Annotated in this window: 68 protein-coding genes (1 of these 68 cut by a window edge); 16 read left to right on the top strand and 52 right to left on the bottom strand. The window is 43.8% G+C overall.

The features are described from left to right. On the top strand, positions 1-487 hold the 3' portion of the coding sequence (gene bcrC, locus NST16_RS20210; protein WP_229149818.1) for an undecaprenyl-diphosphate phosphatase BcrC. The gene continues 95 nt to the left of window position 1, outside the view; 487 of the gene's 582 nt are visible here — the last part of the coding sequence; the start codon falls outside the window, past its left edge; the stop codon is at positions 485-487. A gap of 35 nt (positions 488-522) precedes the next feature. On the opposite strand, the gene NST16_RS20215 is transcribed toward bcrC, so the two are convergent. Next, on the bottom strand, positions 523-945 hold the full coding sequence (locus NST16_RS20215) for a VanZ family protein (protein WP_010332191.1): 423 nt from the start codon (positions 943-945) through the stop codon (positions 523-525). 111 nt (positions 946-1,056) lie between these two features. Continuing rightward, a complete protein-coding gene (gene spoIIQ / locus NST16_RS20220) occupies positions 1,057-1,929 on the bottom strand; it encodes a stage II sporulation protein spoIIQ (protein WP_010332192.1) in 873 nt (290 codons plus the stop codon). Positions 1,930-2,063: 134 nt separating this feature from the next. On the opposite strand from spoIIQ, the gene NST16_RS20225 reads away from it, so the two are divergent. The 9 genes from NST16_RS20225 (at position 2,064) to pseI (ending at position 10,314) form a co-directional block, all read left to right on the top strand. After that, the gene (locus NST16_RS20225) at positions 2,064-2,561 is read left to right on the top strand and encodes a GNAT family N-acetyltransferase (protein WP_227598587.1); all 498 of its coding nucleotides are present in this window, start codon (positions 2,064-2,066) and stop codon (positions 2,559-2,561) included. After that, positions 2,558-3,076 carry a DUF5362 family protein gene (locus NST16_RS20230; protein ID WP_268446912.1) on the top strand — a complete coding sequence of 173 codons (519 nt, stop codon included), beginning with the start codon at positions 2,558-2,560 and terminating at the stop codon, positions 3,074-3,076. The genes NST16_RS20225 and NST16_RS20230 overlap by 4 nt, the downstream gene beginning before the upstream one ends. A 450-nt stretch (positions 3,077-3,526) precedes the next feature. Beyond that, on the top strand, positions 3,527-4,531 hold the full coding sequence (locus NST16_RS20235) for an SDR family NAD(P)-dependent oxidoreductase (RefSeq protein ID WP_340888528.1): 1,005 nt from the start codon (positions 3,527-3,529) through the stop codon (positions 4,529-4,531). Between the two features lie 19 nt (positions 4,532-4,550). Next, positions 4,551-5,495 carry a dTDP-glucose 4,6-dehydratase gene (locus NST16_RS20240; RefSeq protein ID WP_010332196.1) on the top strand — a complete coding sequence of 315 codons (945 nt, stop codon included), beginning with the start codon at positions 4,551-4,553 and terminating at the stop codon, positions 5,493-5,495. A gap of 13 nt (positions 5,496-5,508) precedes the next feature. Next, entirely contained in the window at positions 5,509-6,705 is a 1,197-nt protein-coding gene (gene pseC, locus NST16_RS20245) for a UDP-4-amino-4,6-dideoxy-N-acetyl-beta-L-altrosamine transaminase (RefSeq protein WP_326331930.1), read from the top strand. Between the two features lie 11 nt (positions 6,706-6,716). Next, positions 6,717-7,475, top strand: a complete 759-nt coding sequence (locus tag NST16_RS20250) for a glycosyltransferase family protein (protein WP_326331929.1) — start codon at positions 6,717-6,719, stop codon at positions 7,473-7,475. Between the two features lie 13 nt (positions 7,476-7,488). Beyond that, the gene (gene pseG / locus NST16_RS20255; protein WP_340888531.1) at positions 7,489-8,580 is read left to right on the top strand and encodes a UDP-2,4-diacetamido-2,4,6-trideoxy-beta-L-altropyranose hydrolase; all 1,092 of its coding nucleotides are present in this window, start codon (positions 7,489-7,491) and stop codon (positions 8,578-8,580) included. 15 nt (positions 8,581-8,595) lie between these two features. Next, entirely contained in the window at positions 8,596-9,180 is a 585-nt protein-coding gene (gene pseH / locus NST16_RS20260; protein WP_268504438.1) for a UDP-4-amino-4,6-dideoxy-N-acetyl-beta-L-altrosamine N-acetyltransferase, read from the top strand. 84 nt (positions 9,181-9,264) lie between these two features. Beyond that, positions 9,265-10,314, top strand: coding sequence for a pseudaminic acid synthase (pseI, locus tag NST16_RS20265; protein ID WP_010332201.1), 1,050 nt, complete (start codon positions 9,265-9,267; stop codon positions 10,312-10,314). 238 nt (positions 10,315-10,552) lie between these two features. Here the strand turns inward: pseI and NST16_RS20270 are convergent, their stop codons facing one another. Then, entirely contained in the window at positions 10,553-10,990 is a 438-nt protein-coding gene (locus NST16_RS20270) for a DUF5392 family protein (protein ID WP_010332202.1), read from the bottom strand. A 243-nt stretch (positions 10,991-11,233) separates the two neighbouring features. Between NST16_RS20270 and cls the strand changes: the two genes are divergently transcribed. Both cls and NST16_RS20280 read left to right on the top strand, forming a co-directional pair. After that, entirely contained in the window at positions 11,234-12,682 is a 1,449-nt protein-coding gene (gene cls / locus NST16_RS20275) for a cardiolipin synthase (protein ID WP_010332203.1), read from the top strand. Between the two features lie 288 nt (positions 12,683-12,970). After that, entirely contained in the window at positions 12,971-13,360 is a 390-nt protein-coding gene (locus NST16_RS20280) for a DUF5362 family protein (RefSeq protein ID WP_168748956.1), read from the top strand. A gap of 36 nt (positions 13,361-13,396) precedes the next feature. Here NST16_RS20280 and NST16_RS20285 read toward each other — a convergent pair whose 3' ends face one another. The 22 genes from NST16_RS20285 to NST16_RS20390 form a co-directional block, all read right to left on the bottom strand. Further along, the gene (locus tag NST16_RS20285) at positions 13,397-14,038 is read right to left on the bottom strand and encodes an NAD(P)-dependent oxidoreductase (protein WP_229149836.1); all 642 of its coding nucleotides are present in this window, start codon (positions 14,036-14,038) and stop codon (positions 13,397-13,399) included. A 68-nt stretch (positions 14,039-14,106) separates the two neighbouring features. After that, positions 14,107-14,508, bottom strand: a complete 402-nt coding sequence (locus tag NST16_RS20290; RefSeq protein WP_010332206.1) for an Rrf2 family transcriptional regulator — start codon at positions 14,506-14,508, stop codon at positions 14,107-14,109. A 133-nt stretch (positions 14,509-14,641) separates the two neighbouring features. Beyond that, positions 14,642-16,351: an urease subunit alpha gene (gene ureC, locus NST16_RS20295; RefSeq protein WP_010332207.1), complete on the bottom strand. Its 1,710-nt coding sequence runs from the start codon at positions 16,349-16,351 to the stop codon at positions 14,642-14,644. Next, on the bottom strand, positions 16,348-16,722 hold the full coding sequence (gene ureB / locus NST16_RS20300) for an urease subunit beta (protein ID WP_340888537.1): 375 nt from the start codon (positions 16,720-16,722) through the stop codon (positions 16,348-16,350). The genes ureC and ureB overlap by 4 nt, the downstream gene beginning before the upstream one ends. Continuing rightward, on the bottom strand, positions 16,719-17,036 hold the full coding sequence (gene ureA, locus NST16_RS20305; protein WP_010332209.1) for an urease subunit gamma: 318 nt from the start codon (positions 17,034-17,036) through the stop codon (positions 16,719-16,721). Before ureA ends, ureB begins: the two co-directional genes overlap by 4 nt. Positions 17,037-17,136: 100 nt before the next feature. Next, positions 17,137-17,838, bottom strand: coding sequence for an urea ABC transporter ATP-binding subunit UrtE (gene urtE, locus NST16_RS20310; RefSeq protein ID WP_010332210.1), 702 nt, complete (start codon positions 17,836-17,838; stop codon positions 17,137-17,139). Beyond that, positions 17,835-18,584, bottom strand: a complete 750-nt coding sequence (gene urtD / locus NST16_RS20315) for an urea ABC transporter ATP-binding protein UrtD (protein ID WP_340888540.1) — start codon at positions 18,582-18,584, stop codon at positions 17,835-17,837. The genes urtE and urtD overlap by 4 nt, the downstream gene beginning before the upstream one ends. After that, positions 18,559-19,629: an urea ABC transporter permease subunit UrtC gene (urtC, locus tag NST16_RS20320; RefSeq protein ID WP_340888542.1), complete on the bottom strand. Its 1,071-nt coding sequence runs from the start codon at positions 19,627-19,629 to the stop codon at positions 18,559-18,561. Before urtC ends, urtD begins: the two co-directional genes overlap by 26 nt. 10 nt (positions 19,630-19,639) lie before the next feature. After that, positions 19,640-20,542 carry an urea ABC transporter permease subunit UrtB gene (gene urtB, locus NST16_RS20325; protein ID WP_340888544.1) on the bottom strand — a complete coding sequence of 301 codons (903 nt, stop codon included), beginning with the start codon at positions 20,540-20,542 and terminating at the stop codon, positions 19,640-19,642. 32 nt (positions 20,543-20,574) lie between these two features. Beyond that, a complete protein-coding gene (gene urtA / locus NST16_RS20330) occupies positions 20,575-21,831 on the bottom strand; it encodes an urea ABC transporter substrate-binding protein (RefSeq protein WP_340888547.1) in 1,257 nt (418 codons plus the stop codon). Positions 21,832-22,030: 199 nt separating this feature from the next. Continuing rightward, positions 22,031-22,219 (bottom strand): CsbD family protein, encoded by a 189-nt coding sequence (locus NST16_RS20335; protein WP_026014623.1) that lies wholly within the window; start codon positions 22,217-22,219, stop codon positions 22,031-22,033. Between the two features lie 73 nt (positions 22,220-22,292). Beyond that, positions 22,293-22,772 (bottom strand): hypothetical protein, encoded by a 480-nt coding sequence (locus NST16_RS20340; protein ID WP_010332216.1) that lies wholly within the window; start codon positions 22,770-22,772, stop codon positions 22,293-22,295. 179 nt (positions 22,773-22,951) lie between these two features. Next, a complete protein-coding gene (locus NST16_RS20345) occupies positions 22,952-24,085 on the bottom strand; it encodes a response regulator aspartate phosphatase (RefSeq protein ID WP_010332217.1) in 1,134 nt (377 codons plus the stop codon). A 203-nt stretch (positions 24,086-24,288) separates the two neighbouring features. Then, positions 24,289-25,314 (bottom strand): GTP 3',8-cyclase MoaA, encoded by a 1,026-nt coding sequence (gene moaA / locus NST16_RS20350; protein ID WP_340888552.1) that lies wholly within the window; start codon positions 25,312-25,314, stop codon positions 24,289-24,291. Positions 25,315-25,327: 13 nt separating this feature from the next. Next, positions 25,328-26,116, bottom strand: coding sequence for a formate dehydrogenase accessory sulfurtransferase FdhD (gene fdhD / locus NST16_RS20355; protein WP_340888555.1), 789 nt, complete (start codon positions 26,114-26,116; stop codon positions 25,328-25,330). A 100-nt stretch (positions 26,117-26,216) separates the two neighbouring features. Further along, positions 26,217-26,378 carry a hypothetical protein gene (locus tag NST16_RS20360; protein WP_010332220.1) on the bottom strand — a complete coding sequence of 54 codons (162 nt, stop codon included), beginning with the start codon at positions 26,376-26,378 and terminating at the stop codon, positions 26,217-26,219. A 90-nt stretch (positions 26,379-26,468) separates the two neighbouring features. After that, the gene (locus NST16_RS20365; RefSeq protein ID WP_010332221.1) at positions 26,469-27,143 is read right to left on the bottom strand and encodes a vWA domain-containing protein; all 675 of its coding nucleotides are present in this window, start codon (positions 27,141-27,143) and stop codon (positions 26,469-26,471) included. Between the two features lie 324 nt (positions 27,144-27,467). Next, the gene (locus NST16_RS20370) at positions 27,468-28,151 is read right to left on the bottom strand and encodes a vWA domain-containing protein (protein ID WP_010332222.1); all 684 of its coding nucleotides are present in this window, start codon (positions 28,149-28,151) and stop codon (positions 27,468-27,470) included. Between the two features lie 424 nt (positions 28,152-28,575). Then, on the bottom strand, positions 28,576-29,607 hold the full coding sequence (spoIID, locus tag NST16_RS20375) for a stage II sporulation protein D (RefSeq protein WP_010332223.1): 1,032 nt from the start codon (positions 29,605-29,607) through the stop codon (positions 28,576-28,578). Between the two features lie 193 nt (positions 29,608-29,800). Continuing rightward, on the bottom strand, positions 29,801-31,111 hold the full coding sequence (gene murA, locus NST16_RS20380; protein ID WP_010332224.1) for a UDP-N-acetylglucosamine 1-carboxyvinyltransferase: 1,311 nt from the start codon (positions 31,109-31,111) through the stop codon (positions 29,801-29,803). Positions 31,112-31,144: 33 nt separating this feature from the next. Beyond that, positions 31,145-31,885: a YwmB family TATA-box binding protein gene (locus NST16_RS20385; RefSeq protein ID WP_168748969.1), complete on the bottom strand. Its 741-nt coding sequence runs from the start codon at positions 31,883-31,885 to the stop codon at positions 31,145-31,147. 142 nt (positions 31,886-32,027) lie between these two features. Beyond that, the gene (locus NST16_RS20390) at positions 32,028-32,258 is read right to left on the bottom strand and encodes a DUF1146 family protein (protein ID WP_010332226.1); all 231 of its coding nucleotides are present in this window, start codon (positions 32,256-32,258) and stop codon (positions 32,028-32,030) included. Between the two features lie 177 nt (positions 32,259-32,435). On the opposite strand from NST16_RS20390, the gene NST16_RS20395 reads away from it, so the two are divergent. Then, complete coding sequence (locus tag NST16_RS20395; RefSeq protein ID WP_010332227.1) at positions 32,436-32,909, top strand: hypothetical protein; 474 nt, start codon at positions 32,436-32,438, stop codon at positions 32,907-32,909. Between the two features lie 34 nt (positions 32,910-32,943). On the opposite strand, the gene NST16_RS20400 is transcribed toward NST16_RS20395, so the two are convergent. From NST16_RS20400 to spoIIR, 18 genes are all read right to left on the bottom strand, one after another. Continuing rightward, the gene (locus tag NST16_RS20400; protein ID WP_010332228.1) at positions 32,944-33,342 is read right to left on the bottom strand and encodes a F0F1 ATP synthase subunit epsilon; all 399 of its coding nucleotides are present in this window, start codon (positions 33,340-33,342) and stop codon (positions 32,944-32,946) included. Positions 33,343-33,365: 23 nt separating this feature from the next. Beyond that, positions 33,366-34,787: a F0F1 ATP synthase subunit beta gene (gene atpD, locus NST16_RS20405; RefSeq protein ID WP_010332229.1), complete on the bottom strand. Its 1,422-nt coding sequence runs from the start codon at positions 34,785-34,787 to the stop codon at positions 33,366-33,368. A 25-nt stretch (positions 34,788-34,812) separates the two neighbouring features. Beyond that, a complete protein-coding gene (gene atpG, locus NST16_RS20410; RefSeq protein ID WP_010332230.1) occupies positions 34,813-35,673 on the bottom strand; it encodes an ATP synthase F1 subunit gamma in 861 nt (286 codons plus the stop codon). Positions 35,674-35,749: 76 nt separating this feature from the next. Then, positions 35,750-37,258, bottom strand: a complete 1,509-nt coding sequence (atpA, locus tag NST16_RS20415) for a F0F1 ATP synthase subunit alpha (protein ID WP_010332231.1) — start codon at positions 37,256-37,258, stop codon at positions 35,750-35,752. A gap of 16 nt (positions 37,259-37,274) precedes the next feature. Further along, a complete protein-coding gene (locus NST16_RS20420) occupies positions 37,275-37,820 on the bottom strand; it encodes a F0F1 ATP synthase subunit delta (protein WP_168748971.1) in 546 nt (181 codons plus the stop codon). Beyond that, on the bottom strand, positions 37,817-38,329 hold the full coding sequence (gene atpF / locus NST16_RS20425) for a F0F1 ATP synthase subunit B (protein ID WP_105990810.1): 513 nt from the start codon (positions 38,327-38,329) through the stop codon (positions 37,817-37,819). The genes NST16_RS20420 and atpF overlap by 4 nt, the downstream gene beginning before the upstream one ends. A gap of 162 nt (positions 38,330-38,491) precedes the next feature. Next, positions 38,492-38,704: a F0F1 ATP synthase subunit C gene (gene atpE, locus NST16_RS20430; RefSeq protein WP_003151167.1), complete on the bottom strand. Its 213-nt coding sequence runs from the start codon at positions 38,702-38,704 to the stop codon at positions 38,492-38,494. Positions 38,705-38,749: 45 nt separating this feature from the next. Further along, the gene (gene atpB / locus NST16_RS20435) at positions 38,750-39,484 is read right to left on the bottom strand and encodes a F0F1 ATP synthase subunit A (protein ID WP_010332234.1); all 735 of its coding nucleotides are present in this window, start codon (positions 39,482-39,484) and stop codon (positions 38,750-38,752) included. Between the two features lie 7 nt (positions 39,485-39,491). Then, positions 39,492-39,875 carry an ATP synthase subunit I gene (atpI, locus tag NST16_RS20440; protein ID WP_010332235.1) on the bottom strand — a complete coding sequence of 128 codons (384 nt, stop codon included), beginning with the start codon at positions 39,873-39,875 and terminating at the stop codon, positions 39,492-39,494. A gap of 420 nt (positions 39,876-40,295) precedes the next feature. Beyond that, positions 40,296-40,925 carry a uracil phosphoribosyltransferase gene (upp, locus tag NST16_RS20445; protein WP_010332236.1) on the bottom strand — a complete coding sequence of 210 codons (630 nt, stop codon included), beginning with the start codon at positions 40,923-40,925 and terminating at the stop codon, positions 40,296-40,298. A 134-nt stretch (positions 40,926-41,059) separates the two neighbouring features. After that, positions 41,060-42,307, bottom strand: a complete 1,248-nt coding sequence (gene glyA / locus NST16_RS20450; RefSeq protein ID WP_044159736.1) for a serine hydroxymethyltransferase — start codon at positions 42,305-42,307, stop codon at positions 41,060-41,062. A gap of 208 nt (positions 42,308-42,515) precedes the next feature. Beyond that, positions 42,516-43,058 carry a TIGR01440 family protein gene (locus NST16_RS20455; protein ID WP_168748973.1) on the bottom strand — a complete coding sequence of 181 codons (543 nt, stop codon included), beginning with the start codon at positions 43,056-43,058 and terminating at the stop codon, positions 42,516-42,518. A gap of 12 nt (positions 43,059-43,070) precedes the next feature. Continuing rightward, positions 43,071-43,520, bottom strand: coding sequence for a ribose 5-phosphate isomerase B (gene rpiB, locus NST16_RS20460; protein ID WP_003221910.1), 450 nt, complete (start codon positions 43,518-43,520; stop codon positions 43,071-43,073). Positions 43,521-43,677: 157 nt separating this feature from the next. Continuing rightward, entirely contained in the window at positions 43,678-44,130 is a 453-nt protein-coding gene (locus NST16_RS20465) for a low molecular weight protein arginine phosphatase (protein WP_010332239.1), read from the bottom strand. Between the two features lie 74 nt (positions 44,131-44,204). Beyond that, positions 44,205-44,762, bottom strand: coding sequence for a manganese efflux pump MntP (locus tag NST16_RS20470; RefSeq protein WP_340888583.1), 558 nt, complete (start codon positions 44,760-44,762; stop codon positions 44,205-44,207). 77 nt (positions 44,763-44,839) lie between these two features. Further along, the gene (locus tag NST16_RS20475) at positions 44,840-45,880 is read right to left on the bottom strand and encodes an L-threonylcarbamoyladenylate synthase (RefSeq protein WP_340888569.1); all 1,041 of its coding nucleotides are present in this window, start codon (positions 45,878-45,880) and stop codon (positions 44,840-44,842) included. A 156-nt stretch (positions 45,881-46,036) separates the two neighbouring features. After that, a complete protein-coding gene (locus NST16_RS20480; protein ID WP_010332242.1) occupies positions 46,037-46,480 on the bottom strand; it encodes a GNAT family N-acetyltransferase in 444 nt (147 codons plus the stop codon). 67 nt (positions 46,481-46,547) lie between these two features. Continuing rightward, positions 46,548-47,222: a stage II sporulation protein R gene (spoIIR, locus tag NST16_RS20485; protein ID WP_010332243.1), complete on the bottom strand. Its 675-nt coding sequence runs from the start codon at positions 47,220-47,222 to the stop codon at positions 46,548-46,550. A gap of 140 nt (positions 47,223-47,362) precedes the next feature. Between spoIIR and NST16_RS20490 the strand changes: the two genes are divergently transcribed. Beyond that, entirely contained in the window at positions 47,363-47,728 is a 366-nt protein-coding gene (locus NST16_RS20490; protein ID WP_010332244.1) for a UPF0715 family protein, read from the top strand. A gap of 15 nt (positions 47,729-47,743) precedes the next feature. On the opposite strand, the gene NST16_RS20495 is transcribed toward NST16_RS20490, so the two are convergent. From NST16_RS20495 to prfA, 3 genes are all read right to left on the bottom strand, one after another. Then, positions 47,744-48,031 carry a DUF5316 family protein gene (locus NST16_RS20495; protein WP_024123177.1) on the bottom strand — a complete coding sequence of 96 codons (288 nt, stop codon included), beginning with the start codon at positions 48,029-48,031 and terminating at the stop codon, positions 47,744-47,746. 73 nt (positions 48,032-48,104) lie between these two features. Then, a complete protein-coding gene (prmC, locus tag NST16_RS20500; RefSeq protein WP_268504416.1) occupies positions 48,105-48,971 on the bottom strand; it encodes a peptide chain release factor N(5)-glutamine methyltransferase in 867 nt (288 codons plus the stop codon). Between the two features lies 1 nt (position 48,972). Continuing rightward, positions 48,973-50,043: a peptide chain release factor 1 gene (prfA, locus tag NST16_RS20505; RefSeq protein WP_010332247.1), complete on the bottom strand. Its 1,071-nt coding sequence runs from the start codon at positions 50,041-50,043 to the stop codon at positions 48,973-48,975. Between the two features lie 121 nt (positions 50,044-50,164). Here prfA and gloA2 point away from each other — a divergent pair, with 121 nt between their 5' ends. Both gloA2 and racA read left to right on the top strand, forming a co-directional pair. Next, on the top strand, positions 50,165-50,554 hold the full coding sequence (gloA2, locus tag NST16_RS20510) for an SMU1112c/YaeR family gloxylase I-like metalloprotein (protein ID WP_173400511.1): 390 nt from the start codon (positions 50,165-50,167) through the stop codon (positions 50,552-50,554). Positions 50,555-50,675: 121 nt separating this feature from the next. Then, entirely contained in the window at positions 50,676-51,230 is a 555-nt protein-coding gene (gene racA / locus NST16_RS20515; RefSeq protein ID WP_326331920.1) for a chromosome-anchoring protein RacA, read from the top strand. A gap of 35 nt (positions 51,231-51,265) precedes the next feature. On the opposite strand, the gene NST16_RS20520 is transcribed toward racA, so the two are convergent. The 6 genes from NST16_RS20520 to NST16_RS20545 all read right to left on the bottom strand — a co-directional run bounded on the left by NST16_RS20520 (position 51,266) and on the right by NST16_RS20545 (position 56,759). Then, a complete protein-coding gene (locus tag NST16_RS20520) occupies positions 51,266-52,222 on the bottom strand; it encodes an AEC family transporter (protein ID WP_010332250.1) in 957 nt (318 codons plus the stop codon). An 80-nt stretch (positions 52,223-52,302) separates the two neighbouring features. Further along, the gene (gene malS / locus NST16_RS20525) at positions 52,303-54,000 is read right to left on the bottom strand and encodes an oxaloacetate-decarboxylating malate dehydrogenase (RefSeq protein WP_340888573.1); all 1,698 of its coding nucleotides are present in this window, start codon (positions 53,998-54,000) and stop codon (positions 52,303-52,305) included. A 288-nt stretch (positions 54,001-54,288) separates the two neighbouring features. After that, positions 54,289-54,876, bottom strand: a complete 588-nt coding sequence (locus tag NST16_RS20530; protein ID WP_168748980.1) for a thymidine kinase — start codon at positions 54,874-54,876, stop codon at positions 54,289-54,291. An 88-nt stretch (positions 54,877-54,964) separates the two neighbouring features. Next, entirely contained in the window at positions 54,965-55,165 is a 201-nt protein-coding gene (rpmE, locus tag NST16_RS20535; RefSeq protein WP_003151132.1) for a 50S ribosomal protein L31, read from the bottom strand. 118 nt (positions 55,166-55,283) lie between these two features. Continuing rightward, positions 55,284-56,567: a transcription termination factor Rho gene (gene rho / locus NST16_RS20540; RefSeq protein ID WP_010332253.1), complete on the bottom strand. Its 1,284-nt coding sequence runs from the start codon at positions 56,565-56,567 to the stop codon at positions 55,284-55,286. Positions 56,568-56,597: 30 nt separating this feature from the next. Then, positions 56,598-56,759, bottom strand: coding sequence for a hypothetical protein (locus NST16_RS20545; RefSeq protein ID WP_032731180.1), 162 nt, complete (start codon positions 56,757-56,759; stop codon positions 56,598-56,600). Positions 56,760-56,898 lie beyond the last annotated feature (139 nt).

Raw genomic sequence — 56,898 nt, forward strand, 5'->3', positions numbered from 1 at the left:
TGCCTATGCGCTTATCTTATTGGTGATGTGGCTGTTCGGGAACACACAAAGCAGAAAGAACGTGCTGTACGCAGGAATTACAGGAATTGCGGGTCTTGTGATTAATTTCTTGATTACACAAGTTTATGTTGAACCACGCCCTTTCGTCGCTCACACAGTGCATACGCTGATTCCGCACGATGCAGATGCTTCTTTTCCGAGTGACCACACAACGGGAGCGCTAGCTATTTCGATTGCAATGCTTTTCAGAAACCGTAAAATCGGCTGGCCGCTCGTTATCTTCGGGCTTTTGACCGGTTTTTCACGAATTTGGGTGGGACATCACTATCCTGTAGATGTGTTGGGCAGTCTTGTTGTCGCGATCATTATCGGGTTCCTGTTCTTTAGATTTTCAGATTTTCTTCGCCCGCTCGTTGATTTAATCGTCCGAATCTATGAAGCGATTATCAATAAAATAACGAAAAAACCAACCGATCAAAATTTCTAAGATAAAGCCGGCCTCTGAATGGAAGAGCGCCGGCTTTAATATTTTTCATACATCTCATGTCTTTTCCGTTTTGCGAGACCAAATAATCCAATAAACAGGGCAATCCCAACACTGTCAATGAGTACATCCCGGATGCAGCCGTTTCTGCTGAAGAAAAGCTGAATGATTTCTGTAAAAACGGCAAACATGAATGCTCCGGCCGAGGCCCATTTGATATTGTTCCATTGTTTCCACAGCAAATATGTCAGCACGAAGAAAGAAAACGCGTGCCCGATTTTTTGAATTACAGCTTCAGGCGTAGTCAGCTGAGCAAAATCCATGTCTAAAAATTGGTATAGATCAGGATGCGGATGAAAATGAAATGTCACTGTCTGCGACACCACCATATCGCTGAAGCTTTCTGTGCAGACAGAGAGTAAAATGAAGAAGGTCCAGCCCGCAAGTAATAGACGATTCATCTAAACAGCCTCCTTTCCAGCAGCATCTTGTGCATGTAAATACATAGACGGCACAGTGAAACAAAAAGTAACAAAAAAAAACGCCTATCACACCGATAGACGTTTTCTTCATTAAGACTGTTCAGTGTCTTCTGTTGTGCTGCTTTCTTTGGAACCTGATTTGTCAGTTGAATCATCCGTTTTGTCTCCGGATTTTTCTTCAGTTCCTTTTTCAGTTGAACCATCCTTTTTTTCAGATGATTGCTGAATGGATTCTTCTGTTTCCTCAGTTGCAGCTTTCTCTTCTGCAGCTGCCGCTTTTTCAATAGAAGAAACCGGCTTGTCCATAAAGTTCAGCGGGTTCATAGCAACTCCGTCTTTACGGATTTCAAAGTGTACGTGGTTACCGCTTTCTTCGCTGTAAAGGTTCTTGCCAGACTTTCCGATGACCTGATTTTGCTTCACCTTGTCGCCTTGCTCAACACCTACTTCAGAAAGTGATTGATACACAGTAGATAAACCATCAGCATGTTCAATTTCCACAACATATCCCAGCACTGGATCTTTTTCAGCTTTGACAACCGTACCGCTTAGAGAAGCAGAAACATCGAAATCTTTTCCGTCTTTCTCAGCTAAGTCAATTCCTTTGCTTAGGCTGTACGTGTTATTATAGGTAACGAGTGCTGCTTCTTTTTCTTCTTTTGCGGCATCAGTTTCATAGAACTTTTTCACAACAGAAACGTTTTCAGAATCAACAACCGGCATTGCGACATTTTCCATAGACTTTCCTACTTCAACTGCATCGTCGTTGTTGTCATACGCGGAGCTTCCGCCGTTATCAGCTAACTGATCCTTTACCTCATCATTTGATACAGATTGATACCAAAGGACAGCTGTTAAAATGACGGCCGCACTGACTAAGTAAATTGCAGGGAACACCCAGCGTTTACGAAAAAACTGCTGAAGTTTTTTGACTTGAGAAGTTTTCTTTTCTTCCTCTCTCATTGTTTCATCACCTCAGCAACATTCTGAACACTTTTCTGAAAATATATACATCGATATAAAAAACTTTTTTAGATATAGTTTGTGCAGGCTGATAAGAAAATATGTAATTTTTTTGAGAGGAGAACAAGATACGTATGAACTTAACTTTACGTCTTGCTGAAAAAAAGGATATAGAAGCGGTTGTAGCGATTTATAACTCTACGATTGCCTCGCGAATGGTAACAGCCGATACTGAACCGGTAACTCCGGAAGACCGGATGGCATGGTTTTTGGGACATACAGACGAACGGCCGCTGTATGTTGCTGAGGATGAAAACGGGGACGTGGCTGCATGGATCAGCTTCGAAAGATTTTACGGCAGGCCTGCTTATAATAAAACAGCCGAGATCAGCATATACATTCATGAATCATGCCGCGGCAAAGGCGCCGGAACGCATTTGCTTCAGGAAGCGCTCCGCATCGCGCCGGAGCTTGGCATCCGCTCGCTTATGGCCTTCATTTTCGGACATAATAAGCCTAGCCTGAAGCTGTTTGAAAAGCACAGTTTCAAGGAATGGGGGTTATTCCCCGGCATTGCTGAAATGGACGGCCAGCGATATGACTTAAAAATATTAGGGAGAGAGCTATCATGATTAGTCTTGATAAAGATGAAAACCATATTGAAACTCACCACGAAGAAAACAGCGTGACCGAGCAGGAGAACAACAGCACAGAGGGCGAAAAACGGGAGCTGAGCGCTGCTGCTGTCAAATCGCTTTCAGACATTGCAAAGTGGGGCAAAATCACAGGAATTCTTTTAATCGTCATGGGTGCGCTGGCTGCCCTGTCGGCTTTAATGACAATCATAGGCGCTATTCCAGGCGTCCTGCTCATTATTTCAGGCGTATTTCTGATGCGGTCGGCAAAAGCAGCAAGAGAGGCAAGCGGAAACCTGACCGGCAGTGCGGGTGAAAGCATGCTGGAGAACTACGGGAAATTTATCAAAATGCAATTATTCTACGCTGCATCAAGTATCGCCGCAGGCCTCATCGGAATCATTCTGCTTATTTTCTTCCTCGTATTTGTCGGCATCGCCGCTTTTGAGGATATGGATACGTATGAAGACCCGGATTCCTATTATTATGAAGATGGGCCCGTCTTTGAATAAAGGTGTGGATCTGACCTCCGAAAGAAAGACACGAATAGCAAAGGTATGAGTTCGGTATTGAACCGGACTCATGCCTTTTTATTATGTTCTCCTCAAATTCTCTGCGTTATCGTCATTCATCCAGGCACGCTCTTCGGTGTGACATACTTTGTATAGCATCCCTATCTTATATGTTAGAAAAAATCAGGACACTTTCCATTGCAATCTCTCCATTTACATCGCAGGACACAGACAGTTATATGATTTCTCATACAAAATATTTGTTTCTATCTAGATCATTAAGCAGCTATTCCCCCACCGCCCCGCAGATGTACTCTCTATGTTTTATGGTTTTTTAAAAATAATAGTTGAATCGATTAGGCTAGAGCAAACACAGAGTTTTGTAACAAGCATATACTTCAATAACCGACATTTTTTCATCCATTTAAGAAAAAGGAAGTGGATATACTTGTGTTTTTCAAAGATAAAAAAATACTCATAATTGGCGGAACAGGTACGATTGGAAAAAGTCTTCTAAAACAAATTCTTAAGGATCAGCCAAAGGTTGTTCGTATATTTAGCAGAGATGAATATAAACAATTTATGTTGGAAAATGAAATCGGTCCCAGAAAGGATATTAGATTTTTAATAGGAGATGTGCGAGATTATGACCGGGTGTTAAATGCTATGGACAGCATTGACTACGTCTTCCATACTGCTGCCATGAAGCATGTTCCTGCTTGCGAATACAATCCCTATGAAGCAGTCCTCACCAATATTATAGGAACCAATAATGTCATTAAAGCGGCAGTTGCCCAAAACGTAAAAAAAGTAGTTTTTACAAGTTCAGATAAAGCAATATCACCAACAAATGCATATGGAGCAACAAAACTCACAGCTGAAAGATTAATTTCTGCAGCAGAATACAGTAAGGGAAAAGCTTCGACGGTTTTTTCTTGTGTTCGGTTTGGAAATGTAATTGGTTCAAGGGGTTCCGTGGTTCCCTTGTTTATAGAACAAATCTTAACGCAAAAAAAGGTGACTGTTACGGATTTAAAGATGAATCGCTTTATGATGACACTGGATCAAGCGACATCTTTATTAATTGGTGCACTAAAGGAATCCCAGGGCGGCGAAATCTTCATATTAAAAATGCCTGTCATATCACTGCATGACTTAGTGTCAGTCGTCGTTGAAGAAACGAGCAAAAAACAGAATATGAATATTGATGAAATAGAAATACAAGAAATCGGGCTGCGGCCCGGAGAAAAAATGTATGAAGAACTGATGACTTATGACGAGTCGACAATGGCTTTGGAGCTGCCTGACATGTTTGTTATCCCTTCAACTTATGGGGAGAAAAATCATTATACCCAAGCGAAAAAAGCAACTGAAGGGACTTATAGTTCAAATGACCAAAAGCAAATTTCAAAAGAAGAGGTCCTTGCATTATTAAAATCGCAAACATTACTTTAATTCGGGAAGGAAGATGATCATGAAAGTTCTCGTCACTGGAGGAGCAGGTTTTATCGGCAGATGGGTTGTGAAAAAATTATTAGAAGACCGTCATCAAGTATGGGTATTGGATGATTTATCGAACGGGCGTTTAGAAAATATAGAAGACCTGAAAAACGACCCTGGTTTTATCGAATTTATCCATGGAGATATAAAGGATGTAAAAACATTAGAGGATCTTTTCTCGACAAAATTTGATATTTGCTACCATTTAGGTGCAAGCATCAACGTACAAGATAGCATCGACGATCCGAAAACCACATTTGAAAATGACACAATCGGTACTTTTAACATTTTAGAATTATGTAAGCAGCATAATGTAAAAGTTGTTTTTATGAGTACCTGCATGGTATATGACCGAGCTGCATTTGCTGAAGGTATTAAAGAAACAGATCCTATTAAACCCGCTTCACCTTATGCCGGGTCAAAAATCGCGGCTGAAAATATGGTGCTCTCCTATTATCACGCATACGGTCTCCCTGCGGTTGTTATACGTCCGTTTAATACGTATGGGCCTTACCAAAAAACAGGCGGTGAAGGCGGAGTAGTTGCTATTTTTATAAAAAACAAATTGGACGGTAAAAAGCTGCATATATATGGTGACGGCACACAAACCCGTGATCTTTTATATGTAGAGGATTGTGCTGATTTCGTCGTGCAGGCTGGTTATTCCCAAAAAGCAAACGGTGAAATTATAAACGCAGGCCTTGGAAGAGATATATCGATTAATGAATTAGCAGAATTAATTGCAGGCGATAAACAAAACATTCACCATGTAGAGCATATACATCCTCAAAGTGAAATTCCAAAGCTGTTATGTAACTACGAAAAAGCAAAAAAAATTCTTAATTGGAGCCCGCAGGTCAGTTTGGAAGAAGGAATAAGAAAAACAGAAGAATGGATTAAGAGTACGAATCTCATTTAATAGGAGAATGAAAATGACCAGTGAGAATAAATTAGCAATGACAGGCGGTAAGCCTGTCAGAGATTCATATCTTCCATACGGCAGGCAATGGTTAGATGAAGATGATATACAATCAGTAGTTGACGTTTTACGGGGAGACTATTTGACGACGGGACCAGCAATCGACTTATTCGAAGAAAAAGTCGCAGACTATGTTGGCAGCCGCTATGCTGTTGCATTTTCCAGCGGAACAGCTGCTTTACATGCGGCTTGCTTTGCTGCGGGAATTTCACAGGGAGACGAAGTCATTACGACACCCATCACATTTGCGGCAAGTGCCAATTGCATTTTGTACATGGGAGCCAAACCGGTTTTCGCAGATATTGATCCGCACACATACAATATTGACCCTGATTCCATTGAAAAGCTGATCACTCCAAAAACAAAGGCTATTATACCGGTAGATTTTACAGGACAGCCGGTGAATCATGATCAGATTCAAAAAATTGCAAAAGCCCATAACTTGATCGTTATTGAAGATGCTGCCCATGCATTAGGCGCTTCGTATAAAGGGCAAACAATCGGTTCAATCAGTGATATGACGATGTTTAGTTTCCACCCTGTTAAACATATTACAACCGGCGAAGGCGGAATGATAACAACTAATAATAGAGAATATTATGAGAAGCTGCTCCAATTCCGCAGTCACGGAATTACCCGCGACCCTAAAAAGCTAAGCCAAAACCATGGATCGTGGTACTATGAAATGCACTTTCTTGGATTCAATTATCGGATGACAGATATCCAAGCTTCATTAGGCATCAGCCAATTGCAAAAATTAGATGATTTTATTGAAAAACGAAGACATCTTGCCAGGATCTACAACGAAAAATTAAAAACAATCTCCCACATTCATCTCCCAATTCAAGATGCAGCCTCAACTTCCAGCTGGCACCTTTACGTCATTGACTTAAAGCTAGATTCGCTTAAAGGAAATCGCGATGATATTTTCAACGCTATGCAAAAAGAAAATATAGGTGTTAACGTCCACTATATACCTGTTTATTTACACCCTTATTATCAACGTTTAGGTTATCAAGAGGGCTTATGCCCAAATGCCGAAAAGCTGTATAAAGGAATGATCACCTTGCCTCTGTTTCAATCGATGAACGAAAAAGATGCAGACGATGTTATAAAAGCACTAAAGAAAGTAGTGAATTATTATTCGTAGGAGGTGGTTAGGTGAAAGTAACGGCTATTATCCAAGCACGGATGGGCTCCAGCCGATTGCCGGGTAAAGTGTTGAAAAAAGTGTTGAATAGGCCTTTGCTGGAATATCAAATTGAAAGAATCAAAAGAGCAGCACTTATTGATGATATTGTGATCGCCACGACTACAAATGCGATAGATCAACCCATTGTTGAGTTAAGTAAGAGATTGTCTCTTACTTATTATTGCGGGTCAGAAACCGATGTTTTATCAAGGTACTACGAAGCAGCAAAAATAAGCAACGCGGAAAATGTCGTCCGACTAACCTCTGACTGCCCTATTATTGATTATCGTGTGATTGATAAGGTAATAAAATGTTACCTGGATTCAAAGGGCCAATATGATTATGTGTCTAACACCTTACAGCGAACGTATCCCCGCGGAATGGATATAGAGGTTTTTTCAGCTTCTTCGTTAGAGAAAGCTTATCACGAGTCCACCCTTGACTACGAACGGGAACATGTTACACCCTTTATTTACCTGAATCCAGATCGATTCAGCTTAGCTAATATCACCTATACCGAAAATCAGAAACAGCATAGATGGACTGTAGATACGCAAGAGGATTTTTTATTAATCAAAAACATTATTGAAAAACTTTACCCAACTAAACCTGACTTCAGCCTAGAGGATACCCTAACATTATTGAACGAGTTTCCAGAATGGTCATTGCTCAATGCCCGGATAGAACAAAAAGAAATCATCAATGAAGCCGACAATAAATCCAAGTGATTGAGGTGCTGTGATGAACATCCTTTTCAGAACAGATGCTTCAATTGAAATAGGAACAGGTCATGTCATGAGATGCCTCACGCTTGCTCATGCGTTGCGCAAAAAGGGGGCAAATATTATCTTTATTTGCCGAGACTTACAAGGTCATCTAGCGGAGGTCATCCGAGAGAAACAGTTTGATCTCATTATGCTGCCAGAACCTAAAAAGAATGTTTTTATTCCTAAAACAACTCCGCATTCTAATTGGCTTGGTGTCCCTTGGTATGTTGACGCAGCTGAAACCATTAGCGCGATAAAAGACATGAACAAGGACATCTCCCTCCTTATCATTGATCACTACGCAATTGATATCAATTGGGAGATGAATGTGAAAAAACATGTGAAAAGAATGATGGTGATTGATGACTTGGCTGATCGTCTACATGATTGTGATATATTATTGGATCAGAATCTTTATCATCATTATAAAGATCGTTATGTCAATCTAGTCCCCGAAAGCTGCAAACAATACTTAGGACCAGAATATGTCTTATTGCGAGACGAGTTTTATTCATTTTTACCCCATCACATAAACCGCGATGGACGTGTAAAAAAGATTCTTGTCTTTTTTGGAGGCAGTGATCCCACTAATGAAACGAAAAAGGTGATGAAAGCCTTTCAGCAGCTTTCCCCCCATGATATTGAGCTTGATATCGTGATTGGAAATACCAATACTCATAAGAATGAAATTGAATCCATTTGTAACATCCATGACTATTGCAACTTTCACTGCCAAGTGAATCATATTGCAGAATTAATGTACAATGCTGACCTGGCTATAGGTGCGGGCGGAACGACTACTTGGGAGCGCTGCTATCTCGGCCTTCCAGCGATCGTCATCACCGTCGCAGAAAATCAAGAATCGATTGCTCAAACGCTTGATCAATTAGGCGCGATTAAATATCTGGGACCTAAAGAATCAGTCAAGGAATCAGATATCGTCTCAGCCATTCAAGACATGATGAATAACCCCTTGTCACTCCAACAAATGTCAAGAAAAGCCCGACTGCTGCTGGAAAAAAATATGGATCATCGCCAGAACCTCTTATTAGAAATTTTAAAGTAAGGAAGGAATAAATCTGTGTTCAAATATTCCCTTAGACCATTAAAAGAAAGAGACTTAGACACAGTTCTCCGTTGGCGTAACGATGAGAGAATCAGAAGATCAATGTATCATGACCAAATAATTAATGAAAAACAGCATCATCAATGGTTCAAGAAAATAAACACATCCAAAACAGAACATTATTTTATATTTACAATTGATCATAAAGAAACTGGCTTTGTTAGCTTTAAAGATGTTGATGATAAACATAACCACTGCTATTGGGGTTTTTATATCGGAGAGCCCGATAGTCCAAAAGGCTCTGGCTCTATCATGGGGTTTTTAGCGTTAGAATGGGCGTTTCAAAAGTTGTGTGTTGAGAAAGTATACGGAGAAGTACTTTTGAATAACGAAAGAAGCTTATCATTTCACCAAACATTCGGTTTTTGTAAAGAAGGTCATTTTCGAAACCATATAGTAAGAAATCATCAATATCTTGATGTAATCAGATATGGTCTCTTAAAAGAAGAATGGATTGCAGAAAAGCCGAAAGTGATCCAGAAATTGTCTGAAAAAGGAATAGATATCAAGGACATTGATACAGGTTTTAGTGAACTTTAGACTTTGACCAATCATTTCATATAGATGACATCAAAGTCTATTGTTTTACGGCCGGTATTCCTGTGAATAGAAGGGAGTGCAAATATGAACGAAATCAATATAGATGGAAGAAGTATTGGCCCGCATCATCCCCCATTTATTATTGCTGAAATGTCCGGGAACCATAATCAATCGTTAGAACGTGCTTTTCACATTATAGAAGCAGCTGCCAAAGCAGGTGCACACGCATTAAAAATACAAACCTATACCGCTGATACGATGACGTTAAATATAGATACAAAAGATTTTAAAATTGAGGATAACGATAGTCTATGGTCTGGCAGTACGCTCTATACATTATATCAGCAGGCTTACACCCCATGGGAATGGCATAAACCCATTTTCGATAAATGCCGGGAGCTTGGAATGATTCCTTTGAGTACGCCATTTGATGAATCGGCTGTCGACTTTTTGGAAGACCTGGGAGTGCCTATATATAAAATAGCCTCATTTGAAAATACTGATATCCCTCTTATCAAAAAGGTGGCTGCAACAGGTAAACCCATTATCATTTCAACTGGAATGGCTACAGTAGCAGAAATTGATGAAACAATAACGGCTGCCAAGGAAGCAGGCTGTAAAGAATTAATCCTTCTAAAATGCACAAGCACCTACCCGGCATCACCAGTAAACACCAATATTTCGACGATTCCTCATATGAAGGAATTATTTAATTGCCAAGTTGGCTTATCAGATCACACAATGGGAACAGGAGTTGCTGTCGCCAGTGTCGCCTTAGGCGCAACTGTGATTGAGAAACACTTCACTTTATCAAGAGCTGATGGCGGCGTAGATTCTGCCTTTTCACTGGAACCACCCGAATTGAAAGAACTTGTCGTTGAAACGGAAAGGGCATGGCAAGCGTTAGGACAGATCACTTATGGACCAACTGACAAGGAAAAAGCTTCGCTTAAATTTCGCCGCTCTATTTATGTAACAAACGATATAAAAGCCGGAGAGATTTTCACCAAAGAAAATATTAAGGTGATACGACCTGGTTATGGTTTGGAACCAAAGTACTTTGATGTAATGATCGGAAAAACAGCAACGAAACATCTTTCAGCAGGGACACCGCTGGGATGGGATTCTATATAGTTTTATCCCCTATTTTTCTATGTAAAGGAATCATGATAATGCTCATAGAAATCGTATACGGCACGGGCCACAGATCTAATTTGATGAAAAGAAAGAATTGCCATGTCTACGTTATCTTCAATAGATATATAAAACACAGAATGAATATCCGGTTGTTTCACACGAATTCGATGAATTGAAAAAACGGCACCCTGTTTGTTAGATATATCAGCTAACAGTCAGGGTGCCGTTTACTATATTAATACAGCATTTTCTTGCGTCTGTCTTCTTCAGTCAAAAACTCTACAAAGCTCCGCATCGCAAACGGTTCTTCCTTGATCTGGCGCGTATACGTGTTTTTGCGCTCTTCTGAAAGAATTTCGCTCTTTTTGATTCTGTTCAGCATATAAATATGAACGGTCTTTTGGATTTGTTTATGCTGATAGCCCGCTTCTTTAAAAAATGCTAATCCAAGTGCAGCAAGAAGCGCAAAAAGACCGGCGCTGATCAAGGACTCTCTGTCTGCTGAAGCATGAAAAAGGAAAACAGCCAAATTAAAGAGAGAGAATGCAGCAAGCGGAACAGCAAGAAAACGGTAGATGACAGTTTTCTTCATTAAAGGCTGTACAGCCTTTTGAATTTTTTGCATTTCTGTTTTAATGAACCCCGGCATTTGTTCTATTCTGTAAAAGTTCATTTATTCTCCCCCTTTATTTGATTTTGCAAGGCTTTACGAACGTTATCATATGAGTTTATTTTAACGCAGGTGCAAGCTGGTTTTAAAGAAATCTGCCCGTGTTTTTCACAAAGAATCTGGATCAACACACTTTATTCTTTTAAAAAGTCAGTGTTATAATTTTGTAATGGGAATCAGATTGCTGTTATTCATGGAATACTAATGGCAATCTTCTTGATAAATATGAATTAGCGGGGTTACAAAGTGAGTATTTCTTCCATCCTTTTATCACTTTTTTTCATTTTGAATATTCTTTTGGCCATCATTGTCATATTCAAAGAACGGCGCGATGCCAGTGCATCATGGGCTTGGCTGCTTGTTCTTTTCTTTATACCCGTTTTAGGCTTTATTTTATACCTATTATTCGGTCATAATCTCAGACGCAAGCATTTGTTTCAATGGGAGGATCGCAAGAAAATCGGAATCGAAAAGCTGCTGCAGCATCAGCTTGAAGAATTAGAAAACAGGCAATTTCAGTTCAACAACCGGGCAACCTTTGATAATAAGGATTTAATATACATGCTCATCATGAATAATCATGCTGTCTTTACAGAGGATAATTCAGTTGATGTCATTACAGACGGACGTGATAAGTTCCAGCGGCTTTTACATGACATATCAAAGGCAAAGGATCATATCCATCTACAATATTATATTTACAAAGGTGATGAATTAGGAAAAAAATTGCGGGACGCTCTCATTCAAAAAGCGAAAGAAGGTGTGCAGGTCAGGGTTTTGTATGATGAGCTCGGGTCCAGAACGCTACGCAAAAAGTTTTTTAAAAAACTGCGTGAGGCCGGCGGGCATGTGGAGGTCTTTTTCCCTTCAAAACTCAGGCCGATTAACCTTCGGCTGAATTACCGCAACCACCGAAAGCTCGTCATCATAGACGGCATAACCGGTTATGTCGGTGGGTTTAATGTCGGGGATGAATACCTCGGTCTCAATCCGAAGTTCGGCTATTGGCGCGATACCCATATTCGATTGCAGGGAACGGCCGTACACGCCATTCAGACACGATTCATCCTTGACTGGAACCAAGCTTCACATCATCATACACTCACCTATATTCCGAACCACTTTCCCGATTGCAGCCCAAAGGGAAATGTCGGGATGCAGATTGTTACGAGCGGGCCCGATTCCGAATGGGAACAAATTAAAAACGGCTACATCAAAATGATTTCAAACGCCAAACGTAGCATTTTGATACAAACACCTTACTTTATTCCGGACGCAAGCCTGCTGGATGCATTAAGGATTGCATGCCTGTCCGGCATTGATGTCAACATTATGATACCGAACAAGCCCGACCATGCCTTTGTATACTGGGCCACACTTTCGTATATCGGGGATCTTTTAAAAGCCGGAGCCACCGTCTATATATACGATAATGGCTTTATCCACGCGAAAACAATCGTTGTGGATGACGAAATTGCGTCAGTCGGTACAGCGAATATCGACGTCCGAAGCTTCAGGCTGAATTTTGAGGTTAATGCATTTATTTATGATATCAACATTGCCAAAAAACTGGTTTCTACATTTAAAGAAGATTTGCTCGTATCGAGAAAATACACCTACGAGGAATATCAGCAGCGATCATTATGGATCCGCATTAAGGAATCCGTATCACGGCTGCTGTCGCCGATTTTATAAGATGTGCCAATCCCCCGGCCTTTATGGCCGGGGTTTTTCAGCATGGCATCATCACGCATCCCGTAAAAACGCGCGTGACCTATCCCATATAGCGTGCAATCTTAATAAAAAACATTAATATGATCATGTAATTTATCAAGAGCGGCTTGCACCTCCGGATCGTCAGGCCAAGCTCCATTCACGCCGCTTCAAAATCAAATTCACTATTTTTATTTCTTTATACAAAACTTCTCACAAATAGTGTATAAAAGAAAAGTGAGTATTTTTTTGTAAAGGGGACCCGTGTCAATGAATCCGGAAACGGTCAACAAAACCCTCATCAGTATTTCAAAATGGGGAAAAGCAACAGGCATTTTATTTATTATTATGGGCGCTTTTACTGCGCTTTCAGGCGCGTTCTTTTTTCTTATCGGCGCAGTGCCCGGAGTACTGCAAATCATTTCTGGCATCTTTTTGATGCGGTCAGCAAAAGAAGCAGGCTTAATGGCTGAAAAGCATAGCGGGCAATCTGAAGATTTAATGCTGGAGAACTATGCGAAATTTGTAAAGATGCAAGGGATTTATTTAATTGTGAGCATCGCTGTATCGATCCTGGCGATCATCGCATTCTTCATCTTTCTAATGCTTGGAATCGCTGACGGCATATTCAACGATTATGATACGTACAGCAGCTATTAAGTAAAAAACCCGGAGCTTCCTCCGGGTTTTTTCTTGTTATTCCGCTTCGCTTACTACTGTGAAGCGTTCATTTTTGTGTGACGGATGTTCAAGCTCATCCAAAACAGCAATCGCATAATCGGCATAGCTGATATAACTGTCGCCTTTTGCGTTTACGATCACATTGTCTTTTCCTTTTTGGTAAGATCCCGTCCGCTTTCCTGCCGCATCAAAAAACGCCGCCGGGCTGAGGAATGTCCAGGAAATAGAGTCTGCCTTTTGCAGGTCTTTCAGGTTCTCTCCTTGATTTGATGCAGTCGGAAGATATTCTTTCGGGAATTCCGGTGTATCCATTAAACGTGTTGTTTTGGCTTCATCAACGAACAGGCTTCCCGCTCCGCCGACGACAAACAATCTTGTATGTTTTGCATCCTTTAGCAGGTTGATTAATGTTCTGCCTGCTTCAACATGAAGATGTTCCTGGCCAGGCGCAGCTCCAAAAGCGTTCACGAGTGCATCGAAAGGCTTGAGATCTTCCGCTGTCAGTTCAAAAACATCTTTCTCCAAAATCGCTGTGTCCTGCTCTTGCACTTTAGATGCATTTCGGACAATGGCTGTTACCTCATGGCCTCTTTCCTTCGCTTCTTTCAAAATCAGACTTCCCGCTTTTCCGCTTGCACCGATAATTCCTATTTTCATTTTTTGATTTCCTCCTTATTTGTAACAATTTTAGTTACATGTTGACGGTGAGAAGTCATCTCTTTTGATCAAAAGAGATGATTCATTACATCTTTTAATGACTTGCTTGCCAGCTCATTTTCCATCGCTTTTTGCACACTTTCAAATGTCTCATCCAGTGCGCACTGAATTTTTTTGCCTACCGGACACTTCGGGTTCGGGTTTTCATGAACCGCAAATAGTTCCTCTTGGTTTTGAACAGCCCGATATACTTCTAAAAGAGAAATATCAGCTGGATCTTTTGTGAGGCTCGCGCCCGGCACCCCGGCGCGTGATGTGAGAATATCGCCCTTTTTCAGCAGGCTGATCATTCTTCTTACAACAACCGGATTGGTGTTGACACTGTCAGCGATAATGTCCGAAGACGCTTTTTCATCCATCGAAATGAGCGATAAAATATGAATGGCAACAGCAAGACGGCTGTTAATCATGTTTTTTCACCACCGTTGTAACTATAATAGTTACATTTAATTCGTTTGTCAACATATAATATACACTAAATTTGCGCTTCTTGGACATCCGTTTAGTCAATAAAACGGCCGGATGCACTCCGGCCGTGTCTTGTCAGAATAAAAAATATCGTTGTCCCAGCGGAACATAATCGACAGGCTGGCAGGATAATTCTTCTCCGTCAGCAAAGACCTGATACGTTTTCGGATCGACTTCAATCTTCGGCAAAGCAGCGTTTAATTTCATATCCAGCTTGCTCAGCTTGCGGATGTTTTTCACAGGAGAAATTCTTTTTTCCAGCCCTAACCTTTCCGCCACGCCCCTTTCAATGCCCGCCTGGGACATAAACGTAATGGAGGTTGAGCGGTTGGCTTTACCATACGAAGCATACATTTGGCGCATGAACACAGGCTCCGGAGTCGGGATAGACGCGTTTGGATCCCCCATTTGCGCGCGTGCTATCATGCCGCCCTTTAAGACCAATTCCGGTTTCACGCCAAAAAATACAGGATCCCACAGGACAAGGTCAGCGAGCTTTCCTTTTTCTACAGAACCGACTTCATGGCTGAGGCCGTGAGTAATTGCAGGGTTAATCGTATATTTGGCAATGTAGCGTTTCGCACGTACGTTATCGTTTCCGTTTTCTCCAGTGAGAGCGCCGCGCTGTTTTTTCATTTTGTCAGCCACCTGCCAAGTGCGGATAATGACTTCGCCCACCCGCCCCATCGCTTGGGAATCCGATGACGTCATGCTGATCGCACCAATATCATGAAGAATGTCCTCTGCCGCAATTGTTGCAGCCCTGATTCTGGAATGGCTGAACGCCACGTCCTCGGGCACCTTCGCGTCTAAATGATGACAGACCATCATCATGTCAAGGTGCTCATCCATCGTATTGACGGTGTAAGGGATTGTCGGCGTTGTGGATGACGGCAGAATGTTCGCATAAGAGGCGAGCTTCATAATATCCGGGGCATGGCCTCCGCCTGCTCCTTCAATGTGATAGGTATGAATCACCCGCTCCCCAATTGCATCAAGCGTGTTTTCCAGAAAGCCCGCTTCATTGATTGTATCCGTATGGATTGCGACTTGAATATCGGCTTCCTCAACAACTTCCATACACGTTTTGATAGCGCTTGGCGTCGTGCCCCAGTCTTCATGAAGCTTCAGGCCGATGGCGCCGGCTTCCACCTGTTCGATCAGCGGCGCTTTATCGGATGCGTTCCCTTTTCCCAAGAAGCCGACATTGATCGGAAATTCCTCGGCCGCTTCCAGCATCCTTGCCATATACCATGCACCTGATGTACATGTCGTCGCTTTGCTTCCTGTAGCGGGTCCCGTTCCGCCTCCAAGAAGAGTCGTCACTCCTGAGGAAAGTGCAACTTCCATCTGCTGAGGACAAATAAAGTGGATGTGCGTATCCACTCCTCCAGCCGTTAAAATTTTGCCTTCCCCGGAAATCACCTCTGTACCCGCACCGATGACCATATGCGGATCGACTCCATCCATGATATCTGGGTTGCCGCTTTTTCCGACACCCACGATCCGGCCGTCCTTTACACCGACATCCGCTTTGACAATGCCTGTGTAATCCAATAACACGACGTTGGTGATCACCAAATCCAAAGCGCCGTCTTTTCCTGTGATGCTGCCGTTTTGGCCCATGCCGTCACGAATCGTTTTTCCGCCTCCAAAGATCATTTCTTCACCATATACAGTGAAGTCCTTTTCGACTTCGATCCATAAGTCCGTATCGCCCAATCTAATTTTATCGCCCGTTGTCGGACCAAAAAGCTCCGCGTATTGCTCCCGTGACATTTTCATCGAATGACACCTTCCATCCAGCCGGCTTTCTTTAAGTTGGCTAACGTTTTTTCTTTGCCGCGTTCATCGATATACGTATCGGCCATTCCGTTCAGTCCTCTTACTGTTTTTCGCCCTCTGAATTCAACAAGCGTGACCGTTTTCTCCTCACCTGGCTCAAAACGGACCGATGTGCCTGACGGAATGTCGATACGCATGCCGATGGCTTGTTCGCGGTCAAACGATAGCGCACCATTGGCTTCCGCAAAATGAAAATGGGAACCGACCTGAACGGAACGTGATCCGGTGTTTTTCACCGCTATCTCCCGTGTCTGGCGGCCTTCGTTAATCGTGATGGTTCCATCAGCAATCTGAAATGCTCCCGGCTTCATGACTTCACCTCCGCAGAAATCGGATGATGCACTGTGACAAGCTTCACTCCGTCAGGGAATGTAGCTTCCACCTGAATGCTGTCCAGCATCTCAGGCACGCCCTCCATGACATCTTTTTCAGTCAATACATGGCGGCCGGCTTCCATCAGCTCCGCCACTCCCTTACCATCGCGCGCGCCTTCCATGATAAAACAGGTGAGATAAGCGGCAGCCTCGGGATAATTGAGCAGAACGCCGCGCGCCTTTCGCTGCTTGGCTAATTCTCCCGCTGCAAAAATGAGCAATTTCTCTTGTTCAACAGGTGTCAGTTTCATCTTAGGTCCTCCTTATTATCGTCATTCTAAAGCGGATTGCGTTACATGAATCTCCGGAACGATGCAGGCGGGCCATCACCTCCCTTTTACAGGATGCTGATCAAACAGTGAGATGCCTTTCAAAACGGCGAGCCGTTTCTTCGTCAGCCTTTCCGTGAGCGACGACCGTTCCCCTGTCCATAACATAAAGATAGTCAGCGCACGTTAAGGCGTTCTCTAAGCTGTGTTCCACCAAAACAACTGCAGTCTCTTCTTTTCTGGAAATTTCTATGATAACTTTTTGAATCAATTCCACGATTGAGGGCTGAATTCCTTCCATTGGTTCATCTAGTAAAATCATTTTCGGATTACCCATCAGCGCTCTGGCAATCGCAAGCTGCTGCTGCTGTCCTCCGCTCAAATCGCCGCCTTTACGGTCGAGCATGTCCTTCAAAACAGGAAACCACTGAAAAATCTCCTCCTTGATCTGCCCTCTCCGCTCCTTCTTAGGAAGCGGTTCTTCTCCGAGCAAAAGATTGTCGCGAACGGTTAAAGCGGGAAAGATGTCTCTCCCCTGCGGCACGTACGCTATTCCTGCTCTTGCCCGTTTTTCCGTCTTTTCGTTTTGAACAAACGTTTGATGAAAACGAATTTGTCCCTGTTTGGCCGGGATCAGGCCGATGATCGTCTTTAGCAAAGTGGATTTCCCAACTCCGTTTCGGCCTAATACAGCGACGATCTGCCCAGGGCGGACTTCCATGCTGAGGTTATGCAAAACCATGGATTGATCGTAACCGGATGTCACATTACTAACCGCTATCATGACGCCCCGCTCCTTCCTAAATACACTGCTGCGACCTCTTCATTGCTTGTAATCTCATCCATCGATCCTTCACAAAGCACTTTTCCTTCATGCATCACCGTCACTTTTCTGGAAAACGAGCGGACAAAATCCATATCGTGCTCCACAATTAAAACGGAACACGTTTTGGCAATTTCCTCAAGGAGAGACCCGGTTTTATCCCGCTCTTTTCCCGTCATTCCGGCGATCGGTTCATCCAGCAGCAAAAGCTTCGGCTCCATGGCGAGCTGCATGCCGATTTCGAGCCATTGTTTCTGTCCGTGTGACAGGCTGCCGGCTTTTATGTCCCGCTTTCCTTCTAAACCGATTAGCTTCAGGATGTCTGTCACCCTGTCACGCTGTTCTCTTGTCATACGCGCCACCAGCAGGGAGAGAATCGTTTTTTTCTGCTTCATGGCAAGCTCGATATTTTCAAACACGGTCAGCTGCGAAAAGACACTCGGAGCCTGAAACTTTCTGGCGACGCCCATTTTGGCGATCTGATATTCCGGAACCTTTGTCAGTTCTGCCGTTTCTTGAAAAACAACCTCACCCGACTGCGGCTTTGTTTTCCCGCAAATAATATCCAGCATGGTTGTTTTCCCGGCGCCATTCGGCCCAATCAAAAAGTGAATATCACGTTCCTGCACACTGATATCCGCCCCCTGCAGCGCCCAAAACCCATCAAACTGAACCTTCACGTCACGGCAGATAAGTATCGGTTTCATATGCATCCGCTCCTTTCTTTTTCGAGAAAGAAAGCCGGGTTCCAAGCTTCTCAAACAGTCCGACAATCCCTTTTGGCAAATAAAGCACGACGATCATAAACAGCGCACCGAGGAAATACAGCCAAATGTCAGGATAATATTCGCTTAAATAGCTTTTCATGCCGTTTGTTAACAGCGCGCCCAGCACAGCTCCGAAAATAGAGTGCCTGCCGCCGATCGCCACCCACAGCACCATTTCCACTGAAGGGATGATGCCCATCATTTCCGGCGAGATCATCCCGTCCTGAAGCACAAACAGCATCCCGGCAATTCCCGCCATCGCAGCGGACACACAGTAAATAAACACTTTAAAAACAGTGGAATGATAACCAAAAAAACGCACCCTGTTTTCTCCTTCGCGAACCGCCTGCAAAAGCCGGCCAAAGCGGCTTCTCGTAAGAAACAAAGCGATTACAACAGTAAGGCCGAGAAAAAAGACTGTGGTAAAATACAGGATCCGCTTCAACGCAGGATCAGCCAAAGAATATTGAAAAATCGTATAGAAGTTGGTAAGTCCATTGGTACCGCCGGTGATTTCTTGGCTGCCGATGAACAGTGTGACCACCACAACGACGACTGCCTGTGATATCAATGAAAAATAAACTCCCTTTATATTGTTGCGGAACGTAAAATAGCCGAGCAAAAACGCCAGTAGCACAGGCACAGCCACAGCCGCCGCAATTGCAGCAAAAGGATGCCTGAACAAAGCCCAGATCCACGGCAGTTCGCTGACTCCCGTCCACTCCATAAAATCAGGAATACCGGATGGTGAGGCTTCTATTTTTAAATACATCGCCATGCAGTAGGCGCCCAATCCGAAAAAGACGCCGTGCCCCAAGCTCAAAATGCCTGTATATCCCCAAATGAGGCAAATGCCGACCGCTACAATCGCAAAGCATAAAAACTTCGCCAACAGCCCCAATCGAAACTCCTGAAGAAAGAACGGAGCGGCGATAAAAAGGGCAAACATCACAAGATACGGACTGAATTGCGAAAACTGCTTCATCCGGCACCCCCTAATCAAGTAATCTCGTTCTGACGCTTGCGAGACCCGAAGGCCGCCATTGCAGAAAGAGAATAATAAACGCAAACACCACAACCTTGGCTATGGTGGCGCTTGCCGAATACTCCACAAATGTACTGAGTAATCCCACCAGCACAGCCCCAATAATCGTCCCTTTTAATTTTCCGATACCTCCTAAAATGACAATCATAAAAGCATCGACCAGATAGGACGAACCGAGAGTAGGCCCGATTGACCCCAGCAATGTGAGTGAGCTCCCCGCAATACCGGCCAGCCCGCTTCCGAGCGCGAAAGCCAATGTATCTGTTTTTCTCACAGATACACCAAGACAATATGCCATGCTCCGATTCAGCGTAACAGCCTGCATCCGCCGTCCCGCAGAGGTTTTAAACAAATAGAATCCGAGCAGCGCCAGTGTAAAAAGAACGAGCGCCAAAATAAACAGCCTTTTATACGGAAAGGTAACGGAAAACAGTGTTACTCCTCCCGTCAGCCATTCAGGAGACTTGACGGCCACATTTGGTGCGCCAAAAATCGATCTGGCCGCCTGCTGCAGGATCAAGCTTACCCCCCATGTTGCCAAAAGGCTGTCGAGCGGACGGTCATACAACCGCCTGACAATCACCTTTTCAATAACAATTCCAATAAACGCCGCAACCGCAAATGCCATGATGATAGCAATTAAAAAATAGTAAGAAAACATAGAAGCCGGCAAATAGCTTAAAAACAGCTGCTGAACGACATATGTCGTATATGCCCCCGCCATTATCAGCTCACCGTGCGCCATATTGATAATGTTCATCAAACCGAATGTAACGGCCAATCCAATCGCAATGAGAATCAAAATAGAACCGAGACTGATTCCGTTAAACAATTGCGTTACGATGACAGACATTTTCCGCCTCCTCTCCCGCAAACGGCTTTGATTTATTTAGATAACCCCTTTGCCCAGTCGTACGTTTTTAAATACGGATCAGGTTTTACCGGATCACCTGAGTTCCATACTTCTTTAAACTGTCCATCCCCCGTGATTTGCCCGATTCTAACTGTTTTGTAAAGATGCTGTGTATCCCCATCGATTTTCACCGTGCCGCCCGGGGCCTTGAATGCAATCCCGTCAGCCGCTTTCTTCACTTTATCGATATCAAAGGACTTGGCTTTTTCAACAGCCGCTGCCCAGAGATACACCGCATTATAACCGGCTTCAATCGGATCGCTCGTCACCCGGCTATCGCCGTTCATCTTTTTATAATGCTTCACGAATGTCTGATTTTCGTTTGTATTGGTTGTCTGGAAGTAATTCCACACCGCATAATGCCCTTTTAGCACATCAGGACCGATCCCCCGAATTTCTTCCTCTGCGACACTCGCCGACATGACAGGAATTTCATCAGCTGTCACACCCGCATCTATCAGCTGCTTAAAAAATGCCACATTGCTGTCGCCGTTTAATGTGTTAAAAATAACATCCGGCTGCTTTTCATTAATTTTGCTGACCAGCGTACTGTAATTCGTGTGGCCGAGCGGCGTATACTCTTCACCGACAATTTCTCCCCCAGCGGCTTTCACTTGCGCTTTAATGATTTTATTGGCTGTTCTCGGAAACACATAATCAGAGCCGATCAGAAAGAATGTCTTGCCTTTATTCTTCAGCAGCCAATCGACAGCCGGCACGATTTGCTGATTTGTCGTTGCTCCGGTATAAAAAATATTTGGTGATGACTCCATGCCTTCGTATTGCACCGGATAGAACAGCAGCCCGTTATTTTGCTCCACAACCGGGAGCATCGCTTTGCGGCTCGCTGATGTCCATCCTCCGAAAACAGCCGCCGCTTTGTCCTGCTGAAGCAGTTTTCTCATTTTTTCGGCATATGTAGGCCAGTCAGAAGCCCCGTCCTCCACGACAGGTTCAAGCTTTTTGCCGAGAACGCCGCCTTTTTGGTTGATTTCATGAATAGCCAGCAGCTCTGCATCATGAACGGATACCTCGCTGATTGCCATTGTCCCGCTTAATGAGTGAAGTATCCCAATCTTCACTGCATCCCCGCTTGTGTCAATATCAACTGTTTTTTTCGCCTCCACGCTGGCTTCCGACACTTTTTTCGGCGCCGTACATCCCGTGATCAGAATCGTGATAAGAACCATCAGAAAGAAAGCCTGTATTCTAACCCCTTTGCTTTTCATTCACAACCTCCTTTGTCTGATTGAGTCAACCGATGTTATAAAAGTTAACAACTTATGTCATTTATTATATAGAACAGATGCATTACTTTAAAGAATATTTAAAAAATTTAGATACTTTAACCAAATCGATTGTCTTTTTTGTCATATTTATTCACATAAAAAAAGGCAAGAAACATTGTTTCTTGCCTTGCCGCTCTGATTAATTTTTATCTGTGAATGTATCCTTTGCTTTACCGATATCTTTTTGGACCTCGCCTTTTGCCTTATCTTTTTTGCCTTCAGCCTTCATATCCGTTTTGTCGGTCATATCTCCAACTTTATCCTTCACTTCTCCCTTGGCTTTATTTAAGCCGCCTTTCATTTTATCTTTTACACTATCGTTACCCATGTGTAATTCTCTCCCTTCATTTATGTGTGTACTTGTTACCTTCCCGATCTGAGCAGCGGTAAACATTTGAATATTATTTATCGATTTCATAACGCTCTCCGTAACGGAGCACCTTGTAGAGCGCCAGCCCGTCAGATGATTTATTTTCTGAGTAACGGACCGGCAGCAGGGCAAAAAACACATAATACGTAGAAAAGTAGACAAACTGATAAAAAAACACATTTGGCTTCAATACACTGTGTATAATGAGCAAATTCACTGCGAAAATGGTGATTAAGTTAAACAGGCAGCCTCCGGCATAAACAAGTGCGTGTGTGAATCGGTTGTCGATCTTCAGTTCGCCGTACCGACAAAACGAATCCATAAAATAAATGGTTCTGACCTGTATCGGCCCGATCCTGAACAGTTTTTTGCCCATCCCGATATCCAATGAACCCTTCCCGCCAAAAACAAAAGCCATAAAGCTGTGCCCGGCAACATGTATAATAGATACAAGCGGCAGAACGATGAGGAAAGACCACAGAAACTTCACCATATCATCAAATCCAAACATTGAATTCCCCCTCACGCTTGTCATAAACAACGCCATTTCCCATTTCACAAAATCGCGGCTAACCATCCGTTTGTGTTCCAAAACAGTATGTAGCGATTTTTCCTGTTCTCCACGGAAATAAACGTCCCGATGCTCCCCTTTTTTTGTATATAAAAAAACCATCTGGCTTCAGATGGTTTTTACACTTGATATAAACAGTCTTCCTTCTGGATCAGCGCTCTCATGCTGACCGCTTTTTCATAGAAAAACACCGCATCTTTATAGTTTTCGTGAAGGCTCGAATATGCAGCTGCATCCAGAGCAAATTCCTCAATATACACATACAGGGACTTGGCCTCCATATAATCAAAAACCTCTTGAATCATACCCATGTTAACGGATTCCACATATAGAGCCTGCAGAAATTTATATTTTTCCAGACTAAAGCTGTCGTTTCGTTTTCGGGCGATGGCAATCCCTTTTTCATAATAATGCATAGCCGCTTGTTCAGCTTGTTTTTTGAAGAGAACACGCGTTAAGCTGAACAGCGCTTTCGGGAGCTGCTCCAGCTGATGTTCCTCAAAGACGGGCAGCGCTTTTTCAAAGTAGGCAGCCGCCTGATCCAGCTCTCCTTTTTCATCATAACAGTTCCCCATGTTGTAGAGGGCTGATCCGATCAAGCGGGGCTGTCCTTCCAATAAAGCCAAACGATAAGCGTCATCGAGATGCTCAAGTGCTTTTTCATAATTTCTGTAGTCTATATAGTTTCCCGAAATGACAAAGTGGCATTGAATTCTTCTCACCCTGTAAAAATCATGAGCCTTGTAGGTCTCAAGCGCCTGTATCGCATGATTCATAGAAAAGTGGGTCTGCTTCATAATATAAAATACTTCCGCTACTTTAAAATGAAATTCCGCTCTTTCAATATCATCCTCTACATACGCAAGCATTTTCTCAGCTTTTCGATAGAAAGATATGGCTGAGATGTAATTGTTCTGTTCAAATTCATACATCCCTCTGAATAAATGAAAATAATACTCAGATAATCCCGAGATGCTGTCCTTGCTGCTTTCCAGCCTCTCGATTAATTCACGATATTGGAGCTGAGATTCCTCGTGCAGGTCGGGCTTTACATAATCAAGCATAATTTGATGACGGTAGCTGATCAGCTGATAGTACAACAGAAGCAGCTGATCCTCTTCCATATGTTCTATATCATGATCAATCTCTTCCTTCAGCTGAACGGCATCAGCCACTTGAAATGCTAAAATGTGCTTATACCACTGATTGATTTTAACTCCTACTTGAGATGACGGGATCTCGTAAGCGGCCATGCCTCTCCAACCCTTTCTATGAACTAGTGGTTATATTTTATCATATTGTATGGCTTTGGAATTAAAATTCCTTCCAGTGATTCCTTCTTTTTGCCTATCCTTATATCTTTCGGTTTATGAACGGATTTTTTGCACTTTTTTGCGCATTACAGTTTTTGACACAAAAAAAGCTTACCGGACTTAGCCGATAAGCTTTTATCATATTAACCGCCGATATAAGACATTTCCACTTTCTTTTTCCCCGCTGTTTTTGAAAGCGTCCGGTCAACTGAATATTGGTCTATCCGATTCTGCCATACTGTGCCGATCATCTCTGTCAGCTCACCATCACTTAATCCCTGCCGTACCGGCGCTCTGAGGTCATATCCGCTTGAAGCGAATAGGCAAGTAAACAACTCACCGCGCGCAGACAGGCGGGCCCTGTTACACGAGCCGCAGAACGCATCAGATACAGAAGAAATCACACCGATTTCACCAGAGCCGTCCAAGTAGCGGAATCTTGAAGCAACTTCCCCTTTATAGTTAGGCTTAATCGGTTCAACCGGCATGTGTTCATTGATTACATCAATGATTTCCGCCTTTGTCATGACATCTTTCTTTTCCCATTGGTTGGTGTTACCGACGTCCATAAATTCGATGAATCTCAGGATATGCCCATTTTCTTTAAAATAGCGCGCCATAGGCAGTATATCTTTTTCATTGACGCCCCTTTGGACAACCATGTTGATTTTAACGCCGAGCCCCGCTTGTTTCGCCGCTTCAATGCCTTCAAGCACCTTACTGACAGAAACCCCTCGCCCGTTGATCAATTTAAAGCGTTCGTCCTCTAATGAATCGAGGCTGATGGTAACCCTTTTCAAGCCGGCTTCTTTGAGTTTCTCAGCATAAACAGGCAGCAGCGACCCGTTTGTCGTCATCGCAATATCACGGAGACCCGGAATGCGGGCCAGTTTTTTGATTAATTCAGGCATGTCTTTTCTCATGAGCGGTTCTCCACCGGTCAAGCGGATTTTTTCCACCCCAAACCTGGTGACAAACAGCGTCGCTAGCCGTTCCAATTCCTCAAATGAAAGCAGCTCTTCTTTCTTTAAAAAAGGATAATCCGGGCCGAATAATTCGGCTGGCATACAGTACGTGCATCGGAAGTTGCAGCGGTCTGTAACAGAAATGCGAAGATCTCTGAGCGGTCTGTTCCTTTTATCTAACATCTGGCGAGATTCTGTATTCATTGCGCAGCCCCTCCTATCGCCCAATTCTTTCGGGATGTGTATATACATTAAAAGATCCGTTTCTCACAAAACCGATCGCTGTGATATTTAATTCTTCTGCCATTTGAATCGCAAGCTCTGTCGGAGCCGATTTTGAAATCACAATCGACACGCCGATTTTTGCCGCTTTTAACAGCACTTCTGATGAGATTCTCCCGCTGAAGACAATCAGTTTATCGCGGACGGACATCCCATTCAGCAGACAATGTCCGTATAATTTATCAAGCGCGTTGTGACGGCCGATATCTGTGCGCATCAAAAGCACTTTCTCCGTATCGCAAAGCGCCGCGTTATGCACGCCTCCCGTCTCCTGAAACGTCCCGCTTTCTTTTTGCATATCCTTCATAAGCGCCAAACAAGTTTCAGGCGAAATCTTGATTTGACTGACAGCCGTCTTGGCGGTTTTGACATCCTGCTGAAAATAAAAATGGCGACCCTTTCCGCAGCACGAGCCGATCACCCGTTTCGTATATTCCTGTTGATCCAATGTCCCAGGATGAACAAGATCGACATACACAAAACCGAGACTTTCATCTATTGTAAACCTTTTAATCTCTTTTTGAAATCGAATAACGCCCTCAGATGCGAGAAATCCGATGACGAGCTCTTTGATATGCTCCGGCGTGCAAACGAGCGTGACAAACTCACTGCCGTTCACCATCACCGTCAACGGATATTCCGTCACCATCCGGTCGGTTTGCCTGCTCATTTCCCCTTGTTCATAACGCCATATCTCCCTGACCGCAGTTACTTTATCATTCAATGTCTCTTCCCCTCCGCAATGTTCCTGCCTTTATATTTTTTCACACTCCTCAGATTTTGTCGAATCCTGTTATAAAAAAAAGAGCCCATTCTAAAGGACTCTACGTTTGGTTATGCTGATTCTTTTTCAGGATCATAAACAGCACAAGAGCTGCGATCAAAGTGAGCATGCTGACAAAAAAGAAAGCTGCCAGTTTCAGAAAAACACCGAGCAATATGAAAACCACGGCCGCTATAAGAAATATCAATCCTAACAATCTCATGTTTTCAACCCCTTTTACCGGTATCATTCCCGCAGGCACTGTTTTTAAACCAATAGAAAAAGGCGCCTGGGGCAGCGCCTTTTCATTGGGTTAATCCGTAAATTTTTGTGCTTCTTTTTCCCAGGCCTGCTCGAATTCTTCCGCACTGTCTGCTGAAATATATTCTCCGCCTCCAGCAACAGCCGCCTGTTTCATTTCCGCGTTTCCTTTCACATCAAAGTTGAAGCCGATAATGTTTACAATCGTATCTACATTTGCTTCACGAAGCTTTTCAATTTCATCAGCAGGATTTCCGCCGCATGTTTCTTCGCCGTCAGTAATTAAATACACCACGTTTTTCCCGTCTGCATCAAACGCTTCAAATTCTTTTCTAGTATCAGAAAGCGCTTTGGCAATTGGCGTCCAGCCGGTCGGTTTGATGCCGCTTAATGAATGGTCAAAGAGCGTTCCTTCATATGGATGGAGGCCGTAAATCGTTTCTGTTGTGCTGCATGAAAGAGCCTTTCCGGAAAGTTTATTGTTTCCGGCATGTCCAAAGACACGAAGCATCAGATTTGTATCCTCAGGAAGCAGCTCGGCAAAAGACTTTACAGATTTTTTGGCAATGTCTATCTTTCGTTCTCCTCCTGTTTTTTGAACCATACTTCCGCTTCCATCAAACAGGACAGCTACATTCGTGTCGGCTTTTTTCTCAGCGGCAAAAGACGGGGACGCAATGGAGACAGTCAACAGTCCAATCATACTTGCAGTCAGTAATTTTTTCATGTTCAACTTCCTTTCTTTATCATATTTTCCAACGTCTTGTTGGATTCTTCTTAATGCTAGAATATGAAACCTCAAATTGATATAGGGCAAGCTGCCTTTTATCTCCCTTTTACTCTCTATTCAAAATCGCTGGGAACCTCAATAGTTTTTAGCCATTTCCACCCAAAAAATATAGAAAGAATGTGACACCGTTCATTCTTTTTTCTCCGTGATCAGGAGAGAAAAGCTGAAATCTGCTACTATGCTACAGGCGGGCAGCTGCTTACTTTTGAACGTTTTGTTAAAAACAAAAAAGAGGCTGACCTTTCAGCCTCTTCTTTTTTCTTATTTAGATAACATCAGAGATTGCTGAGTGAAAATTTTCTCAACATCTTTTTGAGTATAAGCAGGGAAGTATTCACCGCCGCCTACTTTCGCAATTGCGTTCAGCTGGCCTTTATACCCTTCTTTATAGTCAAATCCAATTACATTTACTGTGATGTTGTCTTTATGAAGTTCTCTTGCTGTTTTGATCGGGTTGCCGCCGCATGTTTCCTCACCGTCTGTTAGCAGATAAACGACTTTTTCTCCTTTTGCATCAAGCTGATCGAAAGAAGATTTCGCCTCGTTCAGCGCTTTTGCGATCGGTGTCCAGCCAGTCGGCCCGATTGTGTTAAGAGAATTGAGGAAGCTCTGTTCGTTAAAGCTTTGGAAGCCGTATACGTTGCGAATCGCTTCGCATGATTGAACTTTTCCGGAATTTTTATTGTTTCCTTCTGAACCAAACACACTCATTTTCACTTGAGTGTCTGCAGGCAGTGAGCTTGCAAACTTTGAAATTTCTTTTTTGGCTGAATTAAATTTAGATACACCGTCTATTCTTTTCGCCATGCTTCCGCTGGCATCAAGCAAAACCGCCACGCTTGCCGGAGCTTCAGCCTTCGGTTCTGTTTTTTCAGCAGCAAAAGCAGGTGACGTCAGTCCAAATAGCAATCCTGTCATCATGATCAGTGAAAATCTTTTTTTCATGTTCTTGCCCCTTTTCAAGTTTGTTTCTGCGTGCAGATGTTCAACGCTGAACATAACTAATCGTAATCGACAAAAACAGAGAAATAAATAGGGCGGGCTTCCCCATTGCCTCTGTTTACTTTTGCATAGAAATCTTTGTTTTTATTAGTGATTTCCGCCTAACAGCAGGATGAAAAATCATGATTGTCAGCCTTTCGCCTTTCGTTATATGAGTCTGTCGAAGTCAGTCGATCAATGTGGATTTCTTTACCACAAGCTCAGTGCCAGCAAATATGAAAAAGGAACTGATTCCCTCATCCTCATATAGACTATAAAATACGTAGAAGGCCTTTAGGCGGTCTTTAGCTGCTTTTAAATAAAAATGGGCATAGGAACAGAATATGCGCTTATAAACGGCAAAAAAGACGCTTTATGAAGCGTCCTTTTATTTCTTCGCCATATATTTATTCAAAAACGAATCAGCGGTTGAAATCTGTGTTCCTTGATAATAATACTTCACAATCTCATCAACTGTTTTACCCTCTTTGGCCATAAAATTAGCTCCATACTGGCTCATTCCCACACCGTGACCAAAGCCTTTCGTGGTAATGGTAATGGTGTCTCCATTTCGTTTCCATTCAAAATCAGCTGAATTGAGGCCAAGCTTTTCGCGTATGTCCCTTCCTTTCAGCTTCTTGCCGTTAATGACGGCTGTTGCCACCTGATGGCCCGGTGTTTCTCCGGTGATCTCTCCGACAGTATTTGACCCATTCAGCTGGACGCCAAGCTTTTGTTCAAATTGTGCCACTGTAAAGGTTCTGGTGGCCTTATACTTCGGAGATTTTTTATCCCAAGAGCTTTTGACGCTTTTTAAATAAGGAATGGCACTTGTCCAATATGCTTCCGCATTTTCTGTATAACCGTTGCTTGTGGAGAAAAAGGAGGCTTCAATCGGCTGGTTGTTATACGTTAAGATTTTGCCTTGCGTACTGGCAACCGCATCTGTGATTCTTTTCAGCTTTGCTTCATAATCCGCGCCCCACTGTTTCTTCAGCTCCGGTTTGCTTTTGTACACCTGGAACATCTGAGTATCATCGACCAGCGAGCCTTTAGGGGCCTCTACTGCGGAATTTGAGACCATCAGCCTGACAATAAACGTTCTTGCGGCGAGAGCCTGAGCCTTCAGCGCTTCAGGTTCAAAGGTAGCCGGCATTTCGGAGGCGACGACTCCGATGACATACTCTTCAAGCGGAATATCCTCTACGGATTGATTGGCGGTTCGATAGACTGGGATAGAAACAGGCGAAGCTTTCAATGTTTCCGCTCCTTTAGATTCTTGTATCGTGTTGACTGCTGTCTTTCCTGATTCTCCTCTGGCCCCCGCTTCCTTATTATGCTGAAACGGAATCACTAAGAGTGTGGGGACCAAGAGAATCAATGCACATAGTATGGATAGTGTGATTGCGAATTGTTTCATATTTAGCTGCCTCCTGCTCGGGATTCGACTCTAGTCTAGTCTATGGGCAGAGACAAGCTAATATGACTCTCCTTTTGGACAGAAACTTTATTTGTCATTTACGTATTCTTTTTTGCTATTTTGCGCATAATGATGATAATACACTAAAAATAAAAAACCAGTATGCCAGAATGACATACTGATTTTTAATCCTTTATGCGTTTAAGTCTGAAACTACTTCTTTGCTCTCTTGCTCAGAAGCAGACTCATCGTTTACACGTTCGATGTCTGCGCCAAGACCGGCAAGCTTCTGATGGAAATCAACATAACCGCGGTCTAAGTGTTTCAGTTCAGTAACACGTGTATGACCTTCAGCCACTAACCCCGCAAGAATCAACGCTGCGCCTGCACGCAAGTCAGTAGCTGCAACTTCAGCTCCTTGAAGCTGTACAGGGCCGTTAATAATCACAGAACGTCCTTCAATCTTGATATCACCATTCATACGGCGGAATTCTTCCGCGTGCATAAAACGGTTTTCAAAAACAGTTTCTGTAATCATGCTTGTGCCGCTTGCACGAAGCAGAAGCGCCATCATTTGTGACTGCATATCAGTCGGGAATCCCGGATGAGGCATTGTTTTAATGTCAATCGGTTTCAATTCTTTCGGACCGATTACACGAAGGCCTTCTCCTTCATCCTTAATCGTAACACCCATTTCTTCCATTTTTGCGATTAAAGAAGTGAGATGTTCAGGTACTGCTCCTTTAACTAAAACATTTCCTTCAGTGATTGCAGCGGCAACCATAAATGTGCCCGCTTCAATACGGTCAGGTATAATATGGTGTCTTACGCCGTGAAGCTTATCGACTCCTTCAATTTTGATGGTGCCGGTGCCCGCTCCGCGGATTTTTCCGCCCATGCCGTTGATATAGTTTGCTAAATCAACGATTTCAGGCTCTTTCGCCACGTTCTCAAGCGTTGTTGTTCCTTCAGCTAAAGCAGCTGCCATAATCAGGTTTTCTGTTGCTCCCACACTTGGGAAATCCAGATAGATCTTTGCGCCTTGCAGACGGCCTTTTACTTCAGCTTCAATGAAGCCATTACCGACTTTAATTTCTGCGCCCATTGCTTCAAAACCTTTTAAATGCTGGTCTATTGGTCTAGATCCAATTGCGCATCCGCCCGGAAGCGCTACTCTTGCATGACCTGTACGCGCTAGAAGCGGTCCCATGACAAGCACAGACGCACGCATTTTACGCACATATTCAAAAGGTGCTTCAGTTTGCAAAGCGTATGAAGCATCTACAGTGACTTCATTATTCTCAAAATGCACATCTGCTCCTAAATGACGCAACACTTCATTAATTGTATATACATCGGAGAGCGTAGGTACATCACAAATTACGCTTTTTTCTTCACTTGCTAATAAAGATGCAGCGATAACTGGTAAAACAGCATTTTTAGCGCCTTCAACTTTGACTGTGCCGTTTAACTTTTGACCGCCGCGGACGATGATTTTTTCCAAGGTATTCCCCTCCGCGTCCCTAAATTCTCTATATTAATATTCAGTCGTAACGATTGGTGTGCCAACCGTAACGATATGTTTTCCGCCCATTCCTGCACTTCTAAGTGCAATTTGCAAATTCATTTTATGTTTTGAGGTCATGATAGACTCTTTCCACTCATCTGTATACGCAGAAATAGAAACGAAACTTGGCTCGACTACATGTTCAACAGATCTTGCTTGAAATTCATTTAATAACTGATTTGCTTTTTTTTGCAAAACAATATTCATATTATCATCTAAGTGACCATTTAGACAAGTAAAAATAACTACTTTTTCTTGGAATATCCCGAGTGCCTGCCGTTCAAACTGTTCATATGTATCATTCCAGCTAATCGGTGTCTCAAGACTCATTTGCTCATATAATAAATACGAAGTTGGGTTGTGTTTTTTGAGGGTTGTGACAAGCTGCAGTTTAAAAGAAGTATGATTTTTTTTGTCAGTATACGTGCCAATGGCCTTTACTATTGAATCTTCCTGTGCAAGTGCCCAATTATATTGACGATACTCTGATTTTAAACGTTGCACTTTTTTATAAAATTCTTTTTCGTTCAGAGACATATTTTGTTTTGCATGCAATGTCCACTTATCAATTGACACATTCTGGCGTTCCATTCCCTGTGCAATTTGAGCTAATGGCGTTAACTCACTCGCATGAATCGTATGGAAAACAGCAATGACGAAGCTTAACACAACAGATACAATAATAGCATGGCTTACTTGTTTTTTCTTCATTATGATCTCTCCCCCTAATCTCCAGTTTTACCGGAGGCAAGGGGCGCCATACGTGGAAATCTTCGTCAAAACTCGCGTTATTCCAGGAAGCGTTTTAACCCGCTTCCCCAGCCATTCCCATGTTTTCGGCAATCAAAACCTATCAAAATAAATAGGGAAGCTGCTGTGAATAATTAAGGTAATCTAAAAAGAAGTTTCCGACAGTCGTTCCGATTGCAATGGTCAGCAAAATCATCAGGAGTCTTGCCTGCACGACTTTGCCTTTTCTGATTAACGGATCAATATTGACGGCTTGCAGCGCCCACCAAGTAACCGCGATAAAAATCAAGTGAACGATAATGCCAATTGCAGCCTGCTGTCCCAATACGCTCATCTATCCGCACTCCTTTCATCCATTCTCCGCTTTATACCCTTTCTTATTATATAAGAAGAAGAGATAAAGATGATACATTTTATACAGAACGGAATATTCATCCAAAACTAGGGCTAATCTCCGCTTAAACAGCGGCTCTTTTGCATGGTATACTTTTTTGGAAAGGAGCTGGCAATTATGAATCATTCTTTTTTTCAGCCTGAAAAGCAATATGGTGAGGACTTGCCTGTATTTGAGCAGGAATGGGAAGCAATTGCATTCTATTATGATTATAGACAGTCACAGATTGAAGAACTGAATGAATTGTGTCAGTTTTATAACATTTCTCTCACCCATACGAGAGAAAGCCTAGAAGAGCTTGAAAATCTTTATTTTCAAAGTATACAAGAGCTTTTGCTTGCTGATTGGAATCTTCCTATTGAAGAATTCGAGAAGATGATCAGTGTTTATCTTATAGATTGTGTGATTGCCCACCACGAAGATGCTGAATGGATCGTAAAGCCTTATCCGTATACAGACGGGGCTTATACAATGGGCTTTAGAAGAAACCGTAAATCATGGCATACCGTGAATTGCTGTGACCGGTTATACTTGCGTCAAAAAGAGAGTCAGCCGCTGCTGTCACTGTTTGATTCTCTTGTGCAGTCATAAAAAAAATCCTTCTCATGAAGAGAAGGATTTTTTATTATTTCCCTGCTACATCCAATCTGTTCAAAGCCCGCTGTAAAGCAAGCTCAGCCCGACGAATGTCAGTATCATCTGATTGAGAATTCAAACGCTCCTGCGCCCGCTGACGTGCAGCTTCAGCGCGCTCTTTATCGATGCCTTCCGCTGTCTCAGCAGTTTGGGCAAGGATGGTCACCTGATCAGGACGGACTTCTATAAATCCGCCGCTGACGGCAACCAATTCAGTCTGTCCGTCTTTTTTCAGACGAACAGCACCGATTTTAAGAGGAGCCACGGTTGGAATATGACCTGGCAAAATACCGAGATCGCCGCTTTCGGCTCTCACACTCACCATTTCGATATTCGCATCGTATACTGGGCCGTCGGGAGTAACGATATTGACTTGAACGGTCTTCATGCTTTTACCCTCCTAGGACCAGTTTAAACTTCTACACCCATTTCTTTTGCTTTCTCAATAACTTCTTCGATACGGCCTACAAGACGGAACGCATCTTCAGGAAGATGGTCGTATTTGCCGGCTAAGATTTCTTTGAAACCTTGAACCGTTTCTTTTACAGGCACGTAAGAACCTTTTTGGCCAGTGAACTGTTCAGCCACGTGGAAGTTTTGAGAAAGGAAGAACTGAATGCGGCGTGCGCGTTGAACGATAAGTTTATCTTCGTCACTCAATTCATCCATACCGAGAATCGCAATGATATCCTGAAGCTCTTTGTAACGCTGAAGCGTTGATTGAACTTCACGGGCAACCGCATAATGCTCTTCTCCGACAATTTCTGGAGCAAGGGCGCGTGATGTAGAAGCCAACGGATCAACCGCAGGGTAGATACCCATTTCAGTTAACTTACGCTCAAGGTTTGTTGTCGCATCCAAGTGAGCGAACGTCGTTGCCGGCGCCGGGTCAGTGTAGTCATCGGCAGGCACGTAGATCGCCTGGATAGATGTAACGGATCCAACGTTTGTAGACGTGATACGCTCTTGAAGCTGACCCATTTCAGTTGCAAGCGTCGGCTGATAACCAACCGCAGAAGGCATACGGCCGAGAAGGGCAGAAACCTCTGAACCCGCTTGTGTGAAACGGAAGATGTTATCGATGAAGAACAGTACGTCCTGTCCTTGCTCATCACGGAAATGCTCAGCCATTGTAAGACCTGTCAGTGCAACACGCATACGTGCGCCCGGCGGCTCGTTCATTTGTCCGAATACCATGGCTGTTTTGTTGATTACGCCTGAATCGCTCATCTCGTAGAAAAGGTCGTTCCCTTCACGAGTACGCTCTCCTACGCCGGCGAATACAGAGATACCGCCGTGCTCTTGCGCGATGTTGTTGATCAATTCCTGGATTAATACGGTTTTACCTACACCGGCACCGCCGAACAATCCGATCTTACCACCCTTGATGTATGGAGCAAGCAAGTCAACAACTTTAATTCCTGTTTCAAGGATTTCAACTTCTGTTGAAAGCTGATCAAATGAAGGAGCCTGTCTGTGAATCGGATCCTTCTTCGCATCCGCAGGAACCGGCTCATTTAAATCAATATTTTCTCCGAGTACGTTAAATACACGGCCGAGTGTCACATTACCAACCGGAACTGAAATTGGCGCTCCCGTATCGACAGCTTCCATTCCGCGCTGCACACCATCCGTAGATGCCATTGCGATTGTACGGACTGTGTCATCGCCTAAATGAAGAGCGACCTCAAGCGTCAAATCAATACCTACTTCGTTTTCACTTCCAGCCGGCTGTGAAATTTTAATCGCATTATATATTTCAGGTAAGTGACCATCTTCAAAACGTACGTCGACAACTGGCCCTAATACCTGGCTAACGCGTCCTTTCTTCATCGCTATCCCTCCTGACAAAATCTTTCTATTCTAAAGCGGCTGCTCCGCCGACAATTTCCGTAATTTCTTGTGTAATCGCTGCTTGGCGAGCGCGGTTGTAAGAAAGCGAAAGTGAATCAATAAGATCCTTCGCATTGTCTGTCGCGTTTTTCATCGCCGTCATTCTCGCAGCATGTTCACTTGCTTTACTGTCAAGAAGCGCACCGAAGATTAAGCTTTCTGCGTATTGAGGAAGCAAAACCTCCAGAACCTCCTCTTCAGACGGTTCAAATTCATAAGACGCCGTTCTTTTTCCGCCGCCGCCCAAATCAGATAGCGGCAGAAGTTTTTTCTCCGTCACTTCTTGAGAAATGGCGCTGACATAATGGTTATATACAAGGTGCAATTCATCAAATGCACCGTCTATAAACATTTGAATCGTTTGACGGGCAAGGTCCTTAATTTCTGAAAACGACACTTCGTCTCCAAGTCCTGTTAGCTCGGAAATGATCGGAATATCGCGTTTTTTAAAGAAATCACGGCCCACTCGTCCGATAACGATCACTGCATACTCATCCTTAGACTGATGACGTTCTTGAATGGCCTGATAAGCACTTCGTAAAACCGAACTGTTAAAAGCGCCAGCAAGACCGCGGTCAGATGTAATGACGAGGTATGCCGTCTTTTTCACTTCTCTGCTAAGAAGCATCGGATGTTTCGCGCTGCCGGATACTTTTCCGACATTTGATACAACCTCTTGGATCTTATCCATATATGGCACAAATGATTTTGCGTTGTTTTCAGCACGATTCAGCTTAGCTGCAGATACCATCTGCATGGCTTTTGTAATCTGGCTCGTTTTTTTCGTTGACGTGATCCTTGACTTAATATCGCGTAATGAGGCCAAAGATTTCACCACCTTTTCTCTTCATTTGCGTAAAAAGAGAGAAAAAGAGAACCTTTTTCTCTCATCAGCATTCGAGTTAGTTGCTTGGTGCAAATGTGCGTTTGAAGCCTTCGATTGCAGCTGCGAAGTCTTCATCAGCAGGAAGGTTCCCTGTTTTTGCAATTCCGTCAAGCAGTTCTTTATGGTTTTGGTCAAGGTACATGTAGTACTCTTCTTCAAAACGTCTGATGTCCGCTACAGGAATATCATCAAGATATCCTTTTGTCAGCGCATAAAGAATGGCTACCTGTTTTTCAACCGGAAGCGGCTTGTTCAGATCCTGCTTCAGCACTTCAACTGTACGCGCACCGCGGTTCAGTTTCGCCTGAGTCGCTTGGTCGAGGTCAGATCCGAATTGAGCGAAGGCTTCCAGCTCACGGTATGATGCAAGATCAAGACGCAATGTTCCTGATACTTTTTTCATCGCTTTGATTTGCGCGGAACCACCGACACGTGATACAGACAATCCAGCGTTGATCGCTGGGCGTACGCCTGAGAAGAACAAATCAGATTGCAGGAAGATCTGTCCGTCAGTGATGGAAATAACGTTTGTCGGGATATACGCTGAGATATCTCCGGCTTGAGTTTCTACGAACGGCAGAGCTGTAATTGATCCTGCGCCTTTCGCGTCGCTAAGCTTTGCTGCACGCTCAAGCAGACGGGAATGAAGATAGAATACATCCCCCGGGAACGCTTCACGGCCTGGCGGACGGCGAAGAAGCAAGGACAGCTCACGGTAAGCAGCCGCTTGTTTAGAAAGATCATCGTATACAACAAGAACGTGCTTGCCATTGTACATAAATTCTTCTGCCATTGTAACCCCTGCATACGGAGCAAGGTACAGAAGCGGAGCCGGCTGTGACGCAGACGCCGTTACAACAATTGTATAATCAAGCGCGCCGTGCTTACGCAATGTTTCAACTACGCCGCGGACTGTAGATTCTTTTTGACCGATCGCTACATATACGCAGATCATGTCTTGGCCTTTTTGGTTTAAGATCGAATCGATCGCGACAGATGTTTTACCTGTTTGACGGTCACCGATGATCAGCTCACGCTGGCCGCGGCCGATTGGAATCAGTGCATCAATTGCTTTAATACCAGTTTGAAGCGGTTCATGAACGGATTTACGGTCCATAACACCAGGTGCCTGGCTTTCGATCGGACGTGTTTTGCTTGTGAGGATCGGGCCAAGACCGTCTACCGGCTGACCTAACGGGTTCACAATACGGCCGATTAACTCTTCACCGACAGGAACCTCCATGATGCGGCCTGTTCTTTTTACTTCGTCCCCTTCACGGATCTCTGTGTAAGGTCCTAAGATAACGATACCTACGTTTGATTCTTCAAGGTTTTGAGCCATACCCAAAACGCCGTTTGAAAACTCAACAAGTTCACCGGCCATACAGTTGTCAAGACCGTGTACACGAGCAATACCGTCACCGACTTGGATGACTGTACCTACGTCATGAACTTCAATTTCAGATTGATAATTTTGTATTTGCTGTTTTATCAGCGTGCTAATCTCTTCAGCTTTGATGCTCACTTAGGTTTCACCCCTTCTATCGATTTTCCCCGGCAAGTTGACGTTCAATGCGATGAAGCTTTCCGCTTACGCTGCCGTCAAAAATCCGGTTTCCAATGCGGACTTTAATGCCGCCTATTAAATCCGTCTGCACTTCATTTCTGATTCTCAGTGAAGCGACTCCGGCTTTTTTTGCAAACACTTGTGATAATGAAGAAATTTCCGCATCCGTCAGTGGTTTAACTGAATATACAATTGCGTCTTCTGTTTGACGGGCCTCATTTGCGAGTTTCACAAACTCATCTGTGAGATCAGGCACAATTGTTGCCCGATGACGGTCAATCAAAAGAAAAATCGTATGGAGCACGGACTGTGATAAAGATCCAAAAGCATTTTGGATGAGCTCTTTTTTCTTTGTGCCCGGCACCTTCGGATGGTTTAACACATCATTTAGCGCTTTTTCATTTTGAAATACTTCTTTTACAACTTTTAGCTCTTCTTCTACCTGATTGAGCTGAGAGGACTCATTGGCAATATCGAAAAGAGCTGATGCATATCGTTTAGAGACAGCTGATCCACTCATCGGCTTTCTCCTACCTCTTTAAGATAGTCCTGGATCAATTTCTCTTGAGCTTGTTCATCCAGTTCTTTTTCGATTACTTTCGACGCAATCATGACAGAAAGAGACGCTACTTGCTCACGGAGAGCAGAAACCGCCTGTTCTTTTTCCTTCACGATTTCAGTTCTGGCTGCTTCTTTCAGACGTTCAGATTCTGCACGCGCAGCCTGAATAATCTCTTCTTTTTGGTTCTCTCCCAGTTTCTTCGCATTTTCGATAAGCGTTTGGGATTCCTGTCTTGCTTCTTTTAACAGAGCGCGCTGCTCATCAATCAGCTGCTGCGCTTCTTTATTTTTTTCTTCAGCAGACGTAATTTCTCCAGCGATATGATCTTCACGCTGTTTCATTATGTTTAATAGCGGCCCTAAAGCGTATTTCTTCAGAAGCGCTAATAAAATTAACATAGCTAACAGTTGGAACAGGATATCTCCGCCGTTAAACGACAGTCCTAGTTCAAGTGGTAATTGAGACATCTACTACGGCAACTCCCTTCTGCAGGTTTTTCTTTGCTGATCCAGCAGCCGCACTTGTCTCTTTTCAGCCGGCAAGGCGGGATGCTTATCAGACATAAAGCAATGGCGAAGGTTCTCTTGGAATGATCTTCGCCATTTTTAGTTCATATAAGGCTTTTATGCTTAGCCAAAGAACGCTAAGAATGCGATAACGACAGCGATAATAGGAAGGGCCTCAACTAATGCGATACCCATGAACATAAGAGTTCTAAGTTCTTTACCTGCCTCCGGCTGACGGGCAATCCCCTCTACCGTACGTGAAACAATCAAACCGTTACCAATACCTGCACCAAGTGCGCCTAAACCAATTGCAATCGCAGCTGCTATTAAATTCATGAAAAAGTTCCTCCTTTAAAATGTTATCCGTTTGGATATAATGTTTTAATGATCATTACTGATTTTATGAGACATGTACACCATCGTCAGCATCGTAAAGATAAACGCCTGGATGGCACCTATAAATAAACTGAATGCCTGCCATGCCAGCATCGGCAGAATGGCGCCGATTGTACCGACAAGTCCGAGAACCACGCTTTGCGAATAGAAGCTTGTCGCTAATCCCGCAAGCAGGCCGAGAAGAATCTCACCGGCGAAGATGTTACCATAAAGCCGCAAACCGAGAGTCAGCGTATTTGCAAACTCTTCTATGATTTTCATCGGGAGCATGAACGGAACAGGTCTCAAATACTCCTTGGAATATTCCTTGAGCCCTTTCATCTTTACACCATAATAATGGGTTAAAGCGACAACCATTACGGCAAGCGTTAATGTAATGGCAGGATCGGCTGTCGGAGATTTCCACCAGAGCTCATGTCCGATTGTGACAGAGAACGGCAGCCCCAGCATATTCGACACAAATATGTACATCAGCAATGTGACACCAAGTGCCAAGAAGTTAGCCCCTGTTTTCAAATCCATTGTACTGCCGATAATATTGCGGACAAAATCAACAATCCATTCCATAAAGTTCTGGGCTTTTCCCGGACGGATCGAAAGCGTTCTTGTGGTAAGGATGGCAATCAATAACACGATCACACTCGCCACAGTAATCATCAGAATGTTTGTCAGATTAAAAGTAAGACCTAGTAATTCAATAGTTCTGTATTCATGATTCAAAGGGTTTTCACCTCTCTTCCATTGATGAACGTTTAAGCTGGATAAAAGAATCTATCATAATGACAGGATAAATTGTCATTAATCCAATAACTGTGCTTGCCATATGAAAATGCTCGGGATATTTATAGGCAACAGCCGCAGCAAGAATCGCATTGCACCACCGCGCTGCGCTCCCAAGGGATCGTATGGACTTGCCTTTCGCAACGGCCCTGTCAAAAGCATTCATTCTTCTGACGAGCAGTAAAAAATTAAACAAACTGAAAACAGTTCCCAGAATAAGGCCTAAAAAAACGGTTTTATACGCTGTTAAACCATAACCCAGTACATACGCTGCTAAAATGAACAATAGATATTTTCGTTGTCTGCTAAATTGTAGCTTGGGATCGTCCATCAACTATCTGTCTCCTGATGAAAAAATAATGTATTTCTTGGATACGGCAAAATCAGCGGTTAACCCTAGTAGAAGACCTTTTTTGTCCGGCAAAACGGGCCTGTTCGAAAAAATCATTCATCCGCAAGCCTTGCAGGGATGCTGTTTCATTCGCTTGAATAAATCCTCATAAAACGGGTTTTCTGGGAGGATTTACATTGGGGATGAGGACTATAATGAAAGCTATGAAAACCTTCTCATAATACCCTCGTTTAGCATACAATAGCCCCTAACATGTGTCAATCTGTTTAAAGTTAAAAAACTTTTTATACTGTAAGCCTCCACAGAATGTTCACATTTTCACCTATAATTGTATAGAGATTCACCGAATAGCAAAAAACTGGATAATAAAAAAGAAAACCCGTTGGCGGGTTTTCTTTTTTATTTTGTTCCGAACATACGGTCTCCTGCATCTCCGAGACCCGGAACAATATAACCTTTTTCATTTAATTTTTCATCAAGCGCCGCTATGTAAATATCCACGTCAGAATGATGCTTCTGCAATTCTTCCACACCTTCAGGCGCAGCTACGAGACACATGAAACGGATGTTTTTCGCACCGCGTTTTTTGAGGCTGTTAATCGCTTCAACTGCGGAACCGCCTGTGGCCAGCATCGGGTCAACCACGATGAATTCACGCTCTTCCACATCAGAAGGAAGCTTCACATAGTATTCCACGGGTTTTAAGGTTTCAGGATCACGGTACAGACCGACATGTCCCACTTTTGCCGCAGGGATCAGTTTTAAGATGCCTTCAACCATTCCTAAACCTGCTCTGAGAATAGGAACTACCCCCAGTTTTTTCCCTGAGATGACTTTCGATTTTGCAGCCTGAACCGGTGTGTTGATATCCACTTCCTCTAGAGGGAGATCACGGGTAATTTCAAACGCCATAAGCGTGGCGACTTCGTCTACAAGCTCTCTAAAATCCTTCGTGCCTGTCTCTACATTCCGAATATATGTCAGCTTATGCTGAATTAAAGGATGATCAAATACATAAACCTTTCCCATACTGTGTTTCAGCTCCTTTTTTATTGTCCCTTCGACAATTTCACACTTCTATTGATTCTACAAAAAAAGACATTGAGTTTCAAGAACATCGTCAAAAAACCCGCCGGGCATAAGCCCGAGCGGGTTTTTCAATCTTAGTAATCTAATTCTTTATATAGAGGGAACTTGCCAGTCAGAGCAGCTACGCGCTGTCTTGCTTCTTCAAGTTTTCCTTCATCTTCGTGGTTTTTCAATGCAAGCGCAATGATGGCACCGACTTCATCCAATGCCTCTCCGTCAAAACCGCGGCTTGTCACAGCAGCTGTTCCGAGACGGATACCGCTTGTTACGAACGGTTTTTCAGGATCGTACGGAATCGCGTTTTTGTTTGATGTAATCCCGATTTCATCAAGCACATGCTCTGCAACCTTACCTGTCAGTCCAAGAGAACGAAGATCAACCAGGATGAGGTGGTTGTCGGTTCCGCCGGAAACGAGCTGAATGCCCTCTTTTGTTAATGATTCTGCAAGACGCTTCGCATTTGAAATCACGTTTTGTGCGTACGTTTTGAAATCATCACGCAATACTTCGCCGAATGAAACAGCTTTTGCGGCAATTACATGCATCAGCGGGCCGCCTTGAATGCCAGGGAAGATGGACTTATCAATTTTCTTTCCGAACTCTTCACGGCAAAGGATCATACCGCCGCGAGGTCCGCGAAGTGTTTTATGTGTCGTTGTTGTAACGAAATCAGCGTAAGGAACCGGGTTTGGATGGAGGCCTGCCGCAACAAGTCCCGCGATATGCGCCATATCCACCATAAAGTAAGCGCCGACTTCATCAGCAATTTCACGGAATTTCTTAAAGTCGATTGTACGAGGATACGCACTTGCTCCTGCCACAATTAGCTTAGGCTTGTGAGCGAGGGCTTTTTCACGCACGTCATCGTAATCAATATGTTGAGTTTCTTTATCTACGCCGTACTCAACAAAGTTATATTGAACACCGCTGAAGTTAACTGGACTTCCGTGTGTTAAATGACCGCCGTGGGAGAGGTTCATCCCAAGTACAGTATCGCCTTGTTCCAAAATCGTGAAATAGACAGCCATGTTTGCTTGTGCGCCTGAATGAGGCTGAACGTTTACATGCTCCGCTCCAAAGATTTCCTTCGCGCGGTCACGAGCGATATCTTCAACGACATCGACGTGCTCACATCCGCCATAATAGCGTTTGCCAGGATATCCTTCAGCGTATTTGTTTGTTAAAACAGAACCTTGTGCTTCCATAACCGCTTCACTTACAAAGTTTTCAGAAGCAATCAATTCGATTTTCGTCTGTTGGCGTTCACGCTCATTTTTAATGGCGTTAAACACCTGTTCGTCTTGCGCAGGTAAATGTTTCATCAGCGAGATCCTCTCCTATCCGTATCCTGTTCTTTGTTTTTACCACCACTATTGTACATGGTTTTTTAGGCCCATGTAAAAGATTATTTTCAAAAAAACAAAAATTTTATTGGCAAAAACGAATATTTATTACTTAAATTTAATTTAAAGTTCGGAATTTATTTTAGCCGCGCAAATGAAAGAAAAGACTGGCCCATGCAGTCCTTTCTCATTCACACTCATAAACTGCCCGCATTCCGCCGATCAGCTTTGGCCGCGTGCGCGCCAATGTCACATGGGCTGCACCGAGACTGTTCTGAGAAATGCGTACAGGAACAGCTACCGGCTTTAAGTGCATGCCGATAAACGTGTCGCCTATATCTATTCCGGCATCTGCCTGAATGGTTTCTACCAGAACAGGAGACTTCATCTGCTTAAACGCGTAAGAAGCCATCGCCCCGCCGGCTTTTGGCACAGGCACTGCGGAAACGGCCGGAAGCCTAAACAGCTCGGCCGTTTCTTCCTCCACTACAAGCGCTCTGTTTAGGTGCTCGCAGCATTGAAACGCCAGATGGATTCCCGTTTGTTCCTTCAGCTCTGCAAGTCCGCTGTAGATGCTTGCCGCGATGTCTGTACTGCCTGATGTGCCGATATGACTGCCGGCCACTTCACTTGTGCTGCACCCAAGGACAAATATCTGATTTTCTCTCAATCCCGCTTTGTCCTGAAACTCCGACAGCATCGTCTTCCATGTTTGCGTGATCTCACTCATAGAACAGCACCCCTACAGGTTTTTCTCTTCATAGTCCGAGATTTTTCCGATGCGGGTCTGATGTCTTCCGCCAGTAAATTCAGTGGTCAGCCAGATTTTCGCAATTTCCCGTGCCAAACCGGGTCCAATTACGCGTTCGCCCATCGCGAGGATATTTGTATCATTATGTTCTCTCGTCGCCTTTGCACTGAATGTATCATGTGCCAGCGCACAGCGGATGCCTTTGACTTTATTGGCGGAAATACTCATGCCAATGCCTGTCCCGCAAATTAAAATCCCTCTGTCCACTTCACCGCTTACTACTTTCTCGGCCACCGGAAAAGCGTAGTCCGGATAATCGACAGATCCGCTGCCGCAGTCACAGCCCATATCAATATACTCAATTTGCAATTCGTCCATTAGTTCTTTGATTTCGTTTCGAATATGGACGCCGCCATGATCCGATGCTATGGCTACTTTCATCAGCTTTTCCTCCCAGCGTATGTAATGCGGCCCGCCCGCTTTGTTGACCGCGCAGCCTGTCCGCTCTTTGATTCACACCATATCGATGTGCTTTTCACTATATTCTACTCCTTCACGCAGGATTTGCAAATGACCTGTTTGCAGATTCTCTGACAAGTTATTTACCGTCATTTTTCAATTGTTCTGCAAGCTGCTGAAGAAGCGCTTCAAGCTCATCTCTCGTTTTTTTATAGATCTCAATGGTGCCGCCAAACGGGTCTATAATATCGCCCCGGCTGCCTGTCACGTATTCTTTTAGCGTAAACACTTTATCACGATAACGTTCGAATTGGCTGACGATGACCTGTTTGTGCTGGTGGGTCATTGCCAGAACCAAATCTGCCGATTCCATATGTTCTTCAGTTAATGGCGAAGAAACATGATTAAGGGCAATGCGTTTTTCAAAAAGCGCTTCGACCGCGTGAGGCGACGCTTTTCCGTTAGGTGAGGCAAATACGCCTGCCGAGCGGACGCTGACATCCAGCCCTTCCGTTTCAGCGATTGATTTAAAAAGCGCCTCAGCCATTGGACTGCGGCACGTATTTCCAGTACAGACAAAAATGATGTTCATGTCAGTCACCCCTTGTTTTTTCTATTATATATGAAGAAAAAAGAAACGGCGACATCGTTTCTTTTATTGGTATATTAAATTGGCAAAAGCAGCTTGAGGCCAAATACGATTAATATGGTTCCTCCGAGCGCTTCACTGTATGAGCCGAGCCAGGACTGCACTTGTTTTCCGATCAGCAGGCCCAGCCAAGTCAACATCATGCTGAAAAGCCCAAACAGGGTAATGGTGAGAAGCGGGTGCGAGCCATATATTCCTAGGCTCAGACCGACGGAGAAACTATCGAGGCTGACGCCGATTGCAAATAACAATAAGCCAGGCCCAGCCGGCGACATCAAACGTTCTTCTGACTGTTTAAAAGATGCGATCACCATTTGAACACCGAGAACAAACAGCAGTGAACCCCCGATATATACAGCTACCATACCGAGGAGCCCTGACAGCATAGTTCCCGCCGCCATCCCTCCGAGAGGCATGATGACGTGAAAGAGACCGATAATGAATCCAATATAGAATATCTGCTTTTTTCTGAGTTTGACCATACCCATTCCGAGGCCCACAGAAAAAGCATCCATTCCTAAAGCAAACGCCATGATGCTTAAGGTAATCAGTTCGCCTATAAACATTTCCGACATCACATACATAACCCCCTTGGACACGCCCGCTTTTTTAGCCTATGCATGTCCAAAAAGGGTTAGAACTTCTGACTGTGTCAGCGAATTACTCTTCCTCCGGCTGCTTTCATCAGCCTGTTCATAATAGCAAGTCCGACGCCTGTGTCAGGAAACGATTCTGCAATAATAAAATCAACCTTTTCTTCATCAAAACTGCGCAGTGCATCATAAAGAGCTGCCGCGACTGTTTCAAGCTGATCTCTTCTGCCGCAGCTCTTAACATAGTCAGATGAATAAAAATCCGTGTTTTCTTCTGTCGTCAGGACGCCGACCCGTTTTCCGCCCCGCTGATATTCTTGAATGAGCGTTTGAATGCGCTCAGGGCTGCCTTCAGATATAACAAGCGGCGCTGACGGCGCGTAATGTGTATATTTCATTCCCGGAGAAATCGGCTTCTCATTTTGATCGGCAAGCCCTTTATCCACAAGAATCGGTCCGATTTCAGCTTCTATTTGTTCTTTTGTAATGCCGCCCGGACGAAGGAGCACAGGAATGTCTCCCGCACATGAAAGTACGGTTGATTCGACACCGATTCCAGTAGCTCCCCCATCCATTATTCCCGCTATGCGGCCCTCCAAGTCGTGAGCCACGTGTTCAGCCTTTGTCGGGCTTGGTTTGCCCGATAAATTAGCACTCGGCGCTGCAATTGGGAGACCCGCGGCACGGATGAGTGCCAGAGCCAGAGGATGATCAGGCATTCTGATGGCTACTGTATCCAGTCCTGCCGTTACACGGGGTGACAGCGCACCAGGTGTACAAGGTAAAATAAGTGTAAGCGCCCCTGGCCAAAAGCGCTTCATTAATATTTTCGCTTTTTCTGGCGCCGGACCGGTTAAGCCGTCAAGCTGGCTGATATCCGCAATGTGGACAATCAGGGGATTATCACTCGGCCGCCCTTTCGCTTCATATATTTTTTTGACAGCATCTGTGCTTTTCGCATTTGCGCCGAGACCATATACAGTTTCTGTCGGAAAGGCGACTACCTCATTTTCTCGGAGCAAAGCGGCTGCTTGTGTAATTTGTGGATCATTTGTGGATAACTCCCCAGTTACATCCACAAACCATCTTTTCGTTTTCATTTCTGACCAAACTCCTTATTCACAACAATAAAACGATCGTTTTACGCGTGTAATCCTTTTGAAAGTATAAAAGATGTCCTGTAATAAAACAAGCGTTATCCACAAATTGTGGACAACGCATATAAAGAAGTGGATAAGTTTGTGTATAAATCTCACTTATCCAGATGCTTTTTTCATTAAGACGGCCCCTTCCGCTTGCCTTGATTCACAGAAATGATCCGAGGCAAACAGCTCTTCCGGCACACTCTCCGCCCGTTCAAATCCCATCGCCCCCAGGAAATCAGCCGAAGAATGCTGATTGGCTACCAAATATACCGTTTTGATCTCATGCTTTTCACAAAGCACCTCCATGCTTTGAAAGAGCGACACAATATGACCTTGGTGAAGCTTGTCCGATATCACAAGTGAGCGAAGCAGGGCTTGATCGCAGCTGATTTTTTCGATCCCTAGACAGCCGGCTATGTTCTTCTCGCTGTCCTCCAGCATCAGAAACTGCGTGAACCCTTCCCTTACGCCCTCATGATTCGTTTTGGCCTGTTTTAAAAATTCCTCAAGTATATCTCCGTCCTTCTCCCTTGCCACCCGCAGTTGATAAAACATTCGTTCACCCCGTTTTCAGCGTTCTTTCTTCCAATCTATGAGGCAAATCTATTTTTAGACCTGGTGATTAAGAAAAAAGATCGGAGAACCATTCTACAACGAAGAATTTCACTTCTGTATCGTCTTCTTTCTCTTTCTCATCTTCTTTTTCAGCTTTTTCCGCTTTGGCTGTTAAGTCCTCAAGAGCTTTTTCCGTTTGTTTTTTTGAGGCTTCTTTATCTTCTTGTTCTTTTACGGCTTCTCCGTTTGAAAAATCAAGAAAGCAGAGCGGCGGGAATAATACACACCACCAATTCGCGCCTTCACCGTTACCAAGCGTGATCAGGATGGCTTCGTATTCTCCAGCAGGATATACCATGCTGCCGTAAAGCTTTGTCGGAAATGAGATTTTGTCAAAATCAACAGATATCGATTGGCTGGCGCCTTCTTTTTCCATGGTTTCTTTTGCAATTTCCTTGATCTCAGGCAGCTTTGAGCGGATCAAACGCCGTGCTTCTTCAATAGAAGTAATATCCTTAACCCATGTTGTGATTTCTTTATTGACGGCGTCTCTGATACGACGCTTTAATTCTTGGTCCTCGTCACGATCGCTGTTTGCCAATATTCTCAAGCGAATCGCCTCGTCCGGAATGACAACCGGCTCATTTTCAGATTGCTGTGCCGTCTCTTCTTTCGCCAATCCTACGAGTGCCCCAGATAATAAAAGAAACATATATATACAAATGATAACTGTTTTTTTCATCGGTCCCCACCGTTCCTCTCCGTGCTTTGTATCTAGCCCTATTATGGACAAGGAACGTATGGAGTAAACCTGCAGCGGCAAAAAAATCTAGCAAGCTTTGAATCTAATTTATGGTACGATAGTGTTTTAGGAGGTTTAAAATGAAATATCATTACACAGTGCTGCTGTCAGCGTTCACGATGTCAGTTCTTTATTCGATTATTTACATTCATTCCTTTATTATAGCTGCTCTCGTAACGATGGCCTTTTATTTCTTATTTCCTTACCTACTATTCGCGCTGCCGCTTCAAATCATGATGAATAAAAAGCCGAAACGGTTCAGCCCTTTGTACTTGCTGTATTATCTTGCCGCGGCGTTTATCGCCAACGCGATCATCTTTGGCGTGCTGCAGCCTTCCGGGCAATCCCTTCTTCAAAATACAGCTTTTTACATCTTCGCTGTATTAACAGCTGTCGTCTACTGGATATGGGATTCTGTTTTGCTGCAAAAAAAGGAAGCCTCTTAAGGGCTTCCTTTTTCATTAGATCAAAACGGTCAATAGATAACATAGAATAGAAGGTATGGCAGCAACAAAGAAAGCAGCTGATATTTTCAAACGGGCTGTCCGGCCTTCTTTGGTTTCTGAATGATAATTTGCCCGCTGGTCGCTTCCGCTTACAGCCAAACCCGATGTCACAATGGCAAGCCCGATCAAAACAAGAGATGCAATGCCGAAAATGAATTCATAAGAAATCGCTTGCGCAAAAATCGAACCCACCATACTTTCAATGGCAATAAGTAAAATTCCTGCTGTCAGGGCCTTTTTCATCTTTTACATCCCCTTTGCTGGTGTTAAAACAGCTTGATGGTCCCGTTCTTATCTCAACTCACCAGCAAGCTGCTTATTTATTCTTATGAATTACCGCGCATATGGTTCTGTCTTTTCCGTTAATATCCTTCAGGACTTCAACTTCCGCATCCTCAAACGCATGCAGAATCAGCTCTTTTACAGCTGCGCCCTGCTTCCACCCGATTTCAAAGACGACAAGCGCGGTATTCTTCATCACCAGCGGAATGGCTTCCATAAACCGCTTATAAAATTTCAGCCCATTTCCGCCGTCAGTGAGAGCATGCAAAGGTTCATGGAAACGGACAATCTCAGATAAATCGGCCATTTCTTCTTCAGAAATATACGGAGGGTTTGAGACAATAATATCCGCTTTTTTTCCTGCCTTTATAAAGGGTTCAAGCAGGTCGCCTTGAAGAAAATGCACCTCCGCTCCGAGCTTTTCAGCGTTGGCTGAAGCAACGTCCAGCGCCTCTTTGGAGATATCAATCGCTGAGACAGAAAAGTTTTTGTTTTCCAGTGCAAGCGTGACGGCTATTGCGCCGCTTCCGGTGCCGACATCTACCACATCGAGCTGTTCTCCTTCAGAAAAGACACTTCTATATTTCTCAAGAAGATGGTAGACAACCTCTTCCGTTTCCGGACGCGGGATCAGCACGTCATCATTTACTATAAATTCACGGCCGTAAAAAAACTCTCTTCCGATAATGTACTGAACCGGTACGCCTTCTTTGTGCATATCGACGTGGCGTTCAAAGCGATACAGTTCATCTTCGCCGATCGGTTCCTGTAAGCTGGCGAGCAGCTTGCTTCTATCCATTCCGGTATCATAAAGCAAAAGCAGCTCAGCTGCATTTTCTTCTCTTCCCGCTTCCGTTAAATAAGAAGAAGCCCATTTCAGGGCTTCAAATATTGTCTTCATCTTAACTATCCGCCTGCTGAAGTTTGCTTGCCTGATCTTCTACGATCAGTGCTTCAACCACTTCGTCCAGTTTTCCTTCAAGAATCTGATCAAGCTTTTGAATGGTCAGGCCGATTCTGTGATCCGTCACACGGTTTTGCGGGAAGTTGTATGTGCGGATACGCTCAGAGCGGTCACCTGACCCGACAGCCGATTTCCGTGTTTGATCATATTCAGCTTGAGCTTCCTGCTGAAATTTATCATAGATTCTGGCGCGGAGAACCTTCATCGCTTTTTCTTTGTTCTTGATTTGAGATTTTTCATCCTGACATGATACGACAACGCCTGTCGGCAAATGCGTCAGACGAACGGCAGACATTGTCGTGTTCACGCTTTGTCCGCCCGGTCCGCTAGAAGCAAACGTATCAACGCGGATATCCTTCTCATGAATGTCAACCTCTACCTCTTCGGCCTCAGGAAGACATGCTACTGTTGCAGTAGATGTATGGATACGGCCGCCTGATTCTGTTTCCGGAACACGCTGAACACGGTGAGCGCCGTTTTCATACTTGAGCTTAGAATATGCACCGCTGCCCGTAATCATAAAGATGATCTCTTTGTAGCCGCCCGTTCCGGTTACACTTGCTTCCATGACCTCGGTTTTCCAGCCTTGAAGCTCGGCATAGCGGGAATACATTCTGTACAGGTTGCCTGCAAATAAAGCGGCTTCCTCTCCGCCTGCCGCTCCGCGGATCTCCATGATAACGTTTTTATCATCATTAGGATCTTTCGGAATCAGGAGCACCTTCAGACGTTCTGACAGTGTTTCAGTTTCTTTCTGAAGTTCAGAAATCTCTTCCTTCACCATGTCGCGCATCTCAGCATCAAGCTTATCCTCAAGCATCGCTTTTGCATCAGCCAGCTGTTCTGACGCATCTCTGTATTGTCTATATACGTCAACTGTTTCTTGTATATCAGATTGCTCTTTCGAATATTCTCTAAGCTTTTTGGGATCGTTGACAACTTCTGGATCGCTTAAAAGCTCATTTAATTTTTCATATCGTTCTTCGATTGACTTTAAACGGTCTAACACGGTCTTCACCTCTGTTTTCCTGTGCGTAACATTCTCATTATAGTATAGGGACTATCGCCAGTCAAAAGCATTTCAATCCCAGTTAAAAAAGCCTCCTCTGCTATACTGAAAAAGAGGAGGGATCGTATTGCTTACATCTATACATCATATTGCAATCATATGCTCGGATTATGAAAAGTCGAAAGCTTTCTACGTACATAAGCTCGGTTTTCAGGTGATACAAGAAACATACCGAGAAGAGCGCGACTCCTATAAGCTTGATTTGTCGCTTAACGGCTCGTACGTCATTGAGCTGTTTTCGTTCCCTGATCCGCCCGCACGTCAAACCCGGCCTGAAGGTGCAGGGCTCCGACATCTTGCCTTTACGGTCAGCAGCTTAGATCAGGCTGTTCAGGAGCTTCACGAAAAAGGAATCGAGACAGAGCCGATCAGGACAGACCCGCTGACAGGCAAGCGGTTCACCTTCTTTTTTGATCCCGATCAGCTTCCGTTAGAGCTGTATGAGCAATAATGGTTTTTGAGGAAAAAAGGGGGATGCCCACTTTCTTTGCCGAATCTTTTCTTGTTTTGTCTAATGGGAAGGGAACCGCTCCCCATGGTCGAATACCTAGCTAAAAAGGAGGTATGGGATCATGAATACAAATATGGTAGCAAGTGAACTCGGCGTCTCCGCAAAAACAGTGCAGCGGTGGGTGAAGCAGCTGAACCTTCCGGCTGAACGGAACGAGCTCGGACACTATTCGTTTACGGCTGAAGATGTGCAAATCCTGAAATCTGTTCAAAAACAAATTTCTGAAGGCACGGCGCTTCAGGATATTAATGTGCCGCGGAGCAATAAGAAGCGCACAGGCTTCCTTGTCCAAAAAACAAACAGTGACACAGAGAAAAGACTCGAACAGCTCGAACAAAAGCTGGACACCTTATTACAGCAAAAACAGGAAGAAAACGGGCTGCTGGCAAGAATTGAGGAATTGGAACGCCAGCTTAAACAAAAAGCCGATGAAGGCGTATCCTATCAGCTTCTGCAGCACAGAAGAGAAATCGATGACATTCTTGCCGACCTGCAATCAATGACCTCACAAATGAAAGAATTCACCGCTCAGCCGGCCCCTGAGACTGCTGCTTCATCCGAAAAAATAAAAACAAGAAAAAAACCGCTGCTGTCACTGTTTAAATTTCAAACGTAAAGTAAAAAAGCTCCCCGTAAAGGGAGCTTTTTTGATTACGCAGTAAGCGCAATAATAATTGGAAGTGAAATCAATGACAGAATCGCACTGATCACAAACGCAGTCGCAGTTTCTTCCTCTTGTTTCTCGAAACGAGTCGCAATCATGGCTGCAACGGCAGAACCAGGGAATGCAACAAGAAGGATCGCTTTTGTTGTTTGGTCAGCTGGAAGTCCGACTGCAAGAGCAATCAGGAACATTAACGCAGGCTGAACCGCGACTTTTAGTAACGCAATACCGATAGCCGGCAGACTGAGTTTAATCTTACGAATACCAACGGTAACACCGACAGCAAAGAGAGCAACACCAGATGTTGTACTACCAAGCTGATCAAGCATTTTAACACCCAGCTCAGGAAGAGTGACACCGCAAAGCACTAGAATCATACTGATTAAAGGAGCTGCTGCAAGTGGCTCGGAAAGACCATGCAGAATGGATTTCCCTGTCATCTTCCAAAAACTGTCGCCGCTCTCTCCGTTTTTCTTAGAAGACTCACCCACTGTAGCTATAATAATCGCAAGCGGATCAAGAATCGCGTTAACAACGATACCTGTTACAGCGATCGGAATCGCAACCTCTTGCGCACCGAACAAGCTTCCCAATACAGGAATACCCATAAATGCGAATGTCGGCTGTGCAGAGTTCAAAGAAAACACGGATGAGTTCGTTAAATCATACTTAAAGACAAATCTGCAAACCAATAAAATGATGATATAGAAACCAACAATCCCGATCAGTAAAGAAACCATTAATGGAACTTGTGATAAAAATTCACTTCTGGAAGTTGTCAAAATACCAGCGATAAAGTGAGCTGGAAGTGCGTATTTCGTTACTAACGTACTTACCCCTTTTGCTGACTTGGCATCATAACTTCCGAAATGTCCTGCAAACCAACCCAGCACGATAACAAAGAAGATCGGTGCCAGGAGGATTAAGATATCTAAGATGCTCAAAATATTCTCCTCCAAATCCTATGTCCGTATACTTTAGCTTTATACAAAGCTTTCCCTCGGACAGAAAAATTACACGCTTATTATTTTGCGATGACTTTTTTGTATTCAGGTGTCCACATTGCATCAAGAACAGCTTGTTTTACATCTTCAGGCTGACGATTTGCTACGCCGTCTTTAATCGCTGCTTCAGCTACAGCAATGGCAACTTGAATAGATACTTCTTGAAGCTTGTCGATGCTTGGAAGCAATCCAGCTCCAGGTGTTTCAAAATCAACCATTTCAGCAATCGCATCAGCTGTTGCAGCAAACATAGCAGGTGTAATAACACGCGCTTCAGCTACGATTGAACCAAGGCCAAGACCAGGGAATGCGAATGCATTGTTAGATTGTCCGATTTCATAAGAAACGCCATTGTACTCTACATTGTCAAATGGGCTTCCTGTTGCTACAAGCACTTTTCCGTCAGTCCATTTGAACAGATCTTCAGGAACAGCTTCTGCAAGATGAGTCGGGTTAGACATCGGCATGATCACCGGACGGTCTACGTGAGATGCCATCTCTTTCACAATTTCCTCTGTGAACGCTCCTGAAACCCCTGAAGTTCCGATTAAGATCGTTGGTTTCGCTTGGCGAACCACTTCATCGAATGGAATTTGGCCTTTTTCATCGCGTTTCCAGTCTTTCACTTCTGCTGCACTGCGAAGGTAAGGTTTTTGGAAATCAAGGATGCCTTCTATATCGTCTGTTAACAGGCCTCTGTAATCAAGTGTGAAGAACGCTTTGTTTGCTTCTTCTTCAGATAATCCAGCAAGCACCATTGTGTCACGGATCTGGTCAGCAATACCGATACCAGCTGAACCTGCACCGAAGACAACTACACGCTGATCTTTAATAGAAGCGCCTGTTTTCTTCATAGCAGCAAGCACACCAGCTAGTGTAATTGCGCCTGTACCTTGAATATCATCGTTGAATGTCAGGATTTCGTTGTTGTATTTTTTCATGATATTGCGCGCGTTTTTGTTACCAAAGTCTTCCCAGTGAAGAAGCGCTTTAGGGAAGAATTTAAGCGCAGCTTTTACATACGCATCAACGAATTCTTCGTAACGTTCATCAGAGATACGTTCATGATGGTTACCAATGTATAAAGGATCATTTAAAAGTTTTTCGTTGTTTGTACCGACATCAAGCACTACAGGAATAACACGGCTAGGGTCAATACCAGCTGCAGCAGTGTAAACAGCCAATTTACCGATAGCGATGTTAATACCGCCTACTCCCCAGTCACCGATACCAAGGATACTTTCAGAGTCAGTTGCAACGATAAGATCAATATCGCCTGCTGTCGCATGAAGGTTTTCAAAAGCCTTTTCAATACCGTCAATGTTGTCGATTGACAAGTAGATACCTTGAGGTCTTCTGTATTCATGGCTGTATTCTTGAATGGCTTCACCAACTGTTGGTGTGTATACAACAGGAAGCATTTCACGCAGGTGATTTTGCAGCAATTTATAGAAAAGAACTTCATTGCGGTTAGCAAGATCATTTAAGTAAACATTTTGACGAAGGCGGTCTGGCTGAGCTTTAAATTGCTCGTATGCGCGTTCTGCTTGTTGATCAAGAGAAAGTACAGTTGGCGGAAGAAGTCCTTCTAAGCCAAGTTCTTGTCTTTCTTCTAACGTAAAAGCAACACCTTTGTTTAAAGTAGGAATAGACAAAACTTCTTTTCCTCTTAATGTTGTTTCTAAATGGCCTTCCTTAGTTTTTTTTATGTTATTCAAGCAAATCTCCTTCTTTCTTGAAATAGTTAACCAGGTTAAGTAATAACTCATCTAAAAATAACCGATCATGATCTTTATGCGACTTTGTGACAATTATTCGAACAATGTCTCAAAACTATTTACATTACGTTAGTTATTTTATGCCTGTCAAAATCAAAATTCAAGGGAAGAAAATTACTTAATTTTTTAATACACTTATTTAAATTTTTTAATTGATTGTTGTCAGAATATAAAAAAAAACACCAGCTTTTCGGCCGGTGCTTTCTATCTTTTTACCCATGTTTTGCATTAGTTTTTAGATTTTCCCGGAACTTCGTGGTGGTGTCTGCATCTTGCTTCATAGGATTCAGACGCACCCACCAGAATGACCGGATCATCATAAGAAGCCGGCTTTCCGTCAATGAGCCGCTGTGTTCTGCTTGCCGGTGATCCGCAGACGGAACAGACAGCCTGCAGCTTCGTCACACTTTCAGCGATGGCCATAATATCCGGCACAACGCCGAACGGCTCTCCTCTGAAATCCATATCAAGACCTGCTGCGATCACACGATATCCTTTATCGGCAAGTGCTGATAAAACATCAATGATCGCCCGATCGAAGAATTGAACCTCGTCAACTGCGATCACATCCGTGCTCTCACTGATATGATCCCAAATGTCCGCAGCCGAAGAAATGGCATAGCTCGTCATAGATGTTCCATTATGGGAGACAACAGCATCTTCGCTGTATCGATTATCAATCACAGGTTTAAAGACCCTGACCTCCTGCTTGGCGTAAGTTGCTCTCTTCACTCTTCTGATCAGCTCTTCAGATTTCCCCGAGAACATACTGCCGCAAATCAGCTCAAGCCACCCGCTTTGCTTCATTATGTACATTGGCTCTGCTCCCCTCTCTCTGCCAGCTGTGTTTTTGACATACAAAAAACAGGCAAGAACTGCTTCTTGCCTGTTGAAAAATCTATTATTACTTAAGACCGTATTTTTTATTAAAGCGATCAACACGACCATCAGCAGAAGCGAATTTTTGACGGCCAGTGTAGAATGGGTGGCATTCAGAGCAAATCTCAACGCGTACCTCTTCTTTTACTGAGCCTGTTTCAAATTCATTTCCGCAAGCGCATTTAACTGTTGCTTTTTTGAAATTAGGATGAATTCCTGCTTTCATTGTATCCATCTCCTTCCGCCCTGAATCCCGTGTGGAAACAGAGTTATTATTTCGGAGCAATGTCCGAAACGCATATGAGAAAATTATATCAGTGATTTACTTCTTTTGCAAATAGATTTTATCGTCTGGCTGATGATAGATTTGCTTGCTTCCATTCTTGATTGAGAATATCGAAAAATTCCTGGTTTGTTTTGGTTTTTTTCATTTTTCTCATGAATTTTTCCGCGAAATCAGGCGAATCTGACATCGTTTTGCGGATAGACCATAAACGGTCAAGATGCTCTTTCGGCACAAGCAGCTCTTCCTTACGCGTTCCAGAACGGCGAATATCGATTGCAGGGAAGATGCGGCGTTCTGCCAGAGAGCGGTCAAGATGAAGCTCCATGTTGCCCGTTCCCTTGAATTCTTCATAGATTACATCATCCATACGAGATCCTGTATCAACAAGAGCAGTGGCCAGGATCGTTAAGCTTCCGCCTTCTTCGATATTTCTCGCTGCCCCGAAGAAACGCTTCGGACGGTGGAACGCTGCCGGGTCAATCCCTCCGGACAGTGTTCTTCCGCTCGGCGGAATCACTAGGTTGTAGGCGCGGGCAAGGCGTGTGATACTGTCCATCAGGATAATAACGTCTTTCTTGTGCTCAACGAGGCGCATAGCGCGTTCAAGCACAAGCTCGGCTACTTTGATATGGTTTTCCGGCACTTCATCAAACGTTGAGCTGACGACATCCCCAGCAACAGAACGCTCAATGTCCGTAACCTCTTCCGGTCTTTCATCGATCAATAGGACAATCAGCTCTGCTTCAGGCTGGTTCGCTGTAATGCTGTTGGCGATTTCCTTCAGCAGCATCGTTTTCCCGGCTTTCGGCGGCGCTACAATCAAGCCGCGCTGGCCAAAGCCTACCGGCGCCATCATATCCATAATTCTTGTAGACAAGAAATTCGGTTTTGTTTCGAGCACCATATGGCGGTCTGGATAAAGTGGAGTAAGGGCTGGGAAGTGAACACGCTCTTTTGCAGATTCCGGATCATCTCCATTTACTGCTTCAACGTGCAAAAGTCCATAATAACGCTCATTTTCTTTTGGCGGGCGAACTTTGCCTGATACTTTGTCTCCATTCCGCAAATCGAAGCGGCGGATTTGTGAAGCTGAGATATAAATGTCTTCAGAGCTTGGAGAATAGTTGATCGGTCTCAGGAAGCCAAATCCCTCTGATTGGATGATCTCAAGAACACCTTCCATAAACAAAAGATCTTCCTGTTCTGCATTCGCTTTCAGAATAGCGAAAATCAGTTCTTTTTTTGTCAGTTTGCTGTAGTAGGAGATTTTATAATGTCTTGCAAGTTCATATAGCTCTTTCAATTTCATATTTTCCAAAGAGGAAATAGATACGTCTTTCATAAAAACACCACGCTTTTCATAGTCAATATCTTACTTTACACATGTAATCTGCTGCTTTTGCACAACATCCGCCAAAGCACATTCTTTTTTTAACATAAAGGAACTTCTATCGGTAACACTTCCACCCATGATCGGCGCTTTTGTTAAAAGGATTGTCTTAATGAGTTTTGAAGGAAGCGAGGACAAAAACATGAGAAGATCAATACTTATATCGTCTGATGCGGTAGAAATTGAAACTTTCCTAGTGCTTAAAAGAAGGAATTACGCAGTTAAAAATCGCAGCACTCTTTATTTTTACCTTATTTCAAAAAATTATTCAACTGAAATAAGG

Origin of the sequence: Bacillus sp. FSL K6-1005, from assembly GCF_038000225.1 — a bacterium.
In the GTDB taxonomy this organism is placed as follows: Bacteria; Bacillota; Bacilli; order Bacillales; family Bacillaceae; genus Bacillus; species Bacillus mojavensis.

Bases quoted from the DNA above. Each gene is read 5' to 3' on its own strand.
- NST16_RS20215 (WP_010332191.1), bottom strand. From the start codon at position 945: ATGAATCGTCTATTACTTGCGGGCTGGACCTTCTTCATTTTACTCTCT.
- spoIIQ (WP_010332192.1), bottom strand. From the start codon at position 1,929: ATGAGAGAGGAAGAAAAGAAAACTTCTCAAGTCAAAAAACTTCAGCAG.
- NST16_RS20225 (WP_227598587.1), top strand. From the start codon at position 2,064: ATGAACTTAACTTTACGTCTTGCTGAAAAAAAGGATATAGAAGCGGTT.
- NST16_RS20230 (WP_268446912.1), top strand. From the start codon at position 2,558: ATGATTAGTCTTGATAAAGATGAAAACCATATTGAAACTCACCACGAA.
- NST16_RS20240 (WP_010332196.1), top strand. From the start codon at position 4,551: ATGAAAGTTCTCGTCACTGGAGGAGCAGGTTTTATCGGCAGATGGGTT.
- pseC (WP_326331930.1), top strand. From the start codon at position 5,509: ATGACCAGTGAGAATAAATTAGCAATGACAGGCGGTAAGCCTGTCAGA.
- pseG (WP_340888531.1), top strand. From the start codon at position 7,489: ATGAACATCCTTTTCAGAACAGATGCTTCAATTGAAATAGGAACAGGT.
- pseI (WP_010332201.1), top strand. From the start codon at position 9,265: ATGAACGAAATCAATATAGATGGAAGAAGTATTGGCCCGCATCATCCC.
- NST16_RS20270 (WP_010332202.1), bottom strand. From the start codon at position 10,990: ATGAACTTTTACAGAATAGAACAAATGCCGGGGTTCATTAAAACAGAA.
- NST16_RS20280 (WP_168748956.1), top strand. From the start codon at position 12,971: ATGAATCCGGAAACGGTCAACAAAACCCTCATCAGTATTTCAAAATGG.
- NST16_RS20285 (WP_229149836.1), bottom strand. From the start codon at position 14,038: ATGAAAATAGGAATTATCGGTGCAAGCGGAAAAGCGGGAAGTCTGATT.
- NST16_RS20290 (WP_010332206.1), bottom strand. From the start codon at position 14,508: ATGATTAACAGCCGTCTTGCTGTTGCCATTCATATTTTATCGCTCATT.
- ureC (WP_010332207.1), bottom strand. From the start codon at position 16,351: ATGAAAATGTCACGGGAGCAATACGCGGAGCTTTTTGGTCCGACAACG.
- ureB (WP_340888537.1), bottom strand. From the start codon at position 16,722: ATGAAGCCGGGAGCATTTCAGATTGCTGATGGAACCATCACGATTAAC.
- ureA (WP_010332209.1), bottom strand. From the start codon at position 17,036: ATGAAACTGACACCTGTTGAACAAGAGAAATTGCTCATTTTTGCAGCG.
- urtE (WP_010332210.1), bottom strand. From the start codon at position 17,838: ATGATAGCGGTTAGTAATGTGACATCCGGTTACGATCAATCCATGGTT.
- urtD (WP_340888540.1), bottom strand. From the start codon at position 18,584: ATGAAACCGATACTTATCTGCCGTGACGTGAAGGTTCAGTTTGATGGG.
- urtC (WP_340888542.1), bottom strand. From the start codon at position 19,629: ATGAAGCAGTTTTCGCAATTCAGTCCGTATCTTGTGATGTTTGCCCTT.
- urtB (WP_340888544.1), bottom strand. From the start codon at position 20,542: ATGTCTGTCATCGTAACGCAATTGTTTAACGGAATCAGTCTCGGTTCT.
- urtA (WP_340888547.1), bottom strand. From the start codon at position 21,831: ATGAAAAGCAAAGGGGTTAGAATACAGGCTTTCTTTCTGATGGTTCTT.
- NST16_RS20335 (WP_026014623.1), bottom strand. From the start codon at position 22,219: ATGGGTAACGATAGTGTAAAAGATAAAATGAAAGGCGGCTTAAATAAA.
- NST16_RS20340 (WP_010332216.1), bottom strand. From the start codon at position 22,772: ATGTTTGGATTTGATGATATGGTGAAGTTTCTGTGGTCTTTCCTCATC.
- NST16_RS20345 (WP_010332217.1), bottom strand. From the start codon at position 24,085: ATGGCCGCTTACGAGATCCCGTCATCTCAAGTAGGAGTTAAAATCAAT.
- moaA (WP_340888552.1), bottom strand. From the start codon at position 25,314: ATGAATACAGAATCTCGCCAGATGTTAGATAAAAGGAACAGACCGCTC.
- NST16_RS20360 (WP_010332220.1), bottom strand. From the start codon at position 26,378: ATGAGATTGTTAGGATTGATATTTCTTATAGCGGCCGTGGTTTTCATA.
- NST16_RS20365 (WP_010332221.1), bottom strand. From the start codon at position 27,143: ATGAAAAAATTACTGACTGCAAGTATGATTGGACTGTTGACTGTCTCC.
- NST16_RS20370 (WP_010332222.1), bottom strand. From the start codon at position 28,151: ATGAAAAAAAGATTTTCACTGATCATGATGACAGGATTGCTATTTGGA.
- spoIID (WP_010332223.1), bottom strand. From the start codon at position 29,607: ATGAAACAATTCGCAATCACACTATCCATACTATGTGCATTGATTCTC.
- NST16_RS20385 (WP_168748969.1), bottom strand. From the start codon at position 31,885: ATGAAGAAAAAACAAGTAAGCCATGCTATTATTGTATCTGTTGTGTTA.
- NST16_RS20390 (WP_010332226.1), bottom strand. From the start codon at position 32,258: ATGAGCGTATTGGGACAGCAGGCTGCAATTGGCATTATCGTTCACTTG.
- NST16_RS20395 (WP_010332227.1), top strand. From the start codon at position 32,436: ATGAATCATTCTTTTTTTCAGCCTGAAAAGCAATATGGTGAGGACTTG.
- NST16_RS20400 (WP_010332228.1), bottom strand. From the start codon at position 33,342: ATGAAGACCGTTCAAGTCAATATCGTTACTCCCGACGGCCCAGTATAC.
- atpD (WP_010332229.1), bottom strand. From the start codon at position 34,787: ATGAAGAAAGGACGCGTTAGCCAGGTATTAGGGCCAGTTGTCGACGTA.
- NST16_RS20420 (WP_168748971.1), bottom strand. From the start codon at position 37,820: ATGAGTGGATCAGCTGTCTCTAAACGATATGCATCAGCTCTTTTCGAT.
- atpF (WP_105990810.1), bottom strand. From the start codon at position 38,329: ATGTCTCAATTACCACTTGAACTAGGACTGTCGTTTAACGGCGGAGAT.
- atpE (WP_003151167.1), bottom strand. From the start codon at position 38,704: ATGAATTTAATAGCAGCTGCGATTGCAATTGGTTTAGGCGCACTTGGT.
- atpI (WP_010332235.1), bottom strand. From the start codon at position 39,875: ATGGACGATCCCAAGCTACAATTTAGCAGACAACGAAAATATCTATTG.
- upp (WP_010332236.1), bottom strand. From the start codon at position 40,925: ATGGGAAAGGTTTATGTATTTGATCATCCTTTAATTCAGCATAAGCTG.
- glyA (WP_044159736.1), bottom strand. From the start codon at position 42,307: ATGAAACATTTACCTGCGCAAGACGAACAGGTGTTTAACGCCATTAAA.
- NST16_RS20455 (WP_168748973.1), bottom strand. From the start codon at position 43,058: ATGAGTGAGATCACGCAAACATGGAAGACGATGCTGTCGGAGTTTCAG.
- rpiB (WP_003221910.1), bottom strand. From the start codon at position 43,520: ATGAAAGTAGCCATAGCATCGGATCATGGCGGCGTCCATATTCGAAAC.
- NST16_RS20465 (WP_010332239.1), bottom strand. From the start codon at position 44,130: ATGAACATCATTTTTGTCTGTACTGGAAATACGTGCCGCAGTCCAATG.
- NST16_RS20470 (WP_340888583.1), bottom strand. From the start codon at position 44,762: ATGTCGGAAATGTTTATAGGCGAACTGATTACCTTAAGCATCATGGCG.
- NST16_RS20475 (WP_340888569.1), bottom strand. From the start codon at position 45,880: ATGAAAACGAAAAGATGGTTTGTGGATGTAACTGGGGAGTTATCCACA.
- NST16_RS20480 (WP_010332242.1), bottom strand. From the start codon at position 46,480: ATGTTTTATCAACTGCGGGTGGCAAGGGAGAAGGACGGAGATATACTT.
- spoIIR (WP_010332243.1), bottom strand. From the start codon at position 47,222: ATGAAAAAAACAGTTATCATTTGTATATATATGTTTCTTTTATTATCT.
- NST16_RS20490 (WP_010332244.1), top strand. From the start codon at position 47,363: ATGAAATATCATTACACAGTGCTGCTGTCAGCGTTCACGATGTCAGTT.
- NST16_RS20495 (WP_024123177.1), bottom strand. From the start codon at position 48,031: ATGAAAAAGGCCCTGACAGCAGGAATTTTACTTATTGCCATTGAAAGT.
- prmC (WP_268504416.1), bottom strand. From the start codon at position 48,971: ATGAAGACAATATTTGAAGCCCTGAAATGGGCTTCTTCTTATTTAACG.
- racA (WP_326331920.1), top strand. From the start codon at position 50,676: ATGAATACAAATATGGTAGCAAGTGAACTCGGCGTCTCCGCAAAAACA.
- NST16_RS20530 (WP_168748980.1), bottom strand. From the start codon at position 54,876: ATGTACATAATGAAGCAAAGCGGGTGGCTTGAGCTGATTTGCGGCAGT.
- rpmE (WP_003151132.1), bottom strand. From the start codon at position 55,165: ATGAAAGCAGGAATTCATCCTAATTTCAAAAAAGCAACAGTTAAATGC.
- rho (WP_010332253.1), bottom strand. From the start codon at position 56,567: ATGAAAGACGTATCTATTTCCTCTTTGGAAAATATGAAATTGAAAGAG.
- NST16_RS20545 (WP_032731180.1), bottom strand. From the start codon at position 56,759: ATGTTTTTGTCCTCGCTTCCTTCAAAACTCATTAAGACAATCCTTTTA.